The organism is bacterium, assembly GCA_026129405.1.
Classification (GTDB): Bacteria; Desulfobacterota; Binatia; order DP-6; family DP-6; genus JAHCID01.
Genome location: JAHCID010000007.1, coordinates 224,209 through 271,392, shown reverse-complemented (window position 1 = coordinate 271,392; position 47,184 = coordinate 224,209). Strand labels below are relative to the sequence as shown.

General features: G+C 72.0%; 44 protein-coding genes and 1 pseudogene (1 of these 45 only partly in view). 27 read left to right on the top strand and 18 right to left on the bottom strand.

Annotated elements, in window-relative coordinates; genetic code table 11:
• Window positions 1-617 precede the first annotated feature (617 nt).
• Together KIT14_21650 and KIT14_21645 are read left to right on the top strand one after the other, a co-directional pair.
• A complete protein-coding gene (locus tag KIT14_21650) occupies window positions 618-980 on the top strand; it encodes a hypothetical protein (GenBank protein MCW5893128.1) in 363 nt (120 codons plus the stop codon).
• Between the two features lie 212 nt (window positions 981-1,192).
• A complete protein-coding gene (locus KIT14_21645) occupies window positions 1,193-1,927 on the top strand; it encodes a class I SAM-dependent methyltransferase (GenBank protein MCW5893127.1) in 735 nt (244 codons plus the stop codon).
• Window positions 1,928-2,006: 79 nt separating this feature from the next.
• Here the strand turns inward: KIT14_21645 and KIT14_21640 are convergent.
• Window positions 2,007-3,074: pseudogene (locus tag KIT14_21640) on the bottom strand (IS3 family transposase).
• 423 nt (window positions 3,075-3,497) lie between these two features.
• On the opposite strand from KIT14_21640, the gene KIT14_21635 reads away from it, so the two are divergent.
• Window positions 3,498-4,460, top strand: a complete 963-nt coding sequence (locus tag KIT14_21635; protein ID MCW5893126.1) for a hypothetical protein — start codon at window positions 3,498-3,500, stop codon at window positions 4,458-4,460.
• Window positions 4,461-4,650: 190 nt separating this feature from the next.
• On the opposite strand, the gene KIT14_21630 is transcribed toward KIT14_21635, so the two are convergent.
• Together KIT14_21630 and KIT14_21625 are read right to left on the bottom strand one after the other, a co-directional pair.
• Window positions 4,651-4,845 (bottom strand): hypothetical protein, encoded by a 195-nt coding sequence (locus tag KIT14_21630; GenBank protein MCW5893125.1) that lies wholly within the window; start codon window positions 4,843-4,845, stop codon window positions 4,651-4,653.
• 410 nt (window positions 4,846-5,255) lie between these two features.
• A complete protein-coding gene (locus KIT14_21625; GenBank protein ID MCW5893124.1) occupies window positions 5,256-5,699 on the bottom strand; it encodes a DUF4102 domain-containing protein in 444 nt (147 codons plus the stop codon).
• Window positions 5,700-5,832: 133 nt separating this feature from the next.
• On the opposite strand from KIT14_21625, the gene KIT14_21620 reads away from it, so the two are divergent.
• The 5 genes from KIT14_21620 (at window position 5,833) to KIT14_21600 (ending at window position 12,435) form a co-directional block, all read left to right on the top strand.
• Complete coding sequence (locus tag KIT14_21620; protein MCW5893123.1) at window positions 5,833-7,113, top strand: MFS transporter; 1,281 nt, start codon at window positions 5,833-5,835, stop codon at window positions 7,111-7,113.
• A 54-nt stretch (window positions 7,114-7,167) separates the two neighbouring features.
• Complete coding sequence (locus KIT14_21615; GenBank protein ID MCW5893122.1) at window positions 7,168-8,379, top strand: alpha/beta fold hydrolase; 1,212 nt, start codon at window positions 7,168-7,170, stop codon at window positions 8,377-8,379.
• Between the two features lie 85 nt (window positions 8,380-8,464).
• The gene (locus tag KIT14_21610; protein MCW5893121.1) at window positions 8,465-9,637 is read left to right on the top strand and encodes an acyl-CoA dehydrogenase family protein; all 1,173 of its coding nucleotides are present in this window, start codon (window positions 8,465-8,467) and stop codon (window positions 9,635-9,637) included.
• A gap of 4 nt (window positions 9,638-9,641) precedes the next feature.
• Window positions 9,642-10,772, top strand: a complete 1,131-nt coding sequence (locus KIT14_21605) for an acyl-CoA/acyl-ACP dehydrogenase (GenBank protein MCW5893120.1) — start codon at window positions 9,642-9,644, stop codon at window positions 10,770-10,772.
• Between the two features lie 73 nt (window positions 10,773-10,845).
• Complete coding sequence (locus KIT14_21600) at window positions 10,846-12,435, top strand: PQQ-dependent sugar dehydrogenase (GenBank protein ID MCW5893119.1); 1,590 nt, start codon at window positions 10,846-10,848, stop codon at window positions 12,433-12,435.
• Window positions 12,436-12,442: 7 nt separating this feature from the next.
• Here the strand turns inward: KIT14_21600 and chrA are convergent, their stop codons facing one another.
• Both chrA and KIT14_21590 read right to left on the bottom strand, forming a co-directional pair.
• Window positions 12,443-13,609, bottom strand: coding sequence for a chromate efflux transporter (gene chrA, locus KIT14_21595; protein ID MCW5893118.1), 1,167 nt, complete (start codon window positions 13,607-13,609; stop codon window positions 12,443-12,445).
• Window positions 13,585-14,574: a chromate resistance protein gene (locus KIT14_21590; GenBank protein MCW5893117.1), complete on the bottom strand. Its 990-nt coding sequence runs from the start codon at window positions 14,572-14,574 to the stop codon at window positions 13,585-13,587. The genes chrA and KIT14_21590 overlap by 25 nt, the downstream gene beginning before the upstream one ends.
• Window positions 14,575-14,672: 98 nt before the next feature.
• On the opposite strand from KIT14_21590, the gene KIT14_21585 reads away from it, so the two are divergent.
• From KIT14_21585 to ligD, 4 genes are all read left to right on the top strand, one after another.
• Window positions 14,673-15,611 (top strand): LLM class flavin-dependent oxidoreductase, encoded by a 939-nt coding sequence (locus tag KIT14_21585; protein ID MCW5893116.1) that lies wholly within the window; start codon window positions 14,673-14,675, stop codon window positions 15,609-15,611.
• A 324-nt stretch (window positions 15,612-15,935) separates the two neighbouring features.
• Entirely contained in the window at window positions 15,936-16,532 is a 597-nt protein-coding gene (locus KIT14_21580) for a hypothetical protein (GenBank protein ID MCW5893115.1), read from the top strand.
• Window positions 16,533-16,662: 130 nt separating this feature from the next.
• A complete protein-coding gene (ilvE, locus tag KIT14_21575; GenBank protein ID MCW5893114.1) occupies window positions 16,663-17,532 on the top strand; it encodes a branched-chain-amino-acid transaminase in 870 nt (289 codons plus the stop codon).
• A gap of 12 nt (window positions 17,533-17,544) precedes the next feature.
• Window positions 17,545-19,983, top strand: coding sequence for a DNA ligase D (gene ligD / locus KIT14_21570; protein ID MCW5893113.1), 2,439 nt, complete (start codon window positions 17,545-17,547; stop codon window positions 19,981-19,983).
• A gap of 13 nt (window positions 19,984-19,996) precedes the next feature.
• Here the strand turns inward: ligD and KIT14_21565 are convergent, their stop codons facing one another.
• On the bottom strand, window positions 19,997-20,416 hold the full coding sequence (locus tag KIT14_21565; GenBank protein ID MCW5893112.1) for a hypothetical protein: 420 nt from the start codon (window positions 20,414-20,416) through the stop codon (window positions 19,997-19,999).
• Between the two features lie 133 nt (window positions 20,417-20,549).
• Between KIT14_21565 and KIT14_21560 the strand changes: the two genes are divergently transcribed.
• Window positions 20,550-22,229 carry a GAF domain-containing protein gene (locus tag KIT14_21560; GenBank protein ID MCW5893111.1) on the top strand — a complete coding sequence of 560 codons (1,680 nt, stop codon included), beginning with the start codon at window positions 20,550-20,552 and terminating at the stop codon, window positions 22,227-22,229.
• Window positions 22,230-22,242: 13 nt separating this feature from the next.
• Here KIT14_21560 and KIT14_21555 read toward each other — a convergent pair whose 3' ends face one another.
• Window positions 22,243-23,058, bottom strand: coding sequence for an alpha/beta hydrolase (locus KIT14_21555; protein ID MCW5893110.1), 816 nt, complete (start codon window positions 23,056-23,058; stop codon window positions 22,243-22,245).
• Between the two features lie 62 nt (window positions 23,059-23,120).
• Here KIT14_21555 and KIT14_21550 point away from each other — a divergent pair, with 62 nt between their 5' ends.
• From KIT14_21550 to KIT14_21530, 5 genes are all read left to right on the top strand, one after another.
• Complete coding sequence (locus KIT14_21550; GenBank protein MCW5893109.1) at window positions 23,121-24,368, top strand: molybdopterin molybdotransferase MoeA; 1,248 nt, start codon at window positions 23,121-23,123, stop codon at window positions 24,366-24,368.
• A 33-nt stretch (window positions 24,369-24,401) separates the two neighbouring features.
• Window positions 24,402-26,873, top strand: coding sequence for a hypothetical protein (locus KIT14_21545; protein MCW5893108.1), 2,472 nt, complete (start codon window positions 24,402-24,404; stop codon window positions 26,871-26,873).
• 84 nt (window positions 26,874-26,957) lie between these two features.
• The gene (locus KIT14_21540; GenBank protein MCW5893107.1) at window positions 26,958-27,713 is read left to right on the top strand and encodes a 1-acyl-sn-glycerol-3-phosphate acyltransferase; all 756 of its coding nucleotides are present in this window, start codon (window positions 26,958-26,960) and stop codon (window positions 27,711-27,713) included.
• Window positions 27,707-28,066, top strand: a complete 360-nt coding sequence (locus KIT14_21535; protein MCW5893106.1) for a hypothetical protein — start codon at window positions 27,707-27,709, stop codon at window positions 28,064-28,066. Before KIT14_21540 ends, KIT14_21535 begins: the two co-directional genes overlap by 7 nt.
• Window positions 28,063-28,539 (top strand): VOC family protein, encoded by a 477-nt coding sequence (locus tag KIT14_21530; GenBank protein MCW5893105.1) that lies wholly within the window; start codon window positions 28,063-28,065, stop codon window positions 28,537-28,539. Before KIT14_21535 ends, KIT14_21530 begins: the two co-directional genes overlap by 4 nt.
• A gap of 371 nt (window positions 28,540-28,910) precedes the next feature.
• On the opposite strand, the gene KIT14_21525 is transcribed toward KIT14_21530, so the two are convergent.
• A complete protein-coding gene (locus tag KIT14_21525; protein MCW5893104.1) occupies window positions 28,911-30,083 on the bottom strand; it encodes an acyl-CoA dehydrogenase family protein in 1,173 nt (390 codons plus the stop codon).
• Window positions 30,084-30,131: 48 nt separating this feature from the next.
• On the opposite strand from KIT14_21525, the gene KIT14_21520 reads away from it, so the two are divergent.
• On the top strand, window positions 30,132-31,013 hold the full coding sequence (locus KIT14_21520) for an LLM class F420-dependent oxidoreductase (protein MCW5893103.1): 882 nt from the start codon (window positions 30,132-30,134) through the stop codon (window positions 31,011-31,013).
• A gap of 46 nt (window positions 31,014-31,059) precedes the next feature.
• A complete protein-coding gene (locus tag KIT14_21515) occupies window positions 31,060-32,235 on the top strand; it encodes a PAS domain-containing protein (GenBank protein ID MCW5893102.1) in 1,176 nt (391 codons plus the stop codon).
• Here the strand turns inward: KIT14_21515 and glgP are convergent.
• Together glgP and KIT14_21505 are read right to left on the bottom strand one after the other, a co-directional pair.
• Entirely contained in the window at window positions 32,223-33,782 is a 1,560-nt protein-coding gene (gene glgP / locus KIT14_21510; GenBank protein MCW5893101.1) for an alpha-glucan family phosphorylase, read from the bottom strand. The genes KIT14_21515 and glgP overlap by 13 nt on opposite strands.
• Window positions 33,783-33,866: 84 nt before the next feature.
• A complete protein-coding gene (locus KIT14_21505; GenBank protein MCW5893100.1) occupies window positions 33,867-34,649 on the bottom strand; it encodes an enoyl-CoA hydratase/isomerase family protein in 783 nt (260 codons plus the stop codon).
• Window positions 34,650-34,692: 43 nt separating this feature from the next.
• Here KIT14_21505 and dcd point away from each other — a divergent pair, with 43 nt between their 5' ends.
• Window positions 34,693-35,202: a dCTP deaminase gene (dcd, locus tag KIT14_21500; GenBank protein ID MCW5893099.1), complete on the top strand. Its 510-nt coding sequence runs from the start codon at window positions 34,693-34,695 to the stop codon at window positions 35,200-35,202.
• Window positions 35,199-35,606 carry a PaaI family thioesterase gene (locus tag KIT14_21495; protein MCW5893098.1) on the top strand — a complete coding sequence of 136 codons (408 nt, stop codon included), beginning with the start codon at window positions 35,199-35,201 and terminating at the stop codon, window positions 35,604-35,606. Before dcd ends, KIT14_21495 begins: the two co-directional genes overlap by 4 nt.
• On the opposite strand, the gene KIT14_21490 is transcribed toward KIT14_21495, so the two are convergent.
• From KIT14_21490 to KIT14_21480, 3 genes are all read right to left on the bottom strand, one after another.
• Window positions 35,603-36,304: a hypothetical protein gene (locus tag KIT14_21490; protein ID MCW5893097.1), complete on the bottom strand. Its 702-nt coding sequence runs from the start codon at window positions 36,302-36,304 to the stop codon at window positions 35,603-35,605. The two genes, KIT14_21495 and KIT14_21490, sit on opposite strands and share 4 nt — an antisense overlap.
• 78 nt (window positions 36,305-36,382) lie before the next feature.
• Window positions 36,383-37,153, bottom strand: coding sequence for a urate hydroxylase PuuD (locus tag KIT14_21485; protein MCW5893096.1), 771 nt, complete (start codon window positions 37,151-37,153; stop codon window positions 36,383-36,385).
• Between the two features lie 63 nt (window positions 37,154-37,216).
• Entirely contained in the window at window positions 37,217-37,969 is a 753-nt protein-coding gene (locus KIT14_21480; protein MCW5893095.1) for a hypothetical protein, read from the bottom strand.
• Between the two features lie 92 nt (window positions 37,970-38,061).
• On the opposite strand from KIT14_21480, the gene KIT14_21475 reads away from it, so the two are divergent.
• Both KIT14_21475 and KIT14_21470 read left to right on the top strand, forming a co-directional pair.
• The gene (locus KIT14_21475; protein MCW5893094.1) at window positions 38,062-38,892 is read left to right on the top strand and encodes a ferritin-like domain-containing protein; all 831 of its coding nucleotides are present in this window, start codon (window positions 38,062-38,064) and stop codon (window positions 38,890-38,892) included.
• Between the two features lie 15 nt (window positions 38,893-38,907).
• Window positions 38,908-39,705, top strand: coding sequence for an SDR family NAD(P)-dependent oxidoreductase (locus KIT14_21470; protein ID MCW5893093.1), 798 nt, complete (start codon window positions 38,908-38,910; stop codon window positions 39,703-39,705).
• Between the two features lie 9 nt (window positions 39,706-39,714).
• Here the strand turns inward: KIT14_21470 and KIT14_21465 are convergent, their stop codons facing one another.
• Entirely contained in the window at window positions 39,715-40,878 is a 1,164-nt protein-coding gene (locus KIT14_21465) for a cytochrome P450 (GenBank protein ID MCW5893092.1), read from the bottom strand.
• A 116-nt stretch (window positions 40,879-40,994) separates the two neighbouring features.
• On the opposite strand from KIT14_21465, the gene KIT14_21460 reads away from it, so the two are divergent.
• The gene (locus KIT14_21460; protein MCW5893091.1) at window positions 40,995-42,035 is read left to right on the top strand and encodes a phosphotransferase family protein; all 1,041 of its coding nucleotides are present in this window, start codon (window positions 40,995-40,997) and stop codon (window positions 42,033-42,035) included.
• Between the two features lie 22 nt (window positions 42,036-42,057).
• Here the strand turns inward: KIT14_21460 and KIT14_21455 are convergent, their stop codons facing one another.
• The 3 genes from KIT14_21455 to KIT14_21445 form a co-directional block, all read right to left on the bottom strand.
• Entirely contained in the window at window positions 42,058-42,273 is a 216-nt protein-coding gene (locus KIT14_21455) for a hypothetical protein (protein ID MCW5893090.1), read from the bottom strand.
• Between the two features lie 240 nt (window positions 42,274-42,513).
• Window positions 42,514-43,353 (bottom strand): alpha/beta fold hydrolase, encoded by an 840-nt coding sequence (locus KIT14_21450; GenBank protein MCW5893089.1) that lies wholly within the window; start codon window positions 43,351-43,353, stop codon window positions 42,514-42,516.
• A gap of 51 nt (window positions 43,354-43,404) precedes the next feature.
• Window positions 43,405-44,271, bottom strand: a complete 867-nt coding sequence (locus KIT14_21445) for a hypothetical protein (GenBank protein MCW5893088.1) — start codon at window positions 44,269-44,271, stop codon at window positions 43,405-43,407.
• Window positions 44,272-44,434: 163 nt separating this feature from the next.
• On the opposite strand from KIT14_21445, the gene KIT14_21440 reads away from it, so the two are divergent.
• On the top strand, window positions 44,435-45,187 hold the full coding sequence (locus KIT14_21440) for an SDR family oxidoreductase (GenBank protein ID MCW5893087.1): 753 nt from the start codon (window positions 44,435-44,437) through the stop codon (window positions 45,185-45,187).
• A 462-nt stretch (window positions 45,188-45,649) separates the two neighbouring features.
• On the opposite strand, the gene KIT14_21435 is transcribed toward KIT14_21440, so the two are convergent.
• Window positions 45,650-46,567, bottom strand: coding sequence for an RNA polymerase sigma-70 factor (locus KIT14_21435; GenBank protein ID MCW5893086.1), 918 nt, complete (start codon window positions 46,565-46,567; stop codon window positions 45,650-45,652).
• Between the two features lie 110 nt (window positions 46,568-46,677).
• Here KIT14_21435 and KIT14_21430 point away from each other — a divergent pair, with 110 nt between their 5' ends.
• Window positions 46,678-47,184 carry the 5' portion of a hypothetical protein gene (locus KIT14_21430; GenBank protein ID MCW5893085.1) on the top strand. 42 nt of this gene lie beyond the right edge of the window, so 507 of the gene's 549 nt are visible here — the first part of the coding sequence; it begins with the start codon at window positions 46,678-46,680; its stop codon lies off the right edge, out of view.

The following is a 47,184-nucleotide window of genomic DNA, read 5'->3' as shown; positions in this document are numbered from 1 at the left end:
GGCCCCACAAAACTTGGGTGCCGATCACCCCCCCCCCCCCCCCCCCCCCCCAGGCGCAGGCGCTTCGGGACGCGGCTTTCGCGAAGGCGTTCGACGAAGGCTTCCGATGGATGCGCATCTCTTTCCCTGGGCTGAGGTCCAGCCAAACGCGCCGACCGACTAGAACTGGGCCGCCGTGGAGCCGGCAGTCGCCTCGGCCGTCGCTGCTGGGTATTCGGTGCTCGTCAGCTTTCGCGACGGTCCCCAATGGATAAGGGATAGCACCCCGACCCCCAACGCGTGCGAGGGGACGAGAAACGTCCGGAATCGCTGCCGCCCCTCGCTGGGCAATAGGGTGCACTGTCGGAACTTCGTCCGCGAAGCCGTGAAGAAATATAGTCCGATCGTCCGCGCCCTGGGGGCTCTGGAGTGAACCGTAACCGCTGCAACTTCTGGCAAGGAAACTCCGGGCGAGTGGCGGAGCAGGATGCTTGTGCCAGGCTTCAGTGGTGCAAAAGAAGGCGCTGCGCTAGCTGGCAAGCAAATCACGATTGCTGCGCCGGGGTGGTCCGGGGCTCCTGGAAACTTCAACGATCGAATGTGTGTTCACATTTCACCGCTACGGCAACGTGCAGACGATGAAGGACATCATCAATGATGCGCAGGCGTATGGTTGCTGCACGGCAGGCCACACCGACTGCCTAACGGTGTTCTGGGTGACCGAATTTGGCTACGACGACGACAATGCCGCGGGGAGCAAACAGCAATGCCACGTATGCAGCTGGGGTTATCCGGGGCAAGGGGCTGGCAGTGCAGCCGTGGATGTTCTGAATCACTGCCTCAATCGTACGAAGTGCGGTCGGATCTTCTACTGGGATTTGATAAATCGCACTGCGCGCCCCGATTCCACGTGTGCATGCGACCCCGCGCTGCTCAATCCCGACGGATCGGAGCGCGATCGATTCGAGGACGTCGGGGATTTCATCGGACACTACCCGTGACGGGAGTCGATCTGTGACAGCTTGTGTTATGCAGCCTGGTCGGCTGTAGAGGAGATGTGGTTTCGACGTGGTTTGTAGACAGGGTTAGGTGTCCCGATTGTGATTCGCCGATAAGTGGAGCCTGGCCTACCGAGCTATCCTGCAGGGAGTGCTCGAGGCGATTCCAGAGTGAGGGTGGTCGGCCCGACCTCCGCCCATCTGTCGATCGCCAGGTGAATCTTCTCTTCGCGAACTGTCAGAGGCGAATTACGCTTCCCGAGACCACTGACGCACCGCGCGGGGCATATTCGGGGCATGTAACTACTCGAACGAGTCGTCACCAGCTTGATCGCCTTGCCGGCGCTAGCGGCCTCGACGTTTTGGATTGGGGTTGCGGAACCGCCGATTATCGCCGTCCTGTCGAATCACTGGGACACCGATATGTTGGACTCGACGCTTCGGGGTCGGGAGCAGATTTGCTGGGGGATGTTCACTGCCTTCCCTTTGGCGACCAAGCGTTCGACTACGTCCTTACCAATGCCGTGCTCGAGCATGTAACGAACCCGTTTCTCGCGGTGCGCGAGGTGGCGCGGGTGTTGAAGCGAGGAGGGAAGTTCGCTGGCAGCGCTGCATTCTTGGAGCCCTATCACTACGGGTCGCTCTTTCATTTGAGCGCCGACGGTGTGGTTCACGTCTTGGAATGTGCAGGGCTGCGGGTGGACGGAGTATGGCCGGAAGAGGGCTGGCTCGTCTTTGACAGTCTGGCCCAAATGCATGGGCCGATCTCGTGGCCTAGTCGCAAGCTATTGAAGATGGCTGGAGTCATCGAGCGCCTTGTTCGCCGTCGGCACTACCACCCGAGATCGATTGGTCAGGCACGCTGGCTTCGTTCGAAGTCGGCCAGTGAGTATCGGGACGACATGCTCGCGATCACTGGACAGGTCGACTTCGTCGCGACCAAAGTCTGAACCACGCTGGGCGGTGCCGTAAGCCCCCCGGTCGAGGACACCACGCATAGGTGGACTCCGGCGGGGTGCGGGGCCGCGGGAGAAAGCGCGTGGGCGGGACGTCCCCCAGCGATTCGTGCGGCCGGTGATCGTTGTAGGTCACGAGCCAGTCGTCGGTCTGGCGCTGCACCTCGCGCACCGACCCGAAGAGGTGCGCGTCGAGCACGTCGTGGCGGTAGGTCCGGTTGAAGCGTTCGATGAAGGCGTTCTGATCGCTTGCCGGGCTGGATGTACCGGATCGCGATGCGATGCTGCTGACACCAGTCGGCGAAGAGCTGGGCCGTGAGCTCCGGGCCGTTGTCGACGCGTAGAGCCTCGGGCCGCCCGTAGAGCTCGATGAGCTGCTCGAGCACGCGCACGACGCGGGCGGCTGGCGCGGTCCCGACCTCGATCGCGAGCGCTTCGCGGTTCGCCTCGTCGAGGACGTTGAGAGTCCGAAAGGGCCGGCCGCCGTAGAGCGCGTCATGCATGAAGTCGAGGGCCCAGATGCCGTTGAGCGTCGCGGGCGCGACGAGCGGCTGGCGGAGGCGAGTCGGGACGCGCCGCCTCGTGCGCCGCGGGAGATTCAAGCGCAGCGCGCAGTACACGCGATGGACATGCTTGTGGTTCCACCCGTGCCCATCGAGGCGCAGGCGCGTGAAGCACTTCCAGAAGCCCCAGCGGCCGTGCTGCTCGACCACCGCCAGCAGCGCCGCGATGACCGCCGCGTCCCGGATCGCGGGATCCGCCGGCCGCCGATACCATGCCGTCCGCGACAGCCCGACCGCTCGGCACGCGCGTCGAACCGGGAGCCGATGCTCCGTGACCAGGATCGCCGTCACCTGGCGCCTCGTGGCCGGCCCTACAGCTTTCGCTGCAGGACGTCCTTGATCGCGGCGTTCTCGAGCGCGAGCTCCGCGTACATCCGCTTGAGTTTCGTGTTCTCGGCCTCGATCTCCTTCAGCCGCCGCAGCTCCGCGACGGACGTCCCGGCGTACTTCGCGCGCCAGTTGAAGTAGGTCGCGCGGCTGATGCCGTGGCGGCGTAACAGCTCGGCCATCGGCACGCCGGCTTCTCCCTCCCGCAAGATCGACACGATCTGCTCTTCCGTGAAGCGGGACTTGCGCATGTTCCCCTCCTGCGACGGCCCGCGGAGTCTACCATCGCGCGGTGTCCGGACGAGGGGGGCTTTACAGGGAGACAGTTGACACGCGAGCCATATTGCGACTATCTATGCTACGAGGTTTTCGGGCGGCGCAGTTGTCGCGGACACTTTAGCGCAGTTTGCACTCCTGGGCGCAGTTTTGCGGTACGTGCTAGCGCCTCGTCACAGGAGGGACTCCAAATGGCGAATGCTCGGCATTGGCGAGCTCGGCAGGCAGTGCTGGGGCTAGCGTTGTCTATTACGAGCCTGTTGCTGATTGCATCAACACCCTACTGCGACTCCCCGAACAGTCCGAGCTATTGGGGTTTCAACGACTCGTACGATCCGGCAGCCGTAACACCAGCCAATCTGAGCACCGCCTACGAAGGCGGCTTTCGATGGGTTCGAATGGCCATCTCGTGGGCGAGTGTGCAGCCAAATGGAACAGATCCGGTCGCGCAATGGGTCTGGGGGCCAACGGATGCCGCGATCGCCCAAGCGTGGGCGGCGCACCTTTCGATTCTCATCACGTTTGCAAACGTTCCTCCATGGGCGAGCCAGCCGGGGACGAACGCGGAGTGCGTTGGTGCGGTAAAGCCTGGATCGACACCGAACCCTCCCGCGAACAACCAGCATTTTCTCAATTTCACGCTCGAAGTCGCGAAGCGCTACGGATCCTTTGTGCGCGCATGGGAGCTCTGGAACGAACCTGATCGGTGCAACTACTTTCGCGGCACAGCACAGCAGTATCAGGACCTTATTTTGATCCCCGGTTGGTTTGGCATCACGCTATCTGGGGCACCTTCGATGATCGTAGCGCCAGGAATCAGCGCGCCACACGGCAACATCAAGGCCACTTTGGATCGGTACCTAACGCACAAAGTTGGCTCTCAACGCTTCTTGACCGTGCCATTGGAGGCGTTCACGTTTCATCGGTATGATAGGGTGGCTGACGTTAAGCATACGATGGACACGGCCGAGACGTACGAACGATGCACTCAGGATGGGGCATGCGTGAGGCGGTACTGGTTGACGGAGTTCGGCTACGATAATTCACCGCAGCGATGTCACATCTGTAGCTGGGGGAATCCCACTCAAGGGCCCGGCAACGCCGCTGTCAATATTTTCCAGTACTGCGGGCGCACTGCGAGTAATTGCTTCAAGGCGTTCTACTACAACCTCATTAATCTGGTCGATCCGGCGTTCCGAATTTGCGCCACAGGCACGTCGACGTGCTCGTGCGATACGGCACTGCTTAACGCCAACAACGTGTGCGCGCCGAATGGGAATGGTTTGCAGCCCAGCCCTACGGCGGGACAGCCTCGAGCGCGTTTTACTACGATCAGCCAGTACCTTCTTGCGCATCCATAGCCGTCACGAATGAGACTATTTGGTGGGCTGGCGTGGTGGCTGTCGTCGGCTATCGGATGTTCGTGTATTGACGCGACACGAGTGGAAAGCACCAGGGCACAGGCCTGGCGGCGGCAGCGGGACCGGTCTTAGTGTCGCCCGACCAGCTACCGCAAGGATTGGACTTGCCCCGGCCGGGCGAACACCTGGGTTAAGCCGCTGCGCGGCGATGCCAGTAGCGATCCTCGTAGGCACCCGGGCTCAGCATGTCGATCGCCGAGTGCCGCCGCTGGCGGTCGTAGACGGCTTCGATCCAGCGGACCGTCGCCGTCCGCGCCCGGGCCCGCGTCGGCCATGACGCGCAGTCGATAAGCTCGAGTGTGGTGTTCCCCTCGGTTTCGTACATCGCCAGGCGCCAGCCGACGATCGTGCGTCGTAGCAGTCGATGATTGCCGTCAGGTGGCACCAGCCGTCGCGGCCGCAAAAGAGATGCGTCGTGTCGATGCCCCAGCGCTCTCATTCGGCCGGGTGGCACGCGAGACCCAGCCCGGCACCCGAGGTTCGCCGGCCGCGCTGCGCGGTGTAGAAGTACAGTCGGAAGAGTGCCGAAGTCTGCGGACTCTCCTGCTCCAGAGCACACGCGACGGATCTCATCCGCAGTGAGCACTCGATCTCGTGCATGGTCGGCAGCGGGCCGCTCGATGCGAGCGCATGGTGATGCCGCAATCAATTCGCGCGCGATGGCGAAGTTCCATACCGTCCGTAGTAGCGCGAGCGTTCGGTTCGCCATCGCCGGAGTCCGCTCGGCCAAAACCTCTAGAGGTGATCGCGAATGTCGCGCCGCGAGATCTCAGCGAGGGCTCTCGGCCCCCAGGATGCCGGGACGTAGCGCCGCAGCATGTACTCATCGGCCTGCCAGCTGCGTTTCTTCACCTTAGCGTGGCGCTCGATGTACTGGGTCGTTAGGTCTGCGAACGTTGGCGCGTGGCGCTGGGCTTTAGCTACCGCCGCAGGGTCGTGTCCTTGAGTCACCGCAGCGAGCAGCAGTTTCGCCTTCGCGCGGGCGTCCGCGATGCTGACGAGCGGATAGCGGCCGAGTGTGATCCGTCGAACGTATCGACCTCGGTGGGTGGTACGTGACAGTCCAGGTGCGAGCGCCCCCTGCCGCAAACCGGAGGCCGAAGCCAGGCAGGCCGGCGTCGATGTAGTTGATCTGACCTCGCACCGGTGATTCGAGTGCGCGGATGGTTCGGTCGTCAAGCTTGAGTCTTGGCATTCGTGTTTCCGCAGAGCGCCAGGCTACGAATAGGCTACGGATTCAACGGAACAGCGTGTAACACGACGAAGCGCGCAGTGCACGAGAATGCAAGGGGCGCAACGATTTGAGCGCAGGATGAAACAGCCTGAGACGCGGGGAAACACCGCGATCTTCCACGGCTGGTGGATCGTCCTCACCGCCTTTCTCTGCCACGCCATCAACGTCGGCCTCATGTTCTACGCCTGGGGCGTCTTCCTCACTCCGCTGGCGGAGACCTTCGGCGGTCGCGGCCGGGTCGCGCTCGCCTACACCTGCACGCAGCTCGCGCAGGCGGCGTACGGGCTCGTCGTCGGCCGCGTCGTCGATCGGCACGGGGCGCGTGGCGTGGAGATCGCCGGCGCGTGTCTCCTCGCGGCGGGGTTCGCGCTGCTCTCGCAGGTCGGCAGCCTGCCGCTCCTCTACCTGTGCATGGCCGGGCCGATCGCGCTCGGCTCGACGTGCATGGGCGCGCTGCCGAACAACGCCGTCGTCGCCCGCTGGTTCGTGCGGCGCCGCGGGCAGGCGCTCGGCATCGCCACGGCGGGCATCTCGGCCGGCGGCATCGTCATGGCGCCGCTCGCGCAGTGGCTCATCGTGCATCGCGGCTGGCGCGAGGCCTATCTGGTGCTCGCGGCGCTCGTGCTCGTCGTCGTGCTGCCGCCGGTGCTGGCGTTCATGCGGCGCGACCCGGCCGACCTCGGGCTCCTGCCGGACGGCGAGCCCGCGCCGCGCGGCGCCGGCCACGCGGCGCTCGAAGCGGTCGAGCGCGAGCTGGAGCGCTCGGTGCGGCCCGAGGTCGCGGTGCGCAGCGCGGCGTTCTGGCTGCTCGCCGTCTGCTTCGGGCTCACGATGGCCGGGCTCGCGGGCGTGCTCCTCTTCCAGATCCCGCTCCTCATCGACCGCGGCATGGACCCGACGCACGCGTCGTTGGTGCTCGGCGCCACCGCGGCGATGGGCGTCGTCGGCAAGCTCGGCTTCGGCGCGCTCCTCGATCGCTACGATCAGCGCCGCGTTGCCGCCGCGTGCTTCCTGCTGCAGGGCGCCGGCGTCCTGCTCCTCTGGGCGACGCACAGCACCCCGGGGCTGGTCGCCTACGTGATCCTCTACGGCTATGCGATGGGCGGCAACGCGACGCTGCAGGCGAGCCTCGTCGCCGAGGCGTTCGGCCGCGTGCACTACGGCGCCATCAGCGGTCGCCTGGTGCCGTTCATCGTGTTGGCGCAGGCGGCGGTCATCCCGGCGATGGCGTCGCTGCGCGACCACACCGGCAGCTTCGGGCCGGCGCTGGGGGTGGTGATCGCAGCGTCGGTGGTGGCGACGGTGCTGGTGCTGCGCATCCGGCTGCCCGGGCGCGAGCGACTGGCGCGCGCGGCATAGGATCCGGACGGTTTGCGCGCTCGCGCGCAGGCTCTAGAATCGCGCGCCGCGCGCATGGGATTCCTCTTCGCCTCCGCCTTCCACGACGAGTTCGGCACCTGGCCGCTCGCCTACGTGCCGTACGGCGGTGCGGACGTGGGCGAGATCGCCGCCGTGGCGAAGGCCGTCGGCGACGGCGACGACGCGGCCTTCCACGGCGCCTGGGTGGCGGCGGGCGACCGCCTCGCGGCGGAGGCGACGGAGCGCCTCGCGGCGGGCCGGGGGGCGAGCGCGCGCGAGCTGTGGCTGCGCGCCAGCTGCCACTACATGACGTCGCTCCATCCGCTCTACGGCGATCCGGTCGACCCGCGCCTCGTGGCGGCCTTCCGCAAGGGAACGGCCGCGCTCGAGCAGGGGCTCCTCCTCGACGCGGCGCCGGCGACGCGGCTCGCGATCCCGTTCGAGGACGGGGCGATGCCCGGCTGGCTGGTGCCGGCGGCGGGACGCGCCGCCGAGACGCGCCCGCTGCTGATCCTCACCAACGGCTACGACGGGACCATGACGGACCTCTACTGCGCGTCCGCGGTGGCCGCGTCGCGACGCGGCTACCATTGCCTTCTCTTCGACGGCCCGGGACAGGGCGCGATGTTGGTCGAGCGGGGCATGCGCCTGCGTCCCGACTGGGAGACGGTGGTGCGGGCGGTCGTCGACGTCGCCGTCACGCTGCCCGGCGTCGATCCGGCACGCATCGCCCTCTACGGCTGGAGCCTCGGCGGCTACCTGGCGCCGCGCGCCGCGAGCGGCGAGCCGCGCCTCGCCGCCTGTGTCGCCGACCCGGGCCTGTGGAGCGTCGCCGAGGGCTTTCGCGCCGCCGTCGTCGCGCTCGGCGCGACGCCGGCGGCGGCGCGCCATCTCGCGGGGGTCGCGCAGGAGGTGCTCGATCGCTTCATGGCCATGGTGGAGGGCGATCGGCGTCTGCGCTGGACGATCGTCCAGCGCGGTTTCTGGGTGCACGGCCTGACGAGCCTGCGCGACTACCTCGCCGCCGTCGAGACCTTCACCCTGGACGGCCGCACCGAGCGGATCCGCTGCCCGACGCTGCTCACCGTCGGCGAGGACGATCGGCTCGGCGCGTCCGCGCCGGCGCTCTACGCGGCGCTACGCGGCCCGAGGGAGCTGCTCCGCTTCACCGCGGCCGAAGGGGCCGGCGACCACTGTGAGATGCGCAACCGCTCCCTCCTCAACCGTCGCGTGCTCGACTGGCTCGACGGCGTGCTCGGTGCGTGAGCGGCGCGCGGCGCATCAGGGGGCGTAATCGAACACTCGCTCGGTCTTGCACGGCGCCGGGCCTTCGACGTATCGAACCCCCCGCATGCGCTACGCGTACACGCCCGAGCAGCTCCGCTGGTGCGACGAGGTGCGTGCCTTCTGCCGGGCGAACGTCACCGAGGCGCTGCGGGCCGAGCTGCGCCAGGCCGGCAACGAGGGCGACGGGCCGCTGGCCAAGGCGTTCCATCGCCGCCTCTTCGACAAGGGGTGGTGGGGCGTCGGCTGGCCGAAGGACTTCGGCGGCATGGGCAAGGCGGCGGTCGAGCAGTACGCCTTCATCGAGGAGATGCAGCTCGCCGGCGCGCCGGCGATGAACCTCTCGATCACCTCGGTCGCGCCCACCATCCTGCGCGAAGGCACCGAGGCGCAGAAGGCGCGTTGGCTGCCGCCGATCCTGAAGGGGCAGGTCGAGTTCGCCGTCGCCTATTCGGAGCCGAACGCTGGCACCGACCTCGCCAACGTCTCCACCAAGGCCGAGCTCGACGGCGACGAGTGGGTGCTGAACGGCCAGAAGATCTGGAACACCGGCGCCCACACCGCGACCCACAACTGGGTCGCCGTGCGCACCGAGCCCGAGGCGCGCAAGCACCAGGGCATCTCGATGATCATCGTCCCGATGGACACCCCTGGCATCGAGGTGCAGCCGATCTGGACCATGTCGAACATCCGCACCAACGCGGTCTTCTTCGACAACGTCCGCGTGCCGAAGGACCACCTCGTCGGCGCCCGCGGCATGGGCTTCTACTACGCGATGATGGCGCTCGACTTCGAGCGCATCCAGCTCGGCTGCACGGGCATGCTCGCGCGGCTGCTCGCCGAGCTGAAGGCGTTCGTGCGGAGGACGAAGCGCGACGGCCGTCCGCTCGGTACGATTCCCTGGGTACGGCGCGCGATGGCCGACCTCGAGATGCGCGTCGAGGTGGGCCGGCAGATCGGGCTCCTCAACGCCTGGCTGATCGACCAGGGACAGGTGCCGACCAAGGAAGGCTCGATCGCGAAGGTGTACGTCACCGAGCTGAACGCGCACCTCGCGTCCGTCGGCCTCGACATCCTCGGCCTCGCGGGCCAGCTCGCGCCCGAGGACGACGCCGGCCCGCTCCACGGCCGCCTCCAGTGGCTCTACACCATCGCCCCGATGCAGCGCTTCGGCGGCGGCACCAACGAGGTCCAGCGCATCATCATCTCGCAGCGCGGGCTCGGCCTCCCGAGGAAGTGAGCGCATGCACCTCGCCCCGACCGACGAGCAGCAGGCCGTCGCGCACGAAGCGCGTCGCTTCCTCGACGCCGAGCTGACGCGCGAGCGCCGGCTCGAATGGGACGCGCTCCCTGCGGGGTACGATCCCGCGTTCTGGCGCGCCGTCGCCGAGCTCGGCTGGCTCGGCTTCGCGCTGCCCGAGAAGTCGGGCGGGCAGGGCGCGTCGCTGCTCGACCTCGGGCTCCTCGTCGAGGAGTGCGGCCGCGCCGTCGCGCCGCTCGCGCTCTTCGCCGCCTGGACGGGCGGTCTCGCGCTGCAGGCGCTCGGCACGCCGGCGCAGAAGAAGGCGTGGCTGCCGGCCATCGCGCGCGGCGAGCGGCAGGTGGCGCTGGCGGTGAGCGAGCGCGGCGCCGCGCTCGAGCCGTCGGCGATGACGACGACGGTCACGCGCCGCGGCCGCAACCTCGTCGTGCACGGCGAGAAGGATTTCGTCCTCCAGGGCGTCACCGCCGACGCGTTCCTGGTCGCCGGCTGCGATGGTCGCCGCGGCGTGTCGGTCGTGCTGGTCCCGCGGGACGCGAAGGGCGTCACGGTGACGCCGCTCGCGACCTTCGCCAAGGACCGGCAGAGCACCGTGAGGCTGCGCCAGGTGGCGCTGCCCGCCGACGCGCTCTGCGGCACGCCGGCGACGGCATGGCCGAGGCTCGAGAAGCTCCGCCGCACGTTCGCGACGCTCCTCTGCTGCGACCTCATCGGCGGCGCCGACACCGTCCTCGAGATGACCGTACGCTACGTCGGCGAGCGCGAGCAGTTCGGCGCGAAGCTCGGCACGTTCCAGGCCGTGCAGCAGATGGTCGCGGTGATGGCGATCGAGCTCGAGGGCGCGCGCCACGTCGCACGGCAGGCGTTGTGGCGCCTCGCCGAGGGCCTGCCGTCCGAGCGTGAGATCGCGATCGCGAAAGCCTGGGTGGGACGCGCGTACCGCGAGATCACGCTCATGGCGCATCAGCTCCACGGCGGCGCGGGCTACGTCGTCGAGCATCCGCTCCATCGCCACACCTTGCGCGCCAAGCAGGCGGAGCTACTGTTCGGGTCGTCTGAGGACTGGCTCGACACGCTCGCGGACCAGCTCCGCCTCGCGCCGCGCGTGGCGTAGCGCCGCGCTCGCGCTGCTGGCGGCCCTGCTGCCGGCGCCGGCGCACACGCAGACGCCGCGGGACGGCTTCGCGGTGACGGTCGCCGTCGACGGCCTGGCGCAGCCGACGGCGGTCGCTTTCCTGCCCGACGGCCGTCTCGTGATCCTCGAGCGGGGCGGGGCGGTGCGCCTGTGGACGCCCGACGACGGCCTGCGTCCGGCGCCGGTCGGACGCTTCCCGGTCTGCACGGCGTCCGAGATGGGGCTCCTCGGCGTCGCCGTCGATCCCGAGTTCGCGTCGAACCGGCGGCTCTTCCTCTACCTGACGCACCCGCCGGGCGGCGATCCGGCGCGCTGCGGCGAGGGCTCGCAGGCGGGCCGGCGCAACCGCGTCGTACGCACCACGCTCGACGGCGCCGCGCTCGGGCCCGCCGAGGTGATCCTCGACGGCCTGCGCACCGACAACGGCAACCACGACGGCGGCGGTCTCGTCGTCGGGCCGGACGGCTTCCTCTACGTCGGCGTCGGCGACACGGGCCGCGGCGACTTCGGCGCGCCGGGGGCGTCGACGAACCCGTACGCGCGCGACCGCGAGGCGCCGGAGGGCAAGATCCTCCGCCTCACCCGCGACGGCGCGCCCGCGCCGGGGAATCCGTTCGCCGGACAGGGCGGCGCCGCGCCGCTGGTGTACGCGCTCGGCCTGCGCAATCCCTTCCGCTTCACGATCGACGTGACCACCGGCCTCCTGTGGGTCGCCGACGTCGGGCAGAACACCTTCGAGGAGATCGACGTCGTGCGCGCGGGCGACGACCTCGGCTGGCCGCGCTGCGAGGGGCGCGAGCCCGTGTCGCAGTGTCCCGGCGGCACCGTGCCGCCGGTCTACGTCTACGCCCACGGCGGCGACGACGCCTCGGTCACCGGCGGGCCGTTCTGGGACGGCGACTACGTCTTCGGCGACTTCGTCCTCGGCCGCGTCTGGACGGCGTCGCTCGCCGCCGCGCGCACGGGCTTCGCGGCGGCGCCGGAGGTGCTGGTGCGCGACGTCGGGGGGCCCGTCGACTTCGTCGTCGGCCCGGACGGGGCGCTGTGGATCGTCGCGTTCCAGCGGGGCCGCGTCCTGCGCGTCGCGCGCGACGACGGGGCGGTGTCCACGCGCTGCGGCGCGGCGCTCGTGCGGCTCGCGGTGAAGGGGCTCCGGCGCGCGGCGCGTACCGTCCGGCGCTGCGAGCGCGGCGGCGGCCTCGACTGCGCCGCCGCGCCGGCGGCCGCCCCCGTGCCCTCGTGCGCCGGGCAGAGCGCGCCTGCGACGTGCCGCCGCCCGCGCTCTGCGCCGCGTGCGAGCCGTGCGGCACGCCGCCGACGCGGCCGCCTGTGCGCAGGCCGCCGGCGTCGTGCTCGCGAACCAGCTGGCGCGCGAGGCACGGCTCGCCGGCGAGGACGCTGCGCCCGCCGGCTCGCCCGCGCGCAGACCTCGGCCGCCGTCGCGCAGCTGCGCGGGCGCGCGGTGCCGCGCGCTCGCCCGGCGGGTGACGCGCGCCTGCACGCCGGTGCCGCCGGGCCTCTGCACGCCCTCGTTCGCCTGCAGCCCGGCGTGCGGCGACGCCGCGGCGCTGGGGCGTGCGTCCCGCCGGCGGCGGGTGCGCGCGGCGGCGCGCTGCGGGCGCGTCTCACGGGCGGCGGCTGAGCGCCGCTCAGCTCGCGGCCGACAGGAGGATGCCGACGACGCCCGCCGCGACGATGCACAGGGGCTCGAGCGCGCTGCGTACGCGCGGCAGCACGGCGAGCATGGTGAGGAAGACGAGCAGCGTCGGGACGTCGAACACGGCGCGTCTGCCGAGGACGACCGCGGCGCCGGCGATGGCGCCGGCCGCCGCCACGGTGACGCCGTCGACGAACGCCTTCACGCGCGGATCGTGGATCGACCGCCGGAAGTAGCGGGCCGGGATCACGGTGAAGACGTAGCAGGGCAGAAACACGGCGACGGCGGCCACCGTCGCGCCGGCGGGACCGGCGGCGAGCCAGCCGATGAAGGCGACCGTGATCACGACCGGACCGGGCGTGATCATGGCGACGGCGACCGCGTCGAGGAACTGGCGTTCGCTGAGCCAACCCAGCTCGCTCACCACGCCGCCGTGGAGGAACGGGATGATCGCGAGCCCGCTGCCGAACACGAACGCTCCCGCCTCGCTGAAGTACCAGGCGATCGTCCACAGCGTCGCGTTGCCCGCGGGACCGTGCAGGCCGGTGACGAGCCAGGGCCAGGGCAGGAGCACCGCCGCCGTCGAGCGCGCGGGCAGACCACGGGCGATCAGCGTCACGACGCCGCAGAGCAGGAACACGGCCAGGGGTTCCGACTCCGTGACGACCGTGACCAGGGCGCTCGCGCCGAACAGCGTCCACAGGAGACGGTCGTGGCCCAGCGTCGACTTCGCGAGCTTCCACGCGCTGCGCGCGATGATGGCGATGACGGCGGCGCCGATGCCGTAGAACGCGCCCTGCATCCACGCGAGCCCGCCCGTCGCGACGTAGAGCCACGACAGCGCCATCACCATCACGAACGACGGCAGCACGAACGCGATCGAGACCAGCGTCGCACCGGCGATGCCGTGGCGCAGCCAGCCGAGGTAGATGGCGAGCTGCGCCGCGAGCGGGCCCGGGGCGAGCTGCGCCAGCGCGAGGCCCTCGCGATAGTCGCCCGTCGTGAACCAGCGGCGTTCCTCGACGAGGTCGCGCTGCATGTAGCCGACGAGCGCGATCGGTCCTCCGAAGCCGAACGTGCCGAGCCGCAGGAAATAGAGGACGAGGTCGCGGCGCGTACAGGGAACGGTGTCGGTCACGGGCGTCTCCGTTGGAACCAGGCATGCAGGCCGTCGAAGACGGTGGTGCCCTGGGCGAGGCGCTGCTCGTCGTCGGCCGCCGTGCGGCAGATGCCGGCGATGAGGTGCTCGACGCCGGCGGTCTCCGGACGATCGTGGCGCTGCTCCTTCAGGTCGACGTCGTGGACGATCTCGGCGATCGGGCCGAGCGCCGGGTCGTCGAGGGCGAAATCGCGCAGCAGCACTTCGAACGTGCAGAGGTCGCCGTCGTGGGTGAACTCGGCGTCGAACATGTCGAAGCGAAGCTCACCGTCCGCCGGGACGTGGCCCTTCGGCGTGACGAAGCGGAACCGTGCCGTCGGGTCGATCGCGCGGCGGATGAGCCAGGCGCTGGCGATGCGGTCGATGTGGATTCCGCGCCGCGTGACCCACGTCCGCCCCTGCACGTCGTCCCGCTGCCAGGGGCGGCGTGCCGCGCGCGGCGTGGACGGCTGGGGGTGCAGGCGTGTCTCGATCGCCGCGAGGAGGCCTGCGGCGGCCTCGCGGCCGGGGGCACCGAAGAAGTCGATGCGCTGGACCTCGGCGAGCTGCTTGCGCAGGCGCCCGAGCGCCGTGTCGAGGCGCGCGCGGACGTCGTCGGCGAGGGGGCGCCGGCGCGCCGCCGGGACGGTCTTCGCGAGCGCGCGGATCTCGGCGGCGAGACGGCGGTAGTCCGCCTCGCGGAGCGCCACGAACGTCGCCCGGACTTCCGCGTCGTCGAGCCCGTCGACCAGCCGGGCCTCGCAGAGCGACCCCTGCGCGCCGGCGGTGCGCAGCTCGCGCAGCACCCATGCGAGGTCTTCGCGCGTCTCGTCGCCGTTCGGGAGCACGTAGACCGAGTTCTTGAGCGAGAGCGCGCCGAGCGTCTGGAGCCGCCGCCACACCTTCACGCGCAGCGAGGCGGGGCGCGGGGGGATCTGGTGGATCAGCACCAGCCAGGGCAGGACGGGAGGCTCGGCAGCGGCCATGGGCGTCGCCCCTAGTACGGGTGTGACGTGCAATGCAACGACTGTTACACCGCAGGCGGGGCCGTGTGCCGGAGGCCGCCCTCTGCTAGACGCCGCGCATGCGCTTCGGCATCCACGCCGGCCCCCAGGACTGCACCCTCGCCGAGCTGCGCCGCCTCTGGCAGGTCGCCGACACGCAGGGCTTCCACTGGTGCTCGGTGTGGGACCATCTCTACTCGGTCTCCGACGTCTCGAACCCGGCGAAGCCCTGCTTCGAGGGCCTCACCACCATGGCGGCGCTCGCCTGCGAGACGCGCAACGTGCGCGTCGGCTCGCTCGTCTTCTGCACCGGCTACCGCAACCCCGGCGTGCTCGCGAAGGCCGCGGTCACGATCGATCACCTCTCGAGCGGGCGCTGCGAGCTGGGGCTCGGCGCGGGGTGGAACGAGCGCGAGTTCCAGGCGTTCGGCATGCCGTTCGGGCCGATCCGGGACCGGCTCGATCTGCTCGAGGAGACGGCCGTCGTGCTGCGCCGGCTCTTCGACGGCGAGCGCGTGACGTTCCAGGGACGCCGGCTGCACCTCGACGACGCGCTCTGCGACCCGCGGCCGGTGCAGGAGCGGCTGCGCCTGTGGATCGGCGGACAGGGCGAGAAGCGCATGCTGCGCATCGTCGCGCGGCACGCCGACGGCTGGAACTTGCCCTTCCTCCCGCCCGAGATCTGGGCCGCGCGCAACCGCACGCTGAACGACTGGTGCGACCGGGAGCGCCGTGATCCCGCCGCCATCGTGCGCAGCGCGAACGTCGGCCTCGCCATCGGCGCCGACGCCGCACGCGCCGCGACGCAGGAGGAGCGGCTGCGCCTGATGTTCGGCCCGATGACGGACTGGGTGAAGCCGGGCCACCTGCTCGGCACGCCCGGCCAGGTGCGCGAGCGCGTCGCCGAGTACCGCGACGCCGGCGTCGAGTGGCTGATCCTCGCGCTGCGCGCGCCGTTCGACTGGGAGGGTCTCGAGCTCTTCGTGCGCGAGGTCATGCCCGCATTCACGCGCCGATGACGGCAGGCGCCCGGGCGGCGATTTTCACTTGACGCCAAGGCGCGATCGGCTAGCTTGCCGGGTAGCACGCCGAACGCCAGTCAGGGCTCGCCTGTGGCGCGCCGGCGGTCGCCCTCGTACGACCGCCCGAACGTCGCCTGCTGGTCCCTCCTGCCGACGCCTCCCGGCGATCTTTCCGACGACGCATGGGCTCGCGGACGATCACAGAGGAGCGCTCCCGCGGTCCGCCGCGAGGGGGATGCTCCGACGCAACGTCCAGTACGACCACGGTGGCCGCGGGAAGGCGTGCGCCGTCCCGCGGCGCGAACCCGAAGGAGGATACTCATGCAGCATCGTGTGGTCACCGCGCTCGCCGGCGCGGCCGTGGGGCTCGGTCTCCTCGCCGCTCCGCTGCACGCACAGTCGTTCAACGTCCCGTCGAAGGCGAAGACGCTCAAGGGCGAGCTCGTGAAGGCCTTCGACGCCTGCACGACGCCGACGGACTCGACCAATCCGCCGGTCGCCCTGCCGGCCTGCTCGGTCAGTACGCCCGATACCGTCTGCAACTTCGGCTCGAAGGGCAGCGGCAAGTTCTCGACCGCCGTCAGCAAGACCGACGTCAAGGTCAGCGCCACACTGGGCGGCCTCGACGCCGGCTGCGAGGGCCAGACCCTCACGGCCGGCGCCAACGCGCGCGTCACCACCACCGACTGTCAGTCGGGCGACGACTGCACCGTCGTCGACCTGGTCGGCTTCCCGGTCGGTGACTGCGTGGTCGCGAAGGGCAAGTGCAAGATCAAGACGACGGTCGAGGGCGCGATCGGCCTCGGCACCAACGTCTTCAAGGACGGCGAGGTCGTGAGCATCGAGATTCTCGGCGTCGACGTGCTGCGGGCCGGCATGCGGACCTTCTCCAGCGGCCTGCGCATCGGGCCGAAGTAGCCCGGGGAGCGCGACATGGACGAACCGCCCCCAGCACCGGGCGGGGATCGGCGCGGCCGGCTGCCCGCCCGCGTCGGTCCCCGTCCGGTTCGCTTCGCTTCGTTCGCCGGCGCGGTGTACACCCCGCCGCATGCTGATCTGGCTCGACGGCCGGCTCGTGCCGCGCGACGAGGCGAAGATCTCGGTCTTCGATCACGGGCTGCTCTACGGCGACGGCGTGTTCGAGGGCATCCGCGTCTACGCTCGTCGCGTCTTTCGCCTCGCCGAGCACCTGGACCGCCTGTACGACTCCGCCCGCGCGCTGGCGCTCGACATCCCGATGGACCGCGCGGCCATGGCCGGCGTCGTCGAGGAGACCGTCCGCGCCAATCGGAAGGACGACGCCTACATCCGCCTCGTCGTCACCCGGGGCGTCGGCGACCTCGGCGTCGATCCGGCGCGCTGCCCGGTGCCGACGATCGTCTGCATCGTCACCGACATCCAGGTGTATCCGCCCGCGCGCTACGCCGCCGGCATCGCGGTGATCACCTCGGCCACGCGCCAGGTCTCGCACGAGGCCTACGACGCCCGCATCAAGTCGCTCAACTATCTGAAGAACGTCCTCGCCAAGATCGACGCCACCCGGGCCGGCTGCGAGGAGGCGATCATGCTGAACGGCGACGGCTTCATCGCCGAGTGCACGGCCGACAACCTCTTCGTGGTGCGCGCCGGCACGCTGCTGACGCCGTCGCCGCAGGACGGCGCGCTCGCCGGCATCACGCGCGGCGCGATCCTGGCGCTCGCCGGCGAGGCCGGCGTCGAGGCCCGCGAGGCGCGGCTCGGTCGCTTCGACGTCTACACGGCCGACGAGGTCTTCGTCACGGGCACCGGTGCCGAGGTCATGCCGGTCACGACGGTCGACGGGCGGCCGGTCGGCGACGGCACGCCCGGCCCGGTGACGCAGCGCCTGCAGGACGCCTTCCACGCCTTCGTGCGCACCCAGGGCACGCCGTTGTGGTGAGCCGCGAGAGCCATGCCGCTCGACGAGTATCGCCGCAAGCGCGACTTCAAGAAGACGCCCGAGCCCGGCGGCGGCACCGTCGCGTCGGCGGGCGGCTTCTACTGCATTCAGCACCACCACGCGCGCCGCGAGCACTACGACTTCCGCCTCGAGCTCGACGGGGTGCTGAAGAGCTGGGCGGTGCCGAAAGGCCCGAGCCTCGATCCGCACGAGAAGCGGCTGGCGGTGCACGTCGAGGATCACCCGCTCGAGTACGGCTCGTTCGAGGGCGCCATCCCGGCGGGCGAGTACGGCGCGGGCGACGTGCTGCTGTGGGACGTCGGCCGCTGGGAGCCGATCGGCGATGCGCACGCCGGCTATCGCGCGGGCAAGCTCAAGTTCACGCTGCGCGGCGAGAAGCTGCGCGGCGGCTGGATGCTGGCACGCATGGGCGGCCGGGCGGGCGAGGGCGGCAAGAACTGGCTGCTGCTGAAGGAGCGCGACGCCGAGGCGAAGCCGGCGACCGACGGCGACGTCCTGCGCGAGCGTCCCGAGAGCGTGCACGGCCTGCACCGCGGGCCGCTTCCCGAGCGCGTCGCGCTCCAGCTCGCGACGCCGGCCGCCGCGGCCCCCGAGGGCGACGGCTGGCTGCACGAGATCAAGTACGACGGCTATCGCGCGCTCTGCCGCATCGCGGGCGGCACGGCACGGCTCTTCACGCGCAGCGGCCAGGACTGGACGGCACGCTTCCACGGCGTCGGCGACGCGGCGGCGGCGCTGCCGGTCGACGGTGCGTTCCTCGACGGCGAGATCGTCGTCCTCGGCGAGGACGGGCGCTCGCGCTTCGAGGCGCTCCAGGAGGCGCTCGCCGGCAACGAGCCGGCCCCGCTCACGTACGTCGTGTTCGATCTGCTGTTCGAGGACGGCGTCGACCTGCGCGAGCAGCCGCTCGAGCGCCGCAAGGCGCGGCTCGCGGCGCTGCTGCGCCGCGCGACGGACGCGGGCGTCCTGCGCTACGGCGACCACGTCGTCGGCCGCGGGCCGGCCTTCCTGCGCGAGGCGTGCGCGCACGGGCTCGAGGGCATCGTCGCCAAGCGGCGCGACGCGCCCTGGCGCGCGGGCCGCACGACGGACTGGCTGAAGGTGCGCTGCGGGCAGCGGCAGGAGGTCGTCGTCGGCGGCTTCACCGATCCGGGCGGCGCGCGCGGCGGGCTCGGCGCGCTGCTCGTCGGCGTCCACGACGGCGGCGGGCGTCTCGTCTACGCGGGGCGCGTCGGCACCGGCTTTTCGATGGCGGGGCTCGATCGCCTGCGCGCGCAGCTCGGGGCGATCGAGCGGGCGACGTCGCCGTTCGCGCCGTTCGACGACGTGCCGCCCGCGACGTACTGGGTGGAGCCGACGCTGGTGGCCGAGGTGGGGTTCACGAACTGGACACGCGACGGGCGCCTGCGCCATCCCGTGTTCGTGGGGCTGCGCGAGGACAAGCCGGCGTCGGAGGTCGTACGTGAGGCCGCGTCCGCGGCGGCGCCGGCCGCACCGCCGCCGCGCGGCCGGCGGCCCGACGAGCCGACGACCGTTGCGGGCGTGCGTCTCACGCATCCCGATCGCGCGCTGTGGCCCGAGGTCGGCGTCACCAAGCTCGAGCTGGCGCACTACTACGTCGCCGTCGCCGACTGGATCCTGCCGCACGTGGCCGGCCGGCCGCTGTCGCTCGTGCGCGGGCCGCGCGGCTGGAACGGCACCACGTTCTTCCAGAAGCACCGCGCCGACGGCCTTCCCGACGCGATCCGCACGGTGGACGTCGCGGGCGAGGAGGACGCGGGCCCGGTCGCACACGTGATGATCGAGGACACGGCGGGGCTCGTCGGCCTCGTGCAGGTCGACACGCTCGAGCTCCACGTGTGGGGGGCGCGCGCCGATCGCGTCGAGAGGCCGGATCGGGTGGTGTTCGATCTCGATCCGGACGAGGCGCTGCCGTGGGCCGCCGTCGTGGCGGCAGCCCGCGCCGTGCGCCTGCGGCTCGAGACGCTCGGGCTGGACAGCGTGGTCAAGACGACCGGCGGCAAGGGGCTGCACGTCGTCGTGCCGCTCGAGCGCCGCCACGGCTGGGGACTCGTGAAGGCGTTCGCGCGCGCGGTGGCCGTCGACGTCGCGAAGCGCCTGCCGGACCACTTCACGGCGAACGCGGCGAAGGCCGACCGTCGCGGGCGCGTCTACCTCGACTGGCTGCGCAACACGCGCGGGGCGACGGCCGTCGCCGCGTTCTCGGCCCGCGCGCGGGCCGGCGCGCCGGTGTCGATGCCGCTCGGCTGGGACGAGCTCGACGCCGTCGTCCCCGCGAGCCTCACCGTGCGCACGGTGCCGCCGCGTCTCGCGGCGCTGGCGGCGGATCCGTGGGCGTCGGTGGCGACCTCGCGGCAACGGCTCGGGGCGACCGTGCGCCGCGTGCTGCACCTGTCCGACCTCGACTGACGCCGCCCCGACGTCACGACGCCGGCACGGGCGGCGACTCGCGCTCGAGGCGGACGGCGACGGATCGGGACGTGTCGGCGAGCATCCCGATCCAGCGGTCGGCCCAGCCGTAGCGGCGGCGCAGGAGGGCGCGGATGCGCGCGTGTCCCTCGGGACCGGCTACGATCGTGGCCCGGCGCGGCTCCGCGGCGCCGCCGCGCACCAGCGCTACGTCCGGGTCGCGGGCGACGTCCTCGAGAAAGGGCCGCTCGGGGGACGCCGCCTCGATCCACTCGGCGCCGCCGTCGTCGGCGATCCAGACCCGCGTCACCCGCGCGGCACCGTCGGGCCCGCGGGTCCGCAGCTCGACGACCTCGCCCCCTTCGAGCGCCATCGCCGTCACGAGCATGCACACGGCGAGGGCGAGGGCCGCGAGACGGAGCAGCGTCCGCATGCGCGGAGCCTTCGCGATGGGGAGCCGGCGTGTCAATGTGCTGACGGGGGCGGTGCCGCGCGATCTGCCCGTGGCGTTCGGCCGCGGGCGGCGATTCATATTCGGCAGGCAACCGGCCGATACATCCGTGTCCATGGATCCCGAGACTCTGCGCGTCCTCGGTGCCGTGCTGGCCGCCGTGCGCGACGCGCGCGGGTACCCCGACCTGCTCGGGCGCCTGGCCCGAGGCATCCGGACCGGGCTCGGCTGCGAGCGCGTGACCGTCTACATGCTCTCGCGCCGGCGCGGCCTCTTCCTGCCCGCCGCCGACGTCGGCACGCCCGCCTCGGTGGTCGAGACCTTCGCGCAGCGTGGGTACGGCCCGGAGGCGTTCCCGGGCCATGCGGCGCTCCTCGAGGGACGGCCGCTGCACCTCGTCCGCGGGGCCGTGCCCCCGGACATCGAGACCATGCTGCGCCTGGCCGAGCTGCGCGAGCTGGCGGTGGCGCCGATGATCTACGAGGGAAGCGGGGAGGGCGCGCTCAGCTGCGGCGTGCACGACGGTCCGGGGTTCGGACCCGAGGCCCTGCACGCGCTCGGGGAGGTCGCGCCGCACGCGGCGCTCCTCGTGCACACCGCCCGCCTCGAGGCCGAGCAGGCGCGGCTCGCCGAACGGCGCGCCCGCCTCGCGACCTGGGCCGCCGCCGTCGTCGGCGCCGACGACGTCGACCGCATGGCCGAGCGCGTGTGCGCCGCCAGCCGCGCGCTCTTCCGGGCGACGCGCTCGGCGCTGCTCCTGCTGCGCGGCGACGAGCTCCACCTGCGCGGCCGCGCCGGCTCGTTCCCGACCTCGGTCCCGACACGCCTCGTGGTGACCGGCGAGGCCGCCTTCGAGGAGCCGCTGCGCACGGGCCAGCCGCTCATCGTGAACGACTACCGCCACAGCGCCTACTTCCGGGGGGCGATCGCGGCGGCGTCCGGCGCGGCGTCGGTGCTGATCATCCCGCTGGTCGACGCCGCCGGCTGGCTCGGCGTGCTCACGGTGACGGACGTCGAGGAGCCGTTCCGCTTCAAGCCGACGGACGAGGAGGACGCGCGCCTCCTCGGCGCCATCACCACGGTCGCGCTGCGCAAGGGGCTCGTCGTCGAGGAGCTGCGCCAGGCGAGCGCGGCGAAGAGCGAGTTCCTCGCGAGCGTGTCGCACGACCTGCGCACGCCGCTCAACGTGCTGCTCGGCTACACGCAGCTCCTCGGCGAGGAGACGTTCGGCGCCGTCACCACCGAGCAGCGCGACACGCTGCGCCGCATGGAGCGCACCGCCGCGAGCCAGCTGACGCTCGTCAACGACCTTCTCGACCTCGCGCGCATCGAGCAGGGCAAGCTCAGCTGCACGCTGCTCCCCGTCCACCTCGGCGAGCTCACCGACGGCCTGCGCGAGATGATGGAGGCGCTCCTGCGCGATCGCCCCGTCGCGTTCGACATGACCATCGCCAGCGACGCGGTGGCGCGCACCGACCGCGAGCGACTGCGCCAGGTGCTCGTCAACGTACTGGTGAACGCCGCGAAGTTCACGCAGGCGGGCTGCGTGCGTCTGGTCGCGGCGCGCGTCGGCGAGGCCGTCGACGTCACCGTCGCCGACACCGGCCCGGGCATGGACACCGTGCTCGCCCGCCAGGTGACGGAGCCCTTCGTTCACGGCAGCGGACCGGCCGCCGGCACGGGTCTCGGCCTCGCCATCGTGTCGCGCCTGCTCGGCGTCCTCGGCGGCTCGCTGGCGATCGACTCGGCGCCGGGCCGCGGCACGCGCGTGCACATCCGGCTGCCGGGCGCGTGACGCGGGACGCCGACTAGAGCCGGAAGCGGTGCAGGAACGGGCGCACCGCGGCGAGGAAGCCCGGCGGGTTGTCGCCCATCACCGAGTGGCCGGCGCCCGCGACCTCGACGGCCGCGCTGCCCGGCACCGTGCGCAGCAGCTGCTCGGCGCCCTCGCGGGCGAGGATCGGGCTCTCGGCGCCGCGCACCAGCAGCACGGGACAGCGCAGGCGTGCGACCGCGCGCCACAGGCCCTCGAGGTCGCGCGTGCCGGCGGCGATCTCGGGGTCGAACTTGTAGGTCCACGTGCCGTCGGGGCGGGGGCGCAGTGCGTGGCACAGGCGGTCGCGCAGGTTCTCCTTCGTGCGGCGCGGGTTGAAGGCGTGCATCTGCTCGACCGCGTCGTCGAACGATGGGAAGTCGCGCACCGCGAGCTGCGCGGCGATCTGCTGCTTGCCCGTTTCGGCGACGGTGGGCACGACGTCGACGACGACGAGGCCGCGTACGCGCGCCGGCCGCGCGGCGGCGTAGGCGATCGCGTTGAGACCGCCGAGGCTCATGGCGACGAGCGTCGCCTGCGCCCAGCCGAGACGGCCGAGGACGGCCTCGATGTCGCCCGCGAAGTCGGCGCGCTCGTAGCGCGGCGCCCAGTCGCTGTCGCCGTGGCCGCGCTGGTCGAGCGCGACCACGTGATGGTCGCGGGCGAGGTCGGGCGCCACCTCGTCGAAGCTGTGCGCGGTCTGCGCCGCGCCGTGCAGGAGGAGGAGCGGGCGGGCGCCGGGCCGGCCCCAGTCGAGCCAGTGAAAGCGCCGGGAGCGCAGGGTGGCGTGGACGTCGCGGGCGACGGGCATGCGGCCCGCGTAGCCGACGCGCGTCGATTGCGCCACCCGGCGACGCCGGCTATCGCGGGCGCGTGATCTCCGTCGGCGACGCCCTCCGACACGTGCTCGCGGCGACGCCGGTGCTCGGCACCGAGCGCGTCCTCCTCGGCGATGCGCTCGGGCGGGTGGCGGCGGACGACGTGGTCTCGACGCGCGCGGTACCCGCCGCCGCGAACTCGGCGATGGACGGCTTCGCGGTGCGTGCGGCCGACGTCGCGGCTGCCGGCGCCCGCCTGCGCGTCGTCGGCAGCGCGCCCGCGGGGAGCCTCCTCGGCGGCGCGGTCCCGCCGGGAGCCGCCGCGAAGATCTTCACCGGCTCGGTGATTCCCGACGGCACCGACACGGTCGTGAAGGTCGAGGACACCAGCTCGGCGGACGGCGTGGTCACGATCGCGGTCGCCGCCACGCCGGGGCAGAACGTGCGCCTCGCGGGCGAGGACGTGGCCGTCGGTGCCGTCGTGCTGGCGGCCGGCACGCGCATCGGGCCGGCCGACCTCGGCGTGCTGGCCTCGGTGGGACGCGCGACCGTCACCGTGCACCGCCGCCCGCGGGTCGCGATCGTCGCCACCGGCGCGGAGCTGGTCGAGGTCGACGAGGAGCCGGGGCTCGGCCAGGTCGTGAACAGCAACGCCTACGCGCTCGTCGGCGCGGTGCGGGAAGCCGGCGGCGAGGCGGTCGTCCTACCGATCGTGCGCGACCGCTTCGACGACATCCGCGACCGCCTCGACGAGGCCGCCCGTGCCGACGTCGTGCTCTCGACCGGCGGCGTGTCGGTCGGCGAGTACGACTTCGTGAAGGAGGCGCTCGACGCGCTCGGCGTCGAGCGCCGCTTCTGGAAGGTCGCGCAGAAGCCGGGCAAGCCGCTGACGTTCGGGACGCGCGGCGCGTGCCTGTGGTTCGGGCTGCCGGGCAATCCGGTGTCGGCGCTGGTCTGCTTCGCGGTCTACGTGCGGCCGGCGCTGCGCCGGCTCGCCGGCCATCGGCTGCTGCACCTCCCGTGCGTCGAGGCGACGCTGGTCGCCGACCAGAGGAAGGCGAAGGCCCTCACCGAGTTCGTGCGCGTGCGGCTGACGCAGAGCGGCGAGGGCTTCGAGGCGGCGCCGATGGCGTCGCAGAGCTCGGGCGTGCTGAGCGGCATGGCCGCCGGCGCCGGCCTGCTGGTCGGGCCGGCGGCCGAGGACCGGCTCGTCGGCGGCCGGCGTTACGGCGTCCTCGTGACCGCGCCGGACGGGCTTTCGCGCGCCGCGGCGGGCGGCCGACTCGCCCGCGATTTCGATTGACGCGTCGGCGTCCGGGCGTGGTAGCACCCGCGCATGCGGATGCTCCTCTCGTCGATCCTCGCGCTCGCCGTGCTCGCCACGTCGCTGCCGGCGCTGGCCGAGACGCCGTCCAGCTGCGGCGGCGTGCGCGCGCGCAAGCTGAGCCTCTCGACCGACCGCACGCGCCTGCGGTTCCGCGGCGACGTCTTCGCGGGTCCCGGCCTGCCCGACGTGAGCGGCGGGTTGTCGACGAGCCTCACGCTGACGCTGGCGTACGAGCCCGAGGCCGATCCGGCGAACCAGCTGTGGACCGCGACGATCCCGGCGGCGTCGTTCGCGCCGGTCGCGAACGGCGTGCGCTTCAAGGACAACACCGGCGCCCACGGCGGCGTCACCTTCGTCCTCGTCAAGAACGGGCCGGCGGGGACGCGCAAGCTGCTCGTGAAGCGCAAGGGCGCGGCGATCGCCGGCGCCAACCGCGCCGGCGCCCTGCGTCTCGTCGTCGGCGCGAACGGCGGCTGCGCGCGTACGTGCAGCGTCGGCTGCACGGTGAAGGGCGCGAAGCTGAAGTGCGCCAAGTCGAGCGACAGCACGCTGTGCGGCGTCAAGTCGGGCTGCGAGCTGCTGAACGTCAGCGACGGCGCGTACTCCGGGCGCGACTGCATGTTCCCGTATCCGTCGAGCCACTTCCTGCGTAACGACGCGTCGACCGCGACCGGCAAGCGCGTCGCCTATCCGCGCGAGGTCCTGCCCGCCAACGCCAGCGGCGTTCACATCGATCCCACGCCGTACAACGTGCTCGACGGCTTCAGCGCCGGGCCGACGATCCAGGTCTACTGGCCGCAGGGCGTGAACCTCGCGGCGTCGAACGTGCCGCCGCTCACGAACTTCGCCGCCTCGCTCGCGCCGTCGAGCCCGACGGTGCTCATCGAGGCCGACGCTGCCGGCTGCCAGCGCGTCTCGCACTTCGGCGAGAACGACGTCAGCATCGGTACCGACGGCGTCACCCCGGTCGCGCCGCCGGATCAGCTGTTCCTCATCCGTCCGGGCGTGCGTCTGAAGAGCGGGACGCGCTACATCGTCGCGCTGCGCGGTCTCGTCGGCCAGAACGGCGATCCGATCGCGCCGTCGACGGCGTTCGCGGCGCTGCGCGGCGGTACGCCGTCGGGCAACGCGGCCGTCGAGGCGCGGCGCCCGACCTTCGACGCGATCTTCGCCAAGCTCGAGAACGACTGCGGCGTCTCGCGGTCGAACCTCCAGCTGGCGTGGGACTTCACCACCACCAGCGACGCGTCCGTGCAGCGCTACCTGCTGCACATGCGCGACGAGACCTTCGCAGGCTACCTCGCGGGCTCGGCGGCGCCGGCGTTCGTCGTCGACAGCGTCACCGACAACCCGTTCCCGGGCGACGTTCCGCAGCGCATCTGCCGGCGCGTCACCGGCCGCTACACGGTGCCGCTCTATACCACCTTCAACGGCCCGGGCTCGGTGCTGAACCTGAACGCCACGACGAACCTCCCGGTGCAGAACGGCTTCGCCACCGACGTGCCGTTCACGGTCTCGATCCCGTGCAGCCTGACGGCTGGGCCGACGCCGGGCCGCGCGATCTTCTACGGCCACGGCCTCCTCGGCTCGGGCAGCGAGGTAACGGCCGGCAACCTCCGCACCCTCGCCAACACCTACGGCTTCGTCATGGCGGCCACCGACTGGCAGGGCTTCTCGAGCGCCGACCTGCCGGTGGTCTTCGGCTTCATCAGCGACCTCTCCGGGTTCGGGAAGCTCTCCGAACGCCTGCATCAGGGCGTGCTGAACCAGCTGATCCTGGCCCGCCTGCTGAAGTCGCCGAACGGCTTCGTGACGCACCCGGCGTTCGTCTACTCGGGCACGCCGATCATCGACACCTCGGACGTCTTCTACTACGGCATCAGCCAGGGCGGCATCGAGGGCGGCATCGTGATGGCGCTCTCGCAGGAGGCCACGCGCGGCGTCCTCGGCGTGCCGGCGGCGAACTACTCGACGCTCCTCCACCGCAGCCGCGACTTCGATCCGTACTTCGCCGTGCTGCGCGGCGCCTATCCCGACGCGATCACGCGGCACGCGACGCTGCCGCTGATCCAGCAGATCTGGGATCGCTCGGAGCCGAACGGCTGGTACCACACGACGCTCGCCGGCAGCGTCCCGAACACGCCGCCGCACAAGCTCCTCATCCACATGGCGACCAGCGACGACGAGGTCGCGAACCTCGGCACCGAGATCATGGTGCGCTCGATGGGCATCCCGCAGGTGGCGCCGGTGGTGACCAGCTACTTCGACATCCCCGAGCTGACGGCGCCGTTCGACGGCTCGGCATTCGTCGAGTCCGACGGCCACTACGGTCCCGTCCCGCTCACCAACATCCCGCCGGCGGACAACGACGCCCACGGCGCGATGCGGGCGCTCCCGGCGATCCAGGCGCAGATCGACGCCTTCCTGCGCACGGACGGCACCATCCAGAACTTCTGCACCGGGCCCTGCGACCCGCAGTGAGGCCGTCCCGCGGCTCCCGAGCGCGTCGCCGGCCGCGTTCGGGAGTCGCTACGTCCGGCGGAAGCTGGTAGGCAGGGCTCGGTCATGACCGAGCGCGTGCAGAGTGCCGCCGCGACGGTGGGACCGGCGCCGGACGTACGCTCCCTGCGTGTCGCGCTCTCTCCCTTCGTATTCCGCGGCATGCTGGTGGGGATGGCGGCGGTGGCGGTGGGCCTGCACCGCGTGAGCCGCAGCCGGGGCATGGCCTGGCGCTTCGCGAAGGCCCGCGCCCGCACGCTCGAGGCGATGCTCGGCGTCCGCGTCGGGGTGACGGGTCTCGAGCGGCTCGAGCCGGGCGTCTCGTACGTCTTCGCGCCGAACCACCAGAGCCACCTCGACATCCTCGCGCTGCTCGGGCACCTGCCGGGCGCCACGCGCTTCGCCGCCAAGCGCAGCCTCTGGCGCCATCCCGTCGTCGGTGCCGTGCTCGACTCGCTCGGCATGATCCCGATCGACCGCGACAACACCGCCGACGCGATCGCGGCGCTGAACCGCGTCCGCTCCGCGCACGACTCGTTCGTCGTGTTCCCGGAGGGCACGCGCAGCCGTGACGGGCGTCTCCAGCCGTTCAAGAAGGGCGCGTTCGTCACCGCAATCCGCCTCGGCCTGCCGGTCGTGCCGGTGTGCTGCCGTGGGACGCGCCGGCTGATGCCGAAGGGGAGCCGGCTCACCGTGCTGCCGGGCGACGTCGAGCTCGTCATCGAGCAGCCGATTCCGACCGTGGGGCTCGGCTTCGACGACCGCGATCGGATCGCGGCGCAGGTGCGCGCCGCGATCGAGCGACACCACACGGGATGGTAGTCGACCCGCCGCGGACCTGCCTCCACTGTGCGCTCGCCCGCGCGCTGCGCGCCGAGGCCGACGCGCTCGCCGCCGCCGGGCTCGCGATCCGGCTCGGTCGCTCCGAGCCGGTGTGGCTGCCCGCGTCGGGCCAGCGGCTCTACCGCGCGATCCGGCGCCTCCTGCGGACGGCGCGCCTGCGGGCGGAGCATGGCCCGGTGAAGCTCGCGGTGGTCGACCTGGTCGGCAAGCCCGACGTCGAGGTGACGGCGGCGGTGCCGGTGGGGTGCGACGCCCGCGTGCTGCGGGTGGCGTTCCCGCGTCACGTCCCGGCGGCGCTGCCGGGCGGCTTTGCGGAAGGAGTTGCGTCGTGAGCCACGGGTCGGTCCCGCTCCAGCGTCTCAGCCACGTCGGCCTCTGCGTGCGCGATCTCCAGCGCGCGCTGCGCTACTATCGCGATCTGCTCGGCTTCGAGCCCGAGCACGAGCTGCACGTCATGGGCCAGCCGACCGACACCCTGCTGCGCCTGCGCGACACCGATCTCCGCGCCGTCTACCTCGTGCGTGACGGGGTGCGGCTCGAGCTGCTCCAGTTCGCGAGCCCGCCGCCGCCGCCGCCGCGCGAGCGCACCATGCACGAGCCGGGGCTGACGCATCTGTCGTTTCGCGTCGCCGACCTGCCGGCGACGCTGGCCGCGCTGCGCGCCGCGGGCGAGCGGGTGCTCGAGGAGACGGTGATCCACTTCCCCGAGTGGCAGTCGGGTGCGGCGTTCGTGCTCGATCCGGACGGTCAGCTCATCGAGCTGGTCCAGGCGCCCGGCGACCCTTCCGCCCCGCCGCGGGCATAGCCGCGAGCGTACCGCGGCGGCGCCGCCGCCGGCCGGCGAGCGGCGGCGCGTCGAGGTCGATCGGCCCGCGGCCGTCCGCGGCGGCCGCGAGCCACGATGCGAGCACGCGCGCGCGCCGCGGCGTGACGATGAATCCCCCGGCGTCGCCTCCGCCGGGACCGTGGATCATGAGCGCGACACGCGGTGATCCGACGAACCGTGTGACCCGCAGCGAAGCCCCGCCGGCCAGCGGCATCACGAGGGCGTCCACCTCGTGCAGCGCAACGACTTTGCCCATGGAGTCTCCCGACGGCGGCGCGCCCGGTGGTCCCGTTTCCCCGCGCGGGATGCACCACACGGGCGTCGGAGGTGTCAAGGCAAATCGGCGCTGATCAGCGCGGCAGGCCGAGGATGCGTTGCGCGATGATGTTCGCCTGCACCTCGGAGGAGCCGCCCGCGATCGCGCCGACGCGCGACCACAGGAACGCCTGCTGCCAGCGTCCGTCGTCGAGCGCGTGGACGCCGCCCGCGAGCTGCGCGTGCGGGCCCTCGAGGCGCAGTGCCAGCTCGTGTACGCGCTGCGTGAGCGTTGCCCAGAAGAGCTTCACCAGCGACGACTCCGGCCCCGGCTCTTCGTGCCGCTCGAGTCGCGTGAGCGTGCGGCAGTTGAGGAGGCGCATGACCTCGACGTCGATCCAGCGCGCCGCGATGTCCTGGCGGACGTCGGGATCGCCGGCGCGGCCGCGGGCGCGGGCGAGGGTGCGGAGGTCGTCGAGCGCGATGCGCTGGAGCACCTGCTCCTTGAACGCGAAGCCGGTGCCGCGCTCGTGGGCGAGCGTCGTCATCGCGATCTCCCAGCCCTGCGCCGGCGCGCCGACGAGGTGTGCGTGGGGGACGAGCACGCCGTCGAGGAAGACCTCGCTGAACTCGGTCGAGCCGGTGATCTGGCGCAGCGGCCGGATGGTGATCCCGGGCGCGGTCATGTCGAGGACGAAGTAGCCGATGCCGCGATGCTTGGCGGCGCTCGCATCCGTGCGCGCGAGGAGGATGCCCCAGCGCGAGTATTGCGCCCAGCTCGTCCACACCTTCTGGCCGGTGAGGCGCCAGCCGTCGCCCTCGCGCTCGGCGCGCGTGCGCAGCGCGGCGAGGTCGCTGCCGGCGCCGGGCTCGCTGAAGAGCTGGCACCACACCTCGTCGGCGGAGAGGATCGGCGGCAGCCAGCGCGCCTTCTGCGCCTCGGTGCCGTAGGCGATGAGCGTCGGCCCGGCGTTGTTGATGCCGACGCGGTTCAGGAGCTGCGGAGCGCGGACGGCGGCGAGCTCCTCGTTGAGGATCGCCTGGCGTGCCGGCGGGGCGTCCTGGCCGCCGTACGCGCGCGGCCACAGCAGGCCGACGTAGCCGGCGGCGTGCAGCCGGCGCTGCCAATCGCGCAGGAACAGGACCTCCTCGGCCATGGACGCGTCGTCGTGTGGCACTCGCTCGGCGCGCGCCGGCGCGTTGGCCGCGAGCCAGGTGCGCAACGTCGCGCGGAAGGCGTCGTCCGCGGCCGACCAGGCGAAATCCACGCCGCGCGGTCTACCACCCGTCGCCGCCGGGATGCTACTTGGCGCGGCATGCGGCTCGGGCTCGTGACGCCGATCGTGACCCGGCATCCCACGCGCGACGCCGCGTGGACCGCCGACGCCGGGCCGGAGGACCTGCGCGCGATCGCCGTCGCCGCCGACCACCTCGGCTACCACCACCTGACGTGCAGCGAGCACGTCGCGGTGCCGCGGAGCGCCGTCGCCACGCGCGGCGCGTGCTACTGGGACCCGCTGGCGACGTTCGGGTTCCTCGCCGCGGTGACGACACGCGTCCGCTTCGTCACCCACGTGCTGGTGCTCGGCTACCACCACCCGCTCGCGATCGCGAAGCGCTACGGCACGCTCGACCGGCTGTGCGGCGGGCGGCTCGTGCTCGGGGTCGGCGTCGGCACGCTGGCGGAGGAGTTCGCGCTCCTCGGTGCGCCGTTCGACGACCGCGGTCCGCGCTTCGTCGATGGGCTGCGGGCGCTGCGGGCGGCGTTCGGACGCCGCGAGCCGGCATACGTCGGGCCTCATCATCGCTTCGGCGAGGTGGTGGTCGAGCCGTGCGGCGTGCAGTCCGAGGTGCCCATCTGGGTGGGCGGACGCAGTGCGCGTTCGCTGCGGCGTGCGGTCGAGCTGGCCGACGGCTGGGACCCGTTCGGGCTCGGGCTCGACGCCCTGGCGACGCTCCTCGCCCGTGCCCGCGACACCGCGGCGTGGCAGCGGCGGGTGCGCCCGCTCGAGCTGGTGCTGCCGCTGGAAGCGGTGCTGGATCCCGTCGATCCCGCCGAGCGCCGCCAGCTGTGCGACCTCGCGGAGCGCCACCGCGCGCTCGGGACGACGGTGCTGAACTGCCGCTTCCGTCACCGCAGCCTCGCCCATTACCTGGAGCAGCTCGAGGCGGTGGCCGCCGAGCTTGCGCCGTCCTGAGTTTCGGCTTGTCCGCCGCCGCGGCCGGCGCTAGGACCCGAGCGTCATGGATCGGCTCGAGCTGCTGCGTGACCTCCTCGATCGGGCGCAGGACCGGCTCGAGGGCATGCAGACGGACTGGCAGCGGTTTGACGCCATCCTCGAGGCATTGCCGGCCGCGATCTTCGTCGCCGCCCCGGAGCCGCCGTTCGCGGTGCGATACATCAGCCCGAGCGTCTTCCCGCTCACCGGCTGGACGCCCGCCCAGTACGTCGGCGATCCGCGCTTCTGGTGGGATCGCGTGCATCCCGACGACGGCGGGGCGCTCGGGGCCCTGTCGGCGCGTCTCGAGGCCGGCGGCACGGTCGACCTCGTCTACCGGCTCGCCCACGCGACCCAGGGCTGGCGCTGGGTGCAGGGGATCATGCGCCTGCTGCGCGCGCCCGACGGGCGCGCGCAGGAGTTCGTCGGCGTCGCGTACTACCTCGGCCGCGAGCCGCACGTCGTGCCCGGCAGCGACGGTGAGGCGGCGCCGCACGCCGCGCAGCTCGCGATGATCGCGCACGAGATCCGCAATCCGCTGCACGCGATGGCGGGCGCGCTCGACGCGCTCACGGGCGTCGAGCTGCCGGAGGCGGCGCGCCCCTGGGTGGCGGTGCTCGCGCGCGGGCTCGATGCCGCGCTCGGGGTCGCGAGTGACACGCTCGATACGGCGATGCTCGACGCGGGCCGGCTGCGCATCGAGACGCGGCGGCTCGACGTCGCCGCCCTCCTGCGCGACGTCGCGCTCCTCTGCGGTCAGGCGGCGGACCGTGCGGGCCTCACCCTGCGCACCACGTGCGATCCGGCCGCGTGCGTCGGTCTGCTGGGTGATCCGAATCGCCTGCGCCAGGTGCTGGTGAACCTGGTCCAGAACGCGCTGCGCTTCACCGTGCAGGGCGGCGTGACGGTCCATGCCGCGCTCGCGTGCGAGCCGCCGTCGGCCCCGACGGTGCTGGAGCTCGCGGTGGTCGACACGGGTCCCGGCTTCGGCGAAGCGCAGCGGGCGCGACTGTTCGAGCCGTTCGCCGCGCCGCCCGGGGTGCCGGCGCACGGCGTGCGCGGTACGGGGCTCGGACTCGCGATCACGCGGCGCCTCGTCGCCGCCATGGGCGGCACGATCGCCGTCGACAGCGTGCCGGGGGCGGGGAGCCGCGTGGTGGTGCGCGTGCCGGCCCTGCGCGAGGGGCTTCAGCGCGCGTAGAGCTGCGCGAAGTAGTCGCGCAGCATCCGGTCCGACGAGAAGGCCTCCTCGGTCGATGCGATGCTCGCCTGCATGATGCGGGTCCAGCGGTCGCGATCCGCATAGGCAGGCAGGACGTCTCGCTCGAGGACCGTGTAGAGCGCCTCGGCGTCGCGCTGATCCTGGTCGGGATGGCCCGACGTCTCGTCGCCGATGGCCCAGCCGTTGACCCCGTGCTCGCAGGCCTCCGGCCACCACCCGTCGAGCACCGAGAGGTTCGGGACGCCGTTCATGGCCGCCTTCATGCCGGACGTGCCGCAGGCCTCGAGCGGCCGCACCGGGTTGTTGAGCCAGACGTCGGCGCCGCGCGTGAGCGCGCGCCCGAGCGCCATCTCGTAGTCGGGGACGAAGACCACGCTCTCGGGGAAGCGCTGCGACATGCGCACGAGCGTGCCGATGATGCGCCGGCCGGCGTCGTCGTCGGGATGGCCCTTGCCGGCGTACACGAGCTGGAGCTTGCCGCCGTGCAGGAGCGGCTCGATGCGGGCGGGGTCGCGGAAGAGGAGGTCGCTGCGCTTGTACGAGGCGGCCCGTCGCGCGAAGCCGATCGTCAGGACGTTCGGGTCGAAGCGCACGCCGGTGCGGCCGGCGACCGTGTCGAGCAGCTCCTGCTTGAGCGCCGTGTGTGCCTTCCACAGCGCCGCGGGATCGGCGGCGGCGGCGCGGATCGTCGCCTCCTGCCAGGTGCCGCAGTGGACGCCGTTGGTGATCGGGATGATGCCGCTCGCGTCCTCGACCTCGCGCCACATCTCGCGCGAGACTTCGGCGTGCAGCTTCGACACGGCGTTCGCGCGGCGCGAGAGGCGCAGGCCGGCGACCGTCATGTTGAACGGGTCGCCGCCGATCGAGCGCATCTCCCAATCGACCAGCTCGCAGCACGCGCCGAGGCGGCGCAGCTCGCCGAGCCCGTGCACCTCGTTGCCTGCGGGCACCGGCGTGTGGGTGGTGAACACGATCTGCTCGCGCACGGCGGTCCAGGCGTCGCGGAACGAGGCGCCGTTGCGCATGCGCTCGGCGATCAGCTCGACGCCGGCGAAGACCGCGTGGCCCTCGTTGAAGTGATGCGTGTCGACGTCGATGCCGAGCTTGCGCAGCGCGCGCACGCCGCCGATGCCGAGCAGGATCTCCTGGGCGATGCGCGAGTCGAGCTTCGGATCGTACAGGCGGTGGGTGATCCAGGCGTCGCGCGCGTGCACGGGCTCGAGGAGCAGCAGCGGGGCGTTGCCGAAGTGCTCCGTGCGCCACACCCGCGCCTCGACCTCGCGGCGGGCGACGCGGACCCGGACGCGCACGCCGGTGTCCTCGAGGAAGTCGGCCTTGTAGCTCGGAAACTCCGAGACGGGCAGGCCGTCGTCGCCGATGCGCTGGCGCGAGTACCCGCGCGCCCAGCGCAGGCCGACGCCGACCACCGGGAGCTTCAGGTCGTGGGCGGACTTCATGAAATCGCCGGCGAGGATGCCGAGACCGCCCGCGTAGATCGGGAAGGTCTCGGAGAGGCCGAACTCCATGCAGAAATAGGCAACGGTGGCGGACGTCACGGCCACCCATTGAACCGGAATCGTGCGCCCCTAGGCAAACCCCGGGGGCTGGGCTCACGAGCGCGGCGCCGGCCACCGGCCGGGGCGCCTCTCGAGGAAGGCGGCCATGGCCTCGCGACCGTCCGGCGTCAGCGCGCTCGCCGCCATCGCGTCGACGGCGCAGGCGTACGCGGCGTCCACGTCGAGCTCGAGCGTCCGGTAGAGGATGCGCTTGCCGAGCGCCTTCGACGCGCGGCTGCCGCGGCTCGCCGCGCGCGCCAGGGTCTCGGTCGCGGCGCGCAGCTCCGCGCGCGGCACGACGCGGTTCACGAGCCCCCACGCGAGCGCCGTGGCGGCGTCGATCGGATCGCCGGTGAACGCCAGCTCGAGCGCGCGCTTGCGTCCCACCGTGCGGGCGATCGCCACCATCGGCGTGTGGCAGAACCAGCCACCGCGCCCGCCGGGCGCCGCGAACGCGGCCTCGTCGGCACAGACGGCGAGGTCGGCGCTGGCGACGAGCTGACAGCCCGCGGCGGTGGCGAGCCCCTGCACGCTGGCGACCACCGGTTGCGGCACCTGCTGCATGATCCGCATGACCCGGGTGCAGAGCTCGAGGAGGCGGCGCATGCCGTCGAGATCGCGCGGCGCCATGTCGGCGAAGTCGTGTCCGGCGCAGAAGACGGGGCCGTCGGCGGCGAGCACGATGGCGTCGACGTCGGGATCGTCGCCGAGCCGCTCGAAGGCCTCGAGCAGCTCGCGCAGGTGCGCCTCGGAGAGGGCGTTGCGCCGCTCGGGACGGCACATCGTGACGGTGCCGATGCGTGCGTCGGCAGCGAGCGAGACGTACTCGTACGGCATGCGCGTCGTATAGCACCGGCCCCCCGTCTGCTACACTCGCCGCATGATCCTCACTCGCGACGCGATCCAGGGTGAGCTGGCCGCGGGCCGCCTCACGCTCGATCCGTTCACGCCCGATCAGATCGGTCCGGCGTCGATCGACCTCCACCTCGGCGACGAGATCCGCGTCATGGCCGACGGCCGGGAGCCGGTCGCGGTCACCGACGACGCCGACTATCGCACGAGCGGCACCGTGCGGACCCTGACGCCGCCCTACGTGCTGCAGCCGGGAGAGACGATCCTCGGCATCACGCGCGAGCGCATCCGGCTGCCCGGCGACGTCGCCGGCTGGCTCGAGGGGCGCAGCCGCTTCGCGCGCCTGGGGCTCATGATCCACGTGACGGCGGGCTTCATCGCGCCGGGCGTCGACAGCCGGCAGGTGCTCGAGATGTCGAACGTCGCCCATCGGCCGCTCGTGATCCACGCCGGCGTGCGCCTCTGCCAGATCGTGCTCCAGCGCTGCGAGGGCAGCGCGATCTACGCCGGGCGCTTCGCCGGGCAGGATCGCCCGTGACGGCGGGCGCGCGTCCTGCGGCGCCGGGCTTCTGGTCGCTCCTCGGCATGGCGGTCGAGTCGGCCGACGACGACGCGGTGGTCGTCACCATGACCGCGCCGGACGACTTCCTGAGCCCGTTCGGCACGGTCCACGGCGGGCTCGTCGCGACCTTCTTCGACACCGCGCTCGCGGTGGCGATCGCGCGGCGGCTCGGCGCCAGCGACCGCATCGCGACGCACAACCTGAACGTGACCTACGTCTCCTTCACGCGCGAGCGGCGGCTGCGCTGCCGGGCGTGCGTCGTCAGCCTGCGCACCACGGTCGCCGTCGTCGAGGGCGAGGTCACCACCGACGAGGGTACGCTGGTCGCGAAGGCGCTCGGCACGTTCGGCGTGCGGCGCACGCCGCCGGCCGTCGACTAGATGCCGACGAATCCGAGTAGGAAGCCCATCGTCGTGATCGCGGCGCCGACCACGGTCTGCGCGACGATCGGGCTCACCATGATCTTCGGATCCGACGCGGGATTGCCCGGCAGGCGCGGCGCGTTCGGGTCGCCGGGGCGGCCGGCGAGGCTCGTGATCTCGACGCCCTCGTCGCGCGTGTCGAGCTGCGCGGTCTGTCCGGGATAGAGGTCGATCACGACGCCGCCGGGGCGGACCAGCGCCACGTTGCCGCGATGGACCGCCACCTGTGCGTCGGCATAGTTGACGGTGACGGTGGCGCGGCCGTCGTCGTCGCCGGCCGGCGTGAGCGGCGCGCGCAGCGCGCCGTAGGCGGTGTCGAGCGCCAGCGCCGAGGTGGGGCGCAGCTTCACCTGCGCCGTGCCCTCGTCGAGGCGCAGCCGCGCCGGGACCGCGCTCTCGACCACGACGAGCGCGCCCGGGGCGATGCCGACGACATCGCCGTCGGGGGTCTCGAGGATGGCGTTGCCGCCCGGCCCGACGCGCAGCTGCGCGCCTTCGCCGAGGGCGCCGCCGTGGAACGGCTCCCAGGCGCCGGCCACGTTCGCTTCCACGGCACCGCTGGCGCGCACGGTACCGACCGTGGTGCGGGCCACCGCCAGGCCCCCGATCCCCGCCACTCCCAGCGCCAGCACCGCCAGCGCGCGTCCCATCCGCATGCCGTCGAGGCTGCCAGCGAGTCGCCCGGGTCACAACCCGGAGGCCCCGGGGGGCGCGCGGGCGCCCCCGGGGTTCGCTCAGAAGCCCTTCACCCCTCCGGCCTTGGTGTAGATCTGCATCACCACGTACCAGGCGACGCCGATCATGATGACGGTCCAGGCGTAGCTCGGCAGGCCGAGGAAGGTCGACGCCACCGTCGTGTGCTGGTCGAGCATCAGCCAGACGAGCGGCACGGACATGTAGGTGTTGTGCCGCGAGCGCGTGCCGGCGAGGCCGACGAGCGCCGCGTCGGGTGCCTGGCCGTCGCGGATCGCGGTGATGATCTTCTGCTGCGCCGGCCAGATGCGCATCCAGACGTTGGCGGCCATGAGCGTGCCGAAGAGGGCGCCCAGGTGGATCGTGGTGGCGCGGTAGCCGTAGCCGCCGACGAAGACGTAGCAGAGGACGACGACCGCGGAGAGCGCGAGGCCCAGGTAGGCCATCTGCTGATTGTCCTTGATGGCCTTGGCGAGCGGATCGTAGAGCGCGAAGGCGAGGAACGTGACCGCGAGCATGACGAACGCACCGGCGTGCCAGCCGGCGTCGCCGTCGAACATGATGCGGCCGTGGTAGAACACGAGCATCAGGAGCAGCACGCCCGTGATCCACGTCCAGGCGGCGCCCCAGCGGAACCAGAAGAGGGCGCGCGGGCGGAGCTGCGGCACGACCTTCTTCTTGCTGTCGCCGTCGAGCGTCGTCTCGAAGGGACCGTTCACGAAGTTGAAGAAGTACAGATGCCCGATCCAGACGATGCCCGCGACGACGTGGACCCAGCGAAAGATCGCCTGGAGAAACTCCGTGATCTCCATTCCGGTACTCCTCCCCCTTCTGGTTGACGGACGGGTGCGACTACCAAGCCAGATGGCGGCAGGTCAATTGGAGGGCGGCGTCAAGGTGAAGGTGGTGCTCGCGGTCTGCTGCGGTGCGACCGTCACCTTCGCCGTCCGGCGGCCGAAGCGCTCGTGCCACACGCCGACGGTGTAGTCGCCGGCGGGCACGTCCTGCAACGTGACGGCGCCGTCGGCGCCGCTGACGCCGAAGTAGGGATGGCCGACGACGCCGAGCCAGCCCTGCATCCACGGGTGCAGGTCGCAGCGGATGCTGATCATGATCTCGGGCTTGTCGAACGTCAGCGTGCGCTCGGCGCCCTTGCGCGAGAGCGCGACGTTCCAGCCGGAGTTCTCCTTCGGCGTGCCGTGGACGTTGTGCAGCATGGCGTCGCCGTTCAGGAACTCGACCGGCTGGCCGATCTGCGCGCCGGCGACGCGCGGCACGTAGAGGCAGCCCTGCTGATCCATCACGACCTTCTCGGCCGGCGTCGCGAACACGCGGTCGCCGAGCCCGTCCTCGATCCACACGAACGCGTTCCGCACCTTGCCGTCCTGCACCAGCATGTCGCCGGCGAGGATCGCGCCTGGGTGCATCTGCTTGCAGTCGGCGAAGCTGCCCATGGTCAGCTCCTGCATCGCCGGCGGCGTCCCGTCGAAGGCGACGGTCGCGACGATCGTGCCGGTGGTGGCGGGATCGAGCGGCGTCGCGGGCGCGGCGCTCCGGGCGTCGCCGCCGCCACCGCCGCATCCGAGGAGCATCGACGCCGTCAGCGCGGCGAGCATGAAGGTCCGCATGTGCGTCTGTTACGGTGCGAGCACCGGCCGGTCAAACTTGCGCGAACCCTGCCTTGCCCCGATGTCGGCGAAGCGCTAAGGGGCTCCCATCCATGCGAAAGCCGCGGATCGGCAGCGACGAGCACAAGCAGCACTTCTGCCGCGTGTTCGTCGACAGCTTCCACGCGTTCGAGCCGCACGAGATCGCATGGCCGACCCTGAGCGACGCCGAGCTGCAGCGCCTGCGCGCGTTGCCGTTCTGGGGCGAAGCCGTGTCGAGCGAGCGCACGGCTGCGGCACGCGTGCGTGCGATGGCCGACGTCGAGCCCGATCCCGTGCTGCGCGAGGCGATCGCGATGCAGGCGTACGAGGAGGAGCGGCACTCGAAGCTCCTCGAGCACCTGCTCGCGCACTACCGCATCGACATCCCCGGCGACCCGCCGCAGCGACCACGCGACGCCGAATGGGGCTTCATGCGGATGGGCTACGGCGAGTGCTTTGACTCGTTCTTCGCCTTCGGCCTCTTCCGGGTCGCCGCCGACACCGGCTTCTTCGCGAAGCCGCTGGTCGAGATCTTCGACGGCGTCATGCAGGAGGAGGCGCGCCACATCCTCTTCTTCACGAACTGGGCGGCGTATCGCGGCAATCGGCTCCCCGTCGTGCAGAAGCCGTGGTTCATGGTCCGCCGCATGGCCGGCGTCGCGCTCCAGGCCTTCGGCCGCGTGAAGACCGCGCTCCAGCTGCGCGACACCGACGCCGGCGACGACTTCACGATGCAGGTCCCGAGCGAGATCGGCGACGTCAACCTGCTCACCCTCGCGCAGACGTGCATGCGCGAGAACGACCGCCGGCTCGAGCCCTATGCCGACGGCCTGCTGCGCCCGAAGATGGTGCCGGGCATGGTCGGGTTGGCACTGCGCTTCGTCCCGGGCGGCCGCGGCTAGCATCCGCGCGACGGCGTGCCCGGCCTCTCCGACCTCCGCGACCGCGTCGCGCTCGTCACCGGGGCGTCGAGCGGCATCGGCGAGCAGCTGGCGCGCGATCTCGTCGCCGGCGGCGCGAAGGTCGCGCTGGTGGCGCGGCGGGCGGATCGTCTCGAGGCCCTGGCGCAGGCGCTCGGCGCGGCGCGCACGCTGGTCGTCCCCGCCGACGTCTCGGACCGCGCCGCCGTCGAGGGCGCGGTCGCCGCGACGCACGCGCACTTCGGTCGCCTCGATCTCCTCGTCAACGCCGCCGGCTACGTGCGTCACCGGCTGTTCAAGGACGAGGACGTCGACGAGTTCGCGCGCATGATGACGACCAACTACCTCGGCGTCGTCTGGGCGATCCGCGCGGCGCTGCCGATCATGCGCGCGCAGGGCGCCGGCTGGATCATGAACCTGTCGTCGGTGGCGGGGCGGCTCGGCCAGCCCGACGAGGGCGCGTACTCGGCGACGAAGTTCGCGGTGACGGGGCTGTCGGAGGCGCTGACGCTCGAGCTGGGGGTCCTCGGCATCCACGTGCTCGTCGTCTATCCCGCGCTCGTGCGCACCGAGATGTTCCCGCCCGAGACGCTGGCGCGCATGCCCGACCGCTCGTTCCTCGAGCCGGCCGAGTTCACCCGCGTCGTGTGGCGCGCGCTGGCGCGGGGCGCGCACGAGGTGACGGTGCCGCGCTGGGTCGGCATCGCCTACCTGATGCGCGTCGTGTGGCCGGCGATGCTGCGCCGGCAGACGGCGAAGCTGCGCTTCCCGAAGCTCCCCGACCTGCGCAGCTGACGCGCGCGCTCAGCGCACGAGCGCCGGCAGCGTCTTCGGCGAGCGGAAGGCGAGGCCGGTGATGGTCGGCGGCGGGGCGTCGAGATCGAGCCGCAGGTCGGGCAGGCGGTCGAGCAGGGCGTTCAGCGCCACCCGCGCCTCGAGCCGGGCGAGGTGATAGCCGAGGCAGTGGTGGCGCCCGAAGCCGAAGGCGAGATGGTCGTCGGCGCGCCGGTCGAGGTCCCACTGGTCGCCGTTCGAATACTTGCGCGGATCGCGGTTGGCGGAGGCGACGACGACCGACACGAGCCCGCCCTCGGGAATCTCGACGTCGTGGAGGACGACGGGCTTCATCGCCTGCCGCGAGACCATGAGCACCGACGTCTCCCAGCGCAGCGTCTCCTCGGTGACCCAGGGGACGAGGCTGCGGTCGGCGCGCACGCGCTCCCAGCGATCGCGCTCGGTGAGCAGCGCGAAGAGCATGTTGCCGAGGAGGCGGAAGGTGGTCTCCGCGCCGGCGGGGATCAGCAGGCGCAGGAAGCTGACGACCTCCTCGTCGTCGAGCCCGGTGCCGTCGACGCGGCCGCGCACGAGCGACGAGATGACGTCCTCGCGCGCCTCGTCGCGGCGCGCCGCGATGATGGGCATGAGGTACTCGCGCACCGCCGCCGAGGCGGCGTGGCCGCGGTCCCAGTCCTTCACGAAGCCGATGATGTCGAGCGCCCACTTCTGGAATTGCGGGTAGTGCTCGCGCGGCATGCCGAGCATGTGCGCCGCGATCTGCACCGGGAAGCGCTCGGTGAAGGCGGCGACGAGGTCGGCGCGCGGCTCGGCGGCGAACTCGTCGATCACCTGGTGGACGGTCGTCTGGAGGACGTCCTGCAGCGCCTCCATCCCCCGCGGAACGAACAGCGGCTGCACGATGGCGCGATGGCGGGTGTGCTCCTTGCCGTCCATCTCGATGACGGTGCGGCCCATCACCTTGCCGACCTCGGCGTTCGACTTCGACGAGAACGTCTCGCCGTCCTTCAGGATCGCGAGGCAGTCGTCGTAGCGCGTGACGACGTACGCGACGCGGGTCATGAACTCGCTGCGGAAGACGGGGTTCGCCTCCCGCAGCATGGCGAACATCGGGTACGGGTCGGGATGGTCGAAGAGGAGCTGTGGATCGAACTCGCTGCTGCTCGGCTCCATGGGGCGGGCATAATCGAGCGACCGTTCGAATACAAGCCGCGACTCGGCCGTTGACGCTGGCGTCGGGGGCCTGTTAGCGACGCCCGGTGCGCGCGACCCCGCCCGATCCCGACGTCATCGCTCCGCGTCCCGGCGAGGAGATCCCCGCCGACGCGGTCGGGACCTTCCTCGCCGGCAAGGTCCCCGGCGCGGTGGGGACCCCGGCCATCTGGCAGTTCCCCGGCGGGCACGCGAACCTCACGTACCTCGTCGAGTATCCGGACGTGCAGTACGTGCTGCGCCGCCCGCCCCACGGCGACATCCCCGCCGGCGCGCACGACATGGGCCGCGAGTTCCGCGTCCTCTCCGTGCTCTGGCAGGGCTTTCCCGCGGCGCCGCGCGCCTACGCCTACGGCGAGGACCCGCGCATCCTCGGCGCGCCGTTCTTCGTCATGGAGCGCCGCCACGGCGTCGTCGTGCGTCGCGAGGTGCCGCCGCAGTTCGGCGCCGGCGACGATCCGGTCGCGAACCGCAAGCTGTCGACGGTGATGATCGACACGCTCGCCGACTTCCACGCCGTCGATCCCGCGGCCGTCGGCCTGGGCACGCTCGGCAAGCCCGACGGCTTCCTCGCCCGCCAGGTGAGCGGCTGGCACGCTCGCTACGAGCGCGCGAAGACGAAGGACCTGCCCGTCGCCGACGAGGTGGTGCGCTGGCTCCAGGGCGCGATGCCCGCCTCGCCGCCGCCGACGCTGGTCCACAACGACTGGCGTCTCGACAACATGGCCGTCGCCGCCGACGACCCCGGGCGCGCGGTTGCCGTCTACGACTGGGACATGTGCACGCTCGGCGATCCGCTCACCGATCTCGGGACGCTGCTCTCCGCCTGGTACGAGCCCGGCGAGACCTACGCCTTCCTCGCGGCGATGCCCTCACAGGCCGAGGGCTTCATGACGCGGGCCGAGGCCATCGCGCGCTACGCCGAGCGCAGCGGGCGCGACGTGTCGCAGATGCCGTACTACTACGTCTTCGGCCTCTTCAAGATCGCGGTCGTGGTCCAGCAGCTCTACTTCCGCTGGCACAAGGGGCAGACCAAGGACGCCCGCATGGCGGGCGGCGAGATGGTCGCCGAAGGGCTCATCGACCTGGCGCGCGACAACATCGCCCGGATCGGCTGAGCCCTCCGGCGTTCCGGGCCCCTCAGACGTTGGTGGTGCGGCCGGCCAGCCGGCGCAGCGCCAGCATGACGGCCTCTTCGCGAGTGAGCTCCTGGCTGCGGCCCTGCTGCGAGAGACGCACGGTGCCCCCGGTGCGCTCTTCGACCTTCCAGCCCGCCTGCTCGAGGAACTCGCGGGCGATGCGGAGGTCGGCGGCCGACACCTCCATGCGTCCCGCCTCCAGCCAGGCGTCCGCCATGCGGGAGGCTGCAAGCTCGAAACGGCTGGTCACGTCCCTCGGACGCTGCTCGACGACATCCTGCTCCACGATCACCTCGCTCTGGTTGGGCTACGAAAGTACCGCTGCTGTCTGCACACCGGAGTTCAGAGCAAGTTCCTCGCCGGCCTGCGGGCCGCGCGAGGACGGGCGTCGCGTGGCACCCGTTGTGCCACCGCGGCCCATCCGTTGTGCCAGCGCGCCGCGCACGGCGCGCGAGGGTCAGGCCGCCACGCTGCGCAGGAAGCCCAACACCTCGCGATTGAAGAGGTCGGGCGTCTCGAAGTTGAAGCCGTGGCTGCCGCCGGGGATCTTCACGAGCTTCGCGCCGGGAATGTGCTGCGCCAGCAGGTCGGAGTTCGACGGCGGGATCAGCCGATCGGCATCGCCGGTGATGACCAGCGTGGGGCAGGCGATCGTGTGCAGACGGTCGGTGGCGCGATGCCCCATCACCGCGGAGACCTGCCCGAGGATCGCCTCGAGGCTGAAGCCGTACTGGAGCGCGCCGGAGAATACCTGCATCAGCTTGCCCAGGTCCTTCATGATGAAGTCCTGGTTGAAGACCTGGGGCAGCAGCTGTTGGAAGAATTGCATCGGATCGATCGCTTTGATGTCGATCTCGACCTCGCCCGATGCGGTCACGGTACCGCCCAGCTGCGAGACCGTGAACGAGCGCTGCTGCTCGATGTCGGCCGACGGCTCGGGATAGGTGCACGCGAGCACGAGGCTGCGCACGCGCTCGGGATGCCGCAGCACGAGCTCCTGCGCGATCATGCCGCCCATCGAGACGCCGACGACGTGTGCCGTCGTGATGCCGAGGTGGTCGAGGACGGCGAGCGCGTCGTCGGCCATCTGGTGGATCGTGTAGGGCCCCGCCGGCTTGCCGCTGCGCCCGACGCCGCGGTTGTCGAACGTGATCGTGCGGTAGCGCTGCGCGAACTCGGGAACCTGGAACAGCCACGCCTGCGAGTCCGCGGCCAGGCCCATGACGAGCAGCAGCGGATCCCCGCTCCCCTGCTCCGCGTAGTAGATATCGATCTCGCCGACGCGCACGGTCGCCATCGCCGCGAAGGATGCCGCATCGCGATACGGTGCGCCAGCGGGGGCGTGTGCCTACGGGCTCGCCCCCGCTCGCTGGAGCGCGAAGATCGTCCGTGCGCCGGGGAGACCTTTCAGCTCGTACTCGCCGCGGCATTCGAGGGCGAGCCCCGAGCCGTCGAGCAGCTCGCGCGTGGTGGCGGAGACGAAGACGTCGCCCGGACCGGCCAGCGCCGCGCATCGCGCGGCGGTGTGCACGCCGACGCCGCGCGGCTGTCCGCCGACGAGCTCGACCTCGGTCGTGTGGATGCCGACGCGGACCCGCATGCCGAGGTCCGCGACCGCCGGGTCCATGAGCGCCCCGGCGCGGACGGCGCGCGATGCGCCGTCGAACAGGGCCAGGAATCCGTCGCCCGTGGAGACGATCTCGCGTCCGCCGAAGCGATCGATCGCGGCGCGGATGCGCGCGTTGTGCTCGTCGAGGACGTTGGTCCAGGCGGAATCGCCGAGGCGCTGGAGCATGGCGGTCGACCCGACGACGTCGCTGAAGAGCACGGTCGCGAGCACGCGCTCCCCGAGCCCTTCGGGCCCCACGCCGAAGGTGTGGGCGCTCGTGAACTCGATCGACTCCCACGGCTCGTCGCCGAAGACGAGCACGTCGTGGCCCGGGGGGATCGCGTAGGCGTCGCCCTTCTGGATGACGATCTCGGTGCCGTCGTCCATCGTGACCCGGATCGAGCCCGAGATCGCGTAGCCGACGTGGCGGTTCCGGCAGGACGGCGTCCGGACCACCGGTGCGACGTCCTTCGACCAGCGCCACCCGGGCGACAGGACGAAACGGCCGACGGCGACGTCGTCGAGGCGGGCGACCTCGACGCGGCCGCTCGGGAACGCGCGCACCTCGTCCGGCGCGGCGAAGCTCTTTCGCTGTGGTCGCGGCATCGGGTCCGCGGGTCATGACCGCGGAGCGCGGCGTTTCGTGACAGGTCCCCCCGCCGGCAGGTCCCCGCCGCGCGCTGTCACGAAACCGCGGCGTGCCCGGTCTAGCGCACGGAAGCAGGGCGCACGCGGTGTGCGCGCGGCGCCGTTCGAAAGGAGGCACGCAATGAAGATCGTCGTCATCGGAGGCACCGGCCGCATCGGCAGCCGGGTCGTGCGCATGCTCGGAGAGAAGGGACACGAGGCGCTGGCCGCCTCGCCGAATACCGGTGTCGACGCCACGACCGGTCGTGGCCTTGACGCGGCGCTCGCGGGCGCGCAGGTGGTCGTTGACGTCTCGAACGCGCCGTCCTTCGAGGAGGCCGCGGCCCGCGCCTTCTTCGAGAGCGCGGGCCGCAACCTGGCGGAGGCCGAGCGGCGGGCCGGCGTCGCGCATCACGTGCTCCTCTCGGTCGTCGGCACCGACCGGCTGCAGGACAGCGCCTACTTCCGGGCGAAGATCGTCCAGGAGCGGATCGTCGCGCAGGCCGGCATCCCGTACACGGTCGTGCGGGCCACGCAGTTCTTCGAGTTCCTCGATGCGATCGCCGACTCCGGGACGAGCGGCGATCGCGTGCGCCTCCCGGGCGCCAGCTTCCAGCCGATCGCCGCAGGCGACGTCGCCGACGCCGTCGTCGACGCTGCGCTCGCGGCGCCGCTGAACGGTACGGTCGAGGTGGCGGGCCCCGAGCGGATGCCGCTCAGCGACTTCGTCGCGCGCTACCTCAAGGAGAAGAACGATCCGCGCGAGGTCGTGACCGATGCCGCCGCCGGCTACTTCGGCGCGCATCTCGACGACGGCTCGCTGGTGCCCGCGCAGGCGCCACGCACCGGACGAACGCGGCTCGACGACTGGATGCGCCAAGCGGCGGTGCACTGACGGGGGGCGGGTGGTCGTGCGCGATCGGGTGGCCGTCGTCACGGGCGGCAGCTCCGGCATCGGGCGCGCGACGGCGCTCCAGCTCCGAGCAGGGCGCGAAGGTGCTCGTCACCGGACGCGGCCCGGCGGCGCTCGCGGCGACGGCCGCCCAGCCGCCGAACCGCATGGCCCTCACCGCCGCCCGGCCGTGCCGCAGGACGTGACCCGCACGATCGCGCCGCCCTCGACCGGGGACCGCGTCGACGGAATCCGGCGCGCTGACCGGGACGATGGGGCTGTGGCGGAGCAGGCGGAGGCCGTGAAGGAGCGGAAGCGCGCCGGCATCCCGCTCGGGTGGCGCGGGGAGCCGCACGAGGCGGCGCGCTGGATCGTGCGGCTCGCCGGTCCGGACGCCGAGGGGTGACGGGACAGATGGCCGCCGTCGACGGGGGGCTCGGACGACGTGATCGCCGCGCGTCCGCGTCAGGGCGCCGCGGCGCCGAGGTCCGCCGCGCGGGCGATGCCGGCGAGCTTGTCGGGATGCATGACCCAGAAGATGCGATCGATCGTCGGGCCCGTCGTGTGGATCGCCAGCAGGGCGTAGGGCCGGCCCTCGCGTCGGATGAGCAGCGCGGCGCGACCGTTGGCCTCGACCGGGGTGATCGTCGCATCGACCCAGAGCCAGCGCGAGATCGCCACGAGGAAGTGCGCGACCCGATCGCGCCCCGCGACCGGCCGTCGCGCCGCCCGCACCACGCCGCCGCCGTCCGACATGCTGACCACCTCGGGCGTGAACAGCCCGACCAGCGACGCCATGTCGCCTGCCCGTGCCGCGACGAGGAACGCATCGAGCAGGCGGCGCTGCTCGTCCACGTCCACGTGCGTGCGCCGTTCGGCGGCGAGGTGCTTGCGCGCCCGGCTCGCGAGCTGGCGCGCGTTGGCCTCGCTCACCTGGAGGGTTTCGGCGATCTGGGCGTAGGAGTGGTCGAACGCCTCGCGCAGCACGTAGGCGGCGCGCTCGAGCGGCGGCAGCCGCTCGAGGAGGAGGAGCACCGCGAGCTCGAGCGCTTCGCCGCGCTCGGCCCCGAGGCCCGGATCGGCGCTCGTGTCGATCGGCTCGGGCAGCCACGGCCCGAGGTAGGCCTCGCGCCGTACCCGGGCGGACTGGGCGGCGGTGATGGCGAGCCGCGTCGTCGTGGTGGCGAGGAAGGCCGCCGGATGGACGACCACGTCGCGGTCGGTCGCCTGCCAGCGGAGCCAGGTCTCCTGCACGACGTCCTCGGCCTCCGGCACGCTGCCGAGCATGCGGTACGCGATGCCGAACAGGCGCGGCCGGGCGCGTACGAACGCCGACGTCGCGTCGTCGAGCGCGGGCGTCTCGTCCGTCGGATCGGAGGCCACGCGCGCGTTCTACCCACGGCCCGGACCATCTACCAGCGGGGCCCGAGCGGGGACGACGTCCTCCCGCCGAGGTTGACCGGCATCGGCTCCGACGGATAGGGGGGCGCCTCATGCGCCACCTCGTCGTCGCCGTCATCGCCGTGACCGCCGCGCTCGCCGTCGCCGGCGAGACGACGCGCAAGGAGGACGCCGGCCTGCGTTACTCCCTGCCCACCACCTGGCAGCGGGTGCCGGCGCCGTCGGACATGCGCGCGGCCCAGTACCGCATCCCCCGCGCCGGCACCGACACCGAGGACGGCGAGCTCGTCCTCTTCTTCTTCGGCAAGAGCCAGGGGGGCGGCGTGGAGCAGAATCTCGAGCGCTGGTTCAGCCAGTTCACGCAGCCCGACGGCCGTCCGACGAAGGAGGTCGCGGTGATCGCGAAGCGCAAGGTCGGGGGCCTCGAGATCACCGACGTCGACCTGAGCGGCACCTACAAGCCGGGCGTGATGGGCGGCGGCGGCGGCGCCGAGAAGCCGCACTACCGCATGCTGGCGGCGATCGTGGAGGGCGAGGGCGGCCCGTGGTTCTTCCGCGCGACCGGCCCCGACACGACGATCCGCGATGCGCAGAGCGAC

What these genes read in the sequence shown, in the direction of transcription:
- ilvE (MCW5893114.1), top strand. Translation starts at nt 16,663, where the DNA reads ATGCTGATCTGGCTCGACGGCCGGCTCGTGCCGCGCGACGAGGCGAAG.
- KIT14_21490 (MCW5893097.1), bottom strand. Translation starts at nt 36,304, where the DNA reads ATGCGGATGGGACGCGCGCTGGCGGTGCTGGCGCTGGGAGTGGCGGGG.
- KIT14_21445 (MCW5893088.1), bottom strand. Translation starts at nt 44,271, where the DNA reads ATGCCGCGACCACAGCGAAAGAGCTTCGCCGCGCCGGACGAGGTGCGC.
- KIT14_21465 (MCW5893092.1), bottom strand. Translation starts at nt 40,878, where the DNA reads ATGGAGCCGAGCAGCAGCGAGTTCGATCCACAGCTCCTCTTCGACCAT.
- KIT14_21565 (MCW5893112.1), bottom strand. Translation starts at nt 20,416, where the DNA reads ATGCGGACGCTGCTCCGTCTCGCGGCCCTCGCCCTCGCCGTGTGCATG.
- KIT14_21615 (MCW5893122.1), top strand. Translation starts at nt 7,168, where the DNA reads ATGGGATTCCTCTTCGCCTCCGCCTTCCACGACGAGTTCGGCACCTGG.
- KIT14_21480 (MCW5893095.1), bottom strand. Translation starts at nt 37,969, where the DNA reads ATGCGGACCTTCATGCTCGCCGCGCTGACGGCGTCGATGCTCCTCGGA.
- KIT14_21635 (MCW5893126.1), top strand. Translation starts at nt 3,498, where the DNA reads ATGGCCATCTCGTGGGCGAGTGTGCAGCCAAATGGAACAGATCCGGTC.
- KIT14_21520 (MCW5893103.1), top strand. Translation starts at nt 30,132, where the DNA reads ATGCGGCTCGGGCTCGTGACGCCGATCGTGACCCGGCATCCCACGCGC.
- KIT14_21620 (MCW5893123.1), top strand. Translation starts at nt 5,833, where the DNA reads ATGAAACAGCCTGAGACGCGGGGAAACACCGCGATCTTCCACGGCTGG.
- KIT14_21610 (MCW5893121.1), top strand. Translation starts at nt 8,465, where the DNA reads ATGCGCTACGCGTACACGCCCGAGCAGCTCCGCTGGTGCGACGAGGTG.
- dcd (MCW5893099.1), top strand. Translation starts at nt 34,693, where the DNA reads ATGATCCTCACTCGCGACGCGATCCAGGGTGAGCTGGCCGCGGGCCGC.
- KIT14_21555 (MCW5893110.1), bottom strand. Translation starts at nt 23,058, where the DNA reads ATGCCCGTCGCCCGCGACGTCCACGCCACCCTGCGCTCCCGGCGCTTT.
- KIT14_21450 (MCW5893089.1), bottom strand. Translation starts at nt 43,353, where the DNA reads ATGGCGACCGTGCGCGTCGGCGAGATCGATATCTACTACGCGGAGCAG.
- KIT14_21630 (MCW5893125.1), bottom strand. Translation starts at nt 4,845, where the DNA reads ATGTACGAAACCGAGGGGAACACCACACTCGAGCTTATCGACTGCGCG.
- KIT14_21505 (MCW5893100.1), bottom strand. Translation starts at nt 34,649, where the DNA reads ATGCCGTACGAGTACGTCTCGCTCGCTGCCGACGCACGCATCGGCACC.
- KIT14_21605 (MCW5893120.1), top strand. Translation starts at nt 9,642, where the DNA reads ATGCACCTCGCCCCGACCGACGAGCAGCAGGCCGTCGCGCACGAAGCG.
- KIT14_21545 (MCW5893108.1), top strand. Translation starts at nt 24,402, where the DNA reads ATGCGGATGCTCCTCTCGTCGATCCTCGCGCTCGCCGTGCTCGCCACG.
- KIT14_21485 (MCW5893096.1), bottom strand. Translation starts at nt 37,153, where the DNA reads ATGGAGATCACGGAGTTTCTCCAGGCGATCTTTCGCTGGGTCCACGTC.
- KIT14_21650 (MCW5893128.1), top strand. Translation starts at nt 618, where the DNA reads ATGAAGGACATCATCAATGATGCGCAGGCGTATGGTTGCTGCACGGCA.
- KIT14_21540 (MCW5893107.1), top strand. Translation starts at nt 26,958, where the DNA reads ATGACCGAGCGCGTGCAGAGTGCCGCCGCGACGGTGGGACCGGCGCCG.
- glgP (MCW5893101.1), bottom strand. Translation starts at nt 33,782, where the DNA reads ATGGAGTTCGGCCTCTCCGAGACCTTCCCGATCTACGCGGGCGGTCTC.
- KIT14_21440 (MCW5893087.1), top strand. Translation starts at nt 44,435, where the DNA reads ATGAAGATCGTCGTCATCGGAGGCACCGGCCGCATCGGCAGCCGGGTC.
- KIT14_21455 (MCW5893090.1), bottom strand. Translation starts at nt 42,273, where the DNA reads ATGGCGGACGCCTGGCTGGAGGCGGGACGCATGGAGGTGTCGGCCGCC.
- ligD (MCW5893113.1), top strand. Translation starts at nt 17,545, where the DNA reads ATGCCGCTCGACGAGTATCGCCGCAAGCGCGACTTCAAGAAGACGCCC.
- KIT14_21535 (MCW5893106.1), top strand. Translation starts at nt 27,707, where the DNA reads ATGGTAGTCGACCCGCCGCGGACCTGCCTCCACTGTGCGCTCGCCCGC.
- KIT14_21560 (MCW5893111.1), top strand. Translation starts at nt 20,550, where the DNA reads ATGGATCCCGAGACTCTGCGCGTCCTCGGTGCCGTGCTGGCCGCCGTG.
- KIT14_21515 (MCW5893102.1), top strand. Translation starts at nt 31,060, where the DNA reads ATGGATCGGCTCGAGCTGCTGCGTGACCTCCTCGATCGGGCGCAGGAC.
- KIT14_21580 (MCW5893115.1), top strand. Translation starts at nt 15,936, where the DNA reads ATGCAGCATCGTGTGGTCACCGCGCTCGCCGGCGCGGCCGTGGGGCTC.
- KIT14_21585 (MCW5893116.1), top strand. Translation starts at nt 14,673, where the DNA reads ATGCGCTTCGGCATCCACGCCGGCCCCCAGGACTGCACCCTCGCCGAG.
- KIT14_21475 (MCW5893094.1), top strand. Translation starts at nt 38,062, where the DNA reads ATGCGAAAGCCGCGGATCGGCAGCGACGAGCACAAGCAGCACTTCTGC.
- KIT14_21590 (MCW5893117.1), bottom strand. Translation starts at nt 14,574, where the DNA reads ATGGCCGCTGCCGAGCCTCCCGTCCTGCCCTGGCTGGTGCTGATCCAC.